Source organism: Sphingomonas sp. DMC6, assembly GCF_056314225.1.
Window position 1 is genome coordinate 109,145 of sequence record NZ_JBQUYT010000007.1, and the last position, 42,642, is coordinate 151,786.

40 protein-coding genes (1 of these 40 running past the window's edge) are annotated in these 42,642 nt (G+C 67.0%); 22 read left to right on the forward strand and 18 right to left on the reverse strand.

Going from position 1 to position 42,642, the window contains the following annotated elements; translation table 11 throughout:
* The 3 genes from ACT53M_RS16195 to ACT53M_RS16205 form a co-directional block, all read right to left on the reverse strand.
* Positions 1-47 carry the start of a diacylglycerol kinase family protein gene (locus tag ACT53M_RS16195; protein WP_476234659.1) on the reverse strand. The gene continues 361 nt to the left of window position 1, outside the view, so 47 of the gene's 408 nt are visible here — the first part of the coding sequence; it begins with the start codon at positions 45-47; the stop codon falls past the left edge of the window.
* Between the two features lie 88 nt (positions 48-135).
* A complete protein-coding gene (locus tag ACT53M_RS16200; protein WP_476234660.1) occupies positions 136-621 on the reverse strand; it encodes a low molecular weight protein-tyrosine-phosphatase in 486 nt (161 codons plus the stop codon).
* Between the two features lie 44 nt (positions 622-665).
* Positions 666-1,202, reverse strand: coding sequence for a superoxide dismutase family protein (locus tag ACT53M_RS16205; protein WP_476234662.1), 537 nt, complete (start codon positions 1,200-1,202; stop codon positions 666-668).
* 496 nt (positions 1,203-1,698) lie between these two features.
* Between ACT53M_RS16205 and ACT53M_RS16210 the strand changes: the two genes are divergently transcribed.
* Positions 1,699-2,322: a PEPxxWA-CTERM sorting domain-containing protein gene (locus ACT53M_RS16210; RefSeq protein WP_476229603.1), complete on the forward strand. Its 624-nt coding sequence runs from the start codon at positions 1,699-1,701 to the stop codon at positions 2,320-2,322.
* 76 nt (positions 2,323-2,398) lie between these two features.
* Here ACT53M_RS16210 and ACT53M_RS16215 read toward each other — a convergent pair whose 3' ends face one another.
* The gene (locus ACT53M_RS16215; protein WP_476234664.1) at positions 2,399-3,190 is read right to left on the reverse strand and encodes a hypothetical protein; all 792 of its coding nucleotides are present in this window, start codon (positions 3,188-3,190) and stop codon (positions 2,399-2,401) included.
* 317 nt (positions 3,191-3,507) lie between these two features.
* Here ACT53M_RS16215 and acnA point away from each other — a divergent pair, with 317 nt between their 5' ends.
* Complete coding sequence (gene acnA, locus ACT53M_RS16220; protein ID WP_476234665.1) at positions 3,508-6,183, forward strand: aconitate hydratase AcnA; 2,676 nt, start codon at positions 3,508-3,510, stop codon at positions 6,181-6,183.
* Between the two features lie 266 nt (positions 6,184-6,449).
* On the opposite strand, the gene ACT53M_RS16225 is transcribed toward acnA, so the two are convergent.
* Genes ACT53M_RS16225 through ACT53M_RS16235 form a run of 3 tightly spaced genes read right to left on the reverse strand, consistent with a single transcriptional unit; the run spans position 6,450 to position 9,237 of the window.
* Positions 6,450-6,932, reverse strand: coding sequence for an FKBP-type peptidyl-prolyl cis-trans isomerase (locus ACT53M_RS16225; RefSeq protein WP_476234667.1), 483 nt, complete (start codon positions 6,930-6,932; stop codon positions 6,450-6,452).
* A complete protein-coding gene (locus ACT53M_RS16230) occupies positions 6,932-7,798 on the reverse strand; it encodes an S-methyl-5'-thioadenosine phosphorylase (RefSeq protein ID WP_476234669.1) in 867 nt (288 codons plus the stop codon). The genes ACT53M_RS16225 and ACT53M_RS16230 overlap by 1 nt, the downstream gene beginning before the upstream one ends.
* Positions 7,795-9,237, reverse strand: a complete 1,443-nt coding sequence (locus ACT53M_RS16235) for an amino acid permease (protein ID WP_476234671.1) — start codon at positions 9,235-9,237, stop codon at positions 7,795-7,797. The genes ACT53M_RS16230 and ACT53M_RS16235 overlap by 4 nt, the downstream gene beginning before the upstream one ends.
* Positions 9,238-9,443: 206 nt before the next feature.
* Here ACT53M_RS16235 and ACT53M_RS16240 point away from each other — a divergent pair, with 206 nt between their 5' ends.
* The 3 genes from ACT53M_RS16240 (at position 9,444) to ACT53M_RS16250 (ending at position 11,884) form a co-directional block, all read left to right on the forward strand.
* The gene (locus tag ACT53M_RS16240; protein WP_476234673.1) at positions 9,444-10,307 is read left to right on the forward strand and encodes a hypothetical protein; all 864 of its coding nucleotides are present in this window, start codon (positions 9,444-9,446) and stop codon (positions 10,305-10,307) included.
* A 10-nt stretch (positions 10,308-10,317) separates the two neighbouring features.
* Positions 10,318-11,265, forward strand: coding sequence for a hypothetical protein (locus ACT53M_RS16245; protein WP_476234675.1), 948 nt, complete (start codon positions 10,318-10,320; stop codon positions 11,263-11,265).
* A 121-nt stretch (positions 11,266-11,386) separates the two neighbouring features.
* Positions 11,387-11,884 (forward strand): retropepsin-like aspartic protease family protein, encoded by a 498-nt coding sequence (locus ACT53M_RS16250; RefSeq protein WP_476234676.1) that lies wholly within the window; start codon positions 11,387-11,389, stop codon positions 11,882-11,884.
* 7 nt (positions 11,885-11,891) lie between these two features.
* Here ACT53M_RS16250 and ACT53M_RS16255 read toward each other — a convergent pair whose 3' ends face one another.
* Entirely contained in the window at positions 11,892-12,563 is a 672-nt protein-coding gene (locus ACT53M_RS16255) for a LysR family substrate-binding domain-containing protein (RefSeq protein ID WP_476234678.1), read from the reverse strand.
* Between the two features lie 153 nt (positions 12,564-12,716).
* Here ACT53M_RS16255 and ACT53M_RS16260 point away from each other — a divergent pair, with 153 nt between their 5' ends.
* Together ACT53M_RS16260 and ACT53M_RS16265 are read left to right on the forward strand one after the other, a co-directional pair.
* The gene (locus tag ACT53M_RS16260) at positions 12,717-16,670 is read left to right on the forward strand and encodes a GAF domain-containing protein (RefSeq protein ID WP_476234680.1); all 3,954 of its coding nucleotides are present in this window, start codon (positions 12,717-12,719) and stop codon (positions 16,668-16,670) included.
* Entirely contained in the window at positions 16,667-17,455 is a 789-nt protein-coding gene (locus ACT53M_RS16265) for a response regulator (RefSeq protein WP_476234682.1), read from the forward strand. Before ACT53M_RS16260 ends, ACT53M_RS16265 begins: the two co-directional genes overlap by 4 nt.
* Before the next feature lie 3 nt (positions 17,456-17,458).
* Here the strand turns inward: ACT53M_RS16265 and ACT53M_RS16270 are convergent, their stop codons facing one another.
* Together ACT53M_RS16270 and ACT53M_RS16275 are read right to left on the reverse strand one after the other, a co-directional pair.
* On the reverse strand, positions 17,459-18,283 hold the full coding sequence (locus ACT53M_RS16270) for a glutaminyl-peptide cyclotransferase (RefSeq protein WP_476234684.1): 825 nt from the start codon (positions 18,281-18,283) through the stop codon (positions 17,459-17,461).
* Between the two features lie 107 nt (positions 18,284-18,390).
* Complete coding sequence (locus ACT53M_RS16275) at positions 18,391-19,404, reverse strand: MlaA family lipoprotein (RefSeq protein ID WP_476234687.1); 1,014 nt, start codon at positions 19,402-19,404, stop codon at positions 18,391-18,393.
* 296 nt (positions 19,405-19,700) lie between these two features.
* Here ACT53M_RS16275 and hemW point away from each other — a divergent pair, with 296 nt between their 5' ends.
* Positions 19,701-20,840: a radical SAM family heme chaperone HemW gene (gene hemW, locus ACT53M_RS16280; protein ID WP_476234689.1), complete on the forward strand. Its 1,140-nt coding sequence runs from the start codon at positions 19,701-19,703 to the stop codon at positions 20,838-20,840.
* Between the two features lie 6 nt (positions 20,841-20,846).
* Here the strand turns inward: hemW and ACT53M_RS16285 are convergent, their stop codons facing one another.
* On the reverse strand, positions 20,847-22,049 hold the full coding sequence (locus ACT53M_RS16285) for a penicillin-binding protein activator (protein ID WP_476234691.1): 1,203 nt from the start codon (positions 22,047-22,049) through the stop codon (positions 20,847-20,849).
* Between the two features lie 11 nt (positions 22,050-22,060).
* Here ACT53M_RS16285 and rsmI point away from each other — a divergent pair, with 11 nt between their 5' ends.
* From rsmI to ACT53M_RS16305, 4 genes are read left to right on the forward strand one after another with little or no spacing between them, the layout of a single operon-like run.
* Positions 22,061-22,894 (forward strand): 16S rRNA (cytidine(1402)-2'-O)-methyltransferase, encoded by an 834-nt coding sequence (gene rsmI / locus ACT53M_RS16290; RefSeq protein WP_476234693.1) that lies wholly within the window; start codon positions 22,061-22,063, stop codon positions 22,892-22,894.
* A complete protein-coding gene (locus ACT53M_RS16295) occupies positions 22,891-23,244 on the forward strand; it encodes a YraN family protein (protein ID WP_476234695.1) in 354 nt (117 codons plus the stop codon). The genes rsmI and ACT53M_RS16295 overlap by 4 nt, the downstream gene beginning before the upstream one ends.
* A 30-nt stretch (positions 23,245-23,274) precedes the next feature.
* A complete protein-coding gene (gene gshB, locus ACT53M_RS16300; protein WP_476234697.1) occupies positions 23,275-24,231 on the forward strand; it encodes a glutathione synthase in 957 nt (318 codons plus the stop codon).
* Between the two features lie 15 nt (positions 24,232-24,246).
* Positions 24,247-24,834 (forward strand): DedA family protein, encoded by a 588-nt coding sequence (locus ACT53M_RS16305; protein WP_476234699.1) that lies wholly within the window; start codon positions 24,247-24,249, stop codon positions 24,832-24,834.
* 283 nt (positions 24,835-25,117) lie between these two features.
* On the opposite strand, the gene ACT53M_RS16310 is transcribed toward ACT53M_RS16305, so the two are convergent.
* The 4 genes from ACT53M_RS16310 to ACT53M_RS16325 all read right to left on the reverse strand — a co-directional run bounded on the left by ACT53M_RS16310 (position 25,118) and on the right by ACT53M_RS16325 (position 27,832).
* Positions 25,118-26,011 (reverse strand): tyrosine recombinase XerC, encoded by an 894-nt coding sequence (locus ACT53M_RS16310; RefSeq protein WP_476234700.1) that lies wholly within the window; start codon positions 26,009-26,011, stop codon positions 25,118-25,120.
* Positions 26,012-26,163: 152 nt separating this feature from the next.
* Positions 26,164-26,817: a fructose-6-phosphate aldolase gene (gene fsa / locus ACT53M_RS16315; RefSeq protein WP_476229638.1), complete on the reverse strand. Its 654-nt coding sequence runs from the start codon at positions 26,815-26,817 to the stop codon at positions 26,164-26,166.
* Between the two features lie 34 nt (positions 26,818-26,851).
* Positions 26,852-27,277, reverse strand: coding sequence for a hypothetical protein (locus ACT53M_RS16320; protein ID WP_476234701.1), 426 nt, complete (start codon positions 27,275-27,277; stop codon positions 26,852-26,854).
* A 102-nt stretch (positions 27,278-27,379) separates the two neighbouring features.
* The gene (locus tag ACT53M_RS16325; RefSeq protein ID WP_476234702.1) at positions 27,380-27,832 is read right to left on the reverse strand and encodes a hypothetical protein; all 453 of its coding nucleotides are present in this window, start codon (positions 27,830-27,832) and stop codon (positions 27,380-27,382) included.
* Positions 27,833-27,908: 76 nt separating this feature from the next.
* Between ACT53M_RS16325 and ACT53M_RS16330 the strand changes: the two genes are divergently transcribed.
* Positions 27,909-30,074 (forward strand): primosomal protein N', encoded by a 2,166-nt coding sequence (locus ACT53M_RS16330; protein ID WP_476234703.1) that lies wholly within the window; start codon positions 27,909-27,911, stop codon positions 30,072-30,074.
* 104 nt (positions 30,075-30,178) lie between these two features.
* Positions 30,179-31,696, forward strand: a complete 1,518-nt coding sequence (locus tag ACT53M_RS16335) for a S1C family serine protease (protein WP_476234706.1) — start codon at positions 30,179-30,181, stop codon at positions 31,694-31,696.
* Positions 31,697-31,703: 7 nt separating this feature from the next.
* On the opposite strand, the gene ada is transcribed toward ACT53M_RS16335, so the two are convergent.
* Complete coding sequence (gene ada, locus ACT53M_RS16340; protein ID WP_476234708.1) at positions 31,704-32,747, reverse strand: bifunctional DNA-binding transcriptional regulator/O6-methylguanine-DNA methyltransferase Ada; 1,044 nt, start codon at positions 32,745-32,747, stop codon at positions 31,704-31,706.
* A 71-nt stretch (positions 32,748-32,818) separates the two neighbouring features.
* Entirely contained in the window at positions 32,819-33,163 is a 345-nt protein-coding gene (locus ACT53M_RS16345; protein WP_476234709.1) for a PilZ domain-containing protein, read from the reverse strand.
* Between the two features lie 578 nt (positions 33,164-33,741).
* Between ACT53M_RS16345 and ACT53M_RS16350 the strand changes: the two genes are divergently transcribed.
* The 8 genes from ACT53M_RS16350 to ACT53M_RS16385 all read left to right on the forward strand — a co-directional run bounded on the left by ACT53M_RS16350 (position 33,742) and on the right by ACT53M_RS16385 (position 41,791).
* The gene (locus tag ACT53M_RS16350) at positions 33,742-35,205 is read left to right on the forward strand and encodes a DEAD/DEAH box helicase (RefSeq protein ID WP_476234711.1); all 1,464 of its coding nucleotides are present in this window, start codon (positions 33,742-33,744) and stop codon (positions 35,203-35,205) included.
* Positions 35,206-35,645: 440 nt separating this feature from the next.
* The gene (locus tag ACT53M_RS16355) at positions 35,646-36,200 is read left to right on the forward strand and encodes a F0F1 ATP synthase subunit delta (RefSeq protein ID WP_476234714.1); all 555 of its coding nucleotides are present in this window, start codon (positions 35,646-35,648) and stop codon (positions 36,198-36,200) included.
* Between the two features lie 11 nt (positions 36,201-36,211).
* Positions 36,212-37,741: a F0F1 ATP synthase subunit alpha gene (atpA, locus tag ACT53M_RS16360; protein ID WP_476234715.1), complete on the forward strand. Its 1,530-nt coding sequence runs from the start codon at positions 36,212-36,214 to the stop codon at positions 37,739-37,741.
* A gap of 14 nt (positions 37,742-37,755) precedes the next feature.
* Positions 37,756-38,631 (forward strand): F0F1 ATP synthase subunit gamma, encoded by an 876-nt coding sequence (locus tag ACT53M_RS16365; protein ID WP_476229648.1) that lies wholly within the window; start codon positions 37,756-37,758, stop codon positions 38,629-38,631.
* Between the two features lie 27 nt (positions 38,632-38,658).
* Positions 38,659-40,131 carry a F0F1 ATP synthase subunit beta gene (gene atpD / locus ACT53M_RS16370; protein WP_476229649.1) on the forward strand — a complete coding sequence of 491 codons (1,473 nt, stop codon included), beginning with the start codon at positions 38,659-38,661 and terminating at the stop codon, positions 40,129-40,131.
* Entirely contained in the window at positions 40,132-40,695 is a 564-nt protein-coding gene (locus ACT53M_RS16375; RefSeq protein ID WP_476234718.1) for a hypothetical protein, read from the forward strand.
* Position 40,696: 1 nt separating this feature from the next.
* The gene (locus ACT53M_RS16380) at positions 40,697-40,948 is read left to right on the forward strand and encodes an ATP synthase F1 subunit epsilon (RefSeq protein ID WP_476229650.1); all 252 of its coding nucleotides are present in this window, start codon (positions 40,697-40,699) and stop codon (positions 40,946-40,948) included.
* Between the two features lie 204 nt (positions 40,949-41,152).
* On the forward strand, positions 41,153-41,791 hold the full coding sequence (locus tag ACT53M_RS16385; protein ID WP_476234720.1) for an Npun_F0296 family exosortase-dependent surface protein: 639 nt from the start codon (positions 41,153-41,155) through the stop codon (positions 41,789-41,791).
* A gap of 60 nt (positions 41,792-41,851) precedes the next feature.
* On the opposite strand, the gene ACT53M_RS16390 is transcribed toward ACT53M_RS16385, so the two are convergent.
* A complete protein-coding gene (locus tag ACT53M_RS16390; RefSeq protein WP_476234722.1) occupies positions 41,852-42,514 on the reverse strand; it encodes a tetratricopeptide repeat protein in 663 nt (220 codons plus the stop codon).
* Positions 42,515-42,642 lie beyond the last annotated feature (128 nt).

Consider the following 42,642-nt stretch of genomic DNA (forward strand, 5'->3'; position numbering starts at 1 on the left):
CAGACGATGCGGCGTGCAGTCTTTTCGCTCCGATACGGCTTTTCCATGCCCGGCTTCCTAGCCTGCAACGGTGCAAGACCGGACCGACTGACATGTGCGTATCGTGCAGATATGGTCCAGCCTGCGTGCAGGCGTTCAATCGCGTAGCGCCGTCACCAGCTCGGCTGCCGCGCGGGATACTTCCGACCAGGTGCGCTCGAACCCCGCCGGGCCGCCATAAAAGGGATCGGCGACGCCCCGCCCTTGCCAGCCCGGCACGACATCGAGCAGCAACCGCAGCTGCGCCGTGCCATCGGCCGGGGCGATCTTGCGGAGGTCTGCCAGATTCTGCGCGTCGAGCGCGAGGATATGGTCGAAGCGGGTAAAGTCCTCGCGCCGCACCTGCCGCGCGCGCTGGCCGGAAATGTCGATCCCGTATTTCGCGGCGACCGCGACGGAGCGGCGATCGGGCGCATCGCCGGCATGCCAGCCGCCGGTGCCGGCCGAATCGACTTCCACCGCGATGCCGGCTGACTCGGCCGCTGCCCGCAAGGCGGCTTCGGCCAGCGGCGAACGGCAGATGTTGCCGAGACAGACGAACAGGAACGACGGCACAGACACGGCGAAGGCTTCTTCAGGCAAGGACAGATGTTCCTAGCCGCACGACGCCTTCGCCCTCAAGTACCTCAGACGCTCTGGAACACCCCACAGGCGATGCGGGTGCCACTGTTGCCCGACGGATCGGTCTTGTAGTCGTCCTCGCCGGCATGGATGACGATCGAGGCGCCATCGGCATCCATCAGCTCGGCGAAGGTGCCGCCGGTCAGCTTGAAGATCGTCCGGTCGCTGCCTTTGGGACCGATCTTCAGATTGGGCATGTCGCCGGCATGGGGGCCCATCGGGTTTTCCTTGCCATGCTTGTGTGCGGTCGGATTCCAGTGGCCGCCTGCGCTGGTGAAGTCGGGCGCATCGCACTTGCCGATGGTATGGATATGTGTGCCGTGCACACCTTCGGGCAGGCCGTGCGCCTCCACGATCACCCGGATCGTGCCGTCGATTTCCTCGGCGATCGCCGTACCCACCTGCTTGCCCGAGGCGTCGTGCAGTTCCGCCTCGGCGCGGTAATGCCCGGCCATGTACCGTGCATTCTTCGCCGGCGAAGCGCAGCCCCCGAGTACCAGTGCAGTGCCGGCAATTGCCGCACCCCACGCCCATGTCTTCATCGCCTCGACTCCCTCGATGTCTTTCGACGTCCTTATGCACACGTAATGGTCGTTCCTGCCGCCAGTTCCAAGAGCTTGGCCGCGCCGGCCGGCCTGCAGCTTCGTCAACCGGCCGCAATTGCGCGCGGCACCAAGCGGCAGAAAGCGCGGCTCTTCGGAACCAAAAGCATGGATAGGCAGACGCTGTAGCGCTTTCGGCGACCAGCGCGCCACCTGTAGACGAGCCACTTCCAAGGGACGATTAGGGCTGTCGTTTCAGATATTTAATGAGAGCAGCACATCCCGCCCGAGCAACGCCCAATCGCGAATCCTGATTTTGTTCCCAATAAAAACAAGAAATTGCGACCGTCCCAAGCTGGTACGGACCCCTAAAATCCTTCCATCAATCGTTTAGAATCATTGACTCCATTAACGTTCTGTTTACTTTCGCGGTCGCTGCGGAGAATATGCGAGGTCCGCCCTGCGGCATTGTTCAGGCGCATGGGGAGATTTGATTATGAAGAAGACGCTTTGCGCGGTGTTGCTCGCCAGTTCGGCAGTAGCGTCGCCCGCTTTCGCCCAGACCCTCACCACCGATCTTGCCACCTGGCAGGCGGTTGCGGGCAGCTATTTCAACGACACGAGCTATGGGGCAGACGGCAGCGCCGTTTCCTCGGTCGCGCTGCAGGGCGGGCCGACCATCAGCTTCAACGCGCCGACGACCGTCGCGACGGTCGGCTCCAGCTGGGGCACCTGGTCGGGCGGCTATACCGGCCAGGTTCTGATCGCCGGCGGTAACAACATCTCGGTCAACATTGCGCCGACCACCACCGATTTCGGTTTCTTTGCCGAACCGGACAGCTTCAGTTCGTTCCTGATCAAGCTCACCCTCACCGGCGGCGGCAGCGTGCAGCAGCTCGTGACCGGCAATGCGGGCGCGAAATTCTTCGGCTGGAACGGCGGCGGCGTCTCGAGCTTCACCATTTCGACCACGGACCAGAACTTCGCGTTCGGCAACTTCTATTACGCCGGCACCTCGGGCGTGCCCGAACCGGCGGCCTGGGGCATGCTGATCGGTGGCTTCGCGCTCGCCGGTGCGGCGCTGCGCCGTCGCTCGCTGAAGGTCGCCTACGCGGCCTGATCGCGCGGCATCCTTCGATGCACGCAAGGGGCGTCGCCTGTTTTGCAGGCGGCGCCCTTTTCGGTTGGTCCATGGCTCATTCGCCGCGACCGCCTCGCCGCGTATAGGTGATGCGGATGCGCACCCAGGTGCCGACCATCACCTTGCCATTCACTTGCGGCGGCTTGACGAGGAACTGGAAAGCGGCCTGGCGCACCGCCCCGGCATAGCCCGAGCCGACCGGATATTCGCCCAGTTCCTGGCAATCGGTGACCTGATAGCGCGAAATGGTGCGACAGGCGATTTCACCCCAACCCTCGCGGCCGAGAGCGCGTTCGGAGACGTAAGGGGAAAGCTGTGCGTCGGTGGGGTGGCGATACCAGTCGGCGGCATACAGGACTTGTCCATGCGGGCCGGTGCCGGCGCGCTCGCTATCCGCGCTGCCACCGCCTTCGGTCTCTGCCGTGTCGCCCGAATCGCCCTGCTTGGCGGGTGCGAGGGTGGAAATGTCCGCGGCGGCATAGTCGCGCCGGCTCATCAGGATGAAGCTGCGCGGCCCGTTGGTCTGCGGCGTGGTGACGGGCGGCGGCGGCGTTTCGGCCGCCTGCTGCTGTGGCTGGGGCTGCTGCTCCGCCTTTTGCCCGGCGCGCTTGTGCGCCTTCTCCGCCTTGGGCTCGGCCTTGGCGGCAGGCTCGTCCTCGCCCTTGTTCGACTCGAGACCGAATACGACCGGACGCGGCTTCTCCTTGGGCGTGACGTGCGGCGCCATCCAAAGCAACAACAGCGCGATGAGAATTTCGATCGCCAGCGCCAGCAGGAACGAAATGCTGCGGCCGCGCAACGAAACGCGCAGCCTGGCCTTCGGCGAAGCGGATGTTGTCGACAGCATCGAAAGGAGAAACCCGGACACCCCAGAACGGGCCGGGAAACCCCCGACCTGTCAGCCACTCCCCCGCACCGATTGTGCGCTAGGGGAAGAGTACGGCAAAACCATGTCAGCCCGCCTCGCCGCGCGGGAAATGGGCGTTAGCGCTATCATGGCTCCATCCCCTACGAAGGTCCCCTTTCCCTCCCCCGGAACTGGCGCTAAGGCGACCGCGAATCTTCGCATTCGCAGCACCCCGACGGTGCGCCCGCGCAGCCCTCTATGATGGCTGCGTCCCCCGAGCGCCCGGCGGACCAGACAGGGAAAGGACCCCGCGCCTCATGACCGCCATCGGTAACGATACGCTCGGCACGCGTGACACGCTCACCGTCTCCGGCAAGACCTACAGCTTCTACTCGCTCCCCAAGGCAGCGGCGAAGCTCGGCGACGTCAGCCGCCTGCCCTTCTCGATGAAGGTGCTGCTGGAGAACATGCTCCGCTTCGACGACGGCGTGACCGTCACGCCGGAGGATGCCCAGGCGATCGTCGACTGGCAGAAGAACCCCAAGGCCCCCAGCCGCGAGATCCAGTATCGCCCCGCGCGCGTGCTGATGCAGGACTTCACCGGCGTGCCCTGCGTGGTCGACCTGGCCGCCATGCGCGACGCGATCACCAAGCTCGGCGGCGATGCGGCCAAGATCAACCCGCTGGTGCCGGTGCACCTCGTGATCGACCACTCGGTGATGGTCGACGAGTTCGGCACGCCGCAGGCCTTCGAAGACAATGTGAAGCTCGAATATGAGCGCAATGCCGAACGCTACGAGTTCCTCAAGTGGGGCTCCAAGGCGCTCAACAACTTCTCGGTGGTGCCGCCGGGCACCGGCATCTGCCATCAGGTGAACCTGGAATATATCGCCCAGTCGATCTGGTCGTCGCAGGCTCCCGATGGCGCGACGATCGCCTATCCGGACACGCTGGTCGGCACCGACAGCCACACCACCATGGTCAACGGCCTGGGCGTGCTCGGCTGGGGCGTGGGCGGCATCGAGGCGGAAGCCGCGATGCTCGGCCAGCCGGTATCGATGCTGATCCCCGAAGTCGTCGGCTTCAAGCTGACCGGCAAGCTGCCGGAAGGCATCACCGCGACCGATCTGGTGCTGACCGTCACCCAGATGCTGCGCGCGAAGGGCGTCGTCGGCCGCTTCGTCGAATTCTATGGCCCTGGCCTGCACTCGATGACGCTGGCGGACCGCGCGACCATCGCCAATATGGCGCCGGAATATGGCGCGACCTGCGGCTTCTTCCCGATCGACGACAAGACGCTCGATTACATGCGCCTCACCGGCCGCAGCGAAGAGAATGTCGCGCTGGTGGAGGCCTATGCCAAGGCACAGGGCATGTGGCACGGCGAGGATGCGGTGGAGCCGATCTTCACCGACACGCTCGAACTCGACATGTCGACCGTCCGCCCGTCGCTCGCCGGCCCGAAGCGTCCGCAGGACCGCGTCAGCCTCGACAGCGTCGACGAAGTGTTCAACGGCGACCTGACCAAGGTATACAAGAAGGAGCAGCCGGCGCGCGTGAGCGTCGAAGGCCGCGACCATGACATCGGCGACGGCGACGTCGTGATCGCCGCGATCACCAGCTGCACCAACACCTCCAACCCGTCGGTGCTGATCGCCGCCGGCCTGGTCGCCCGCAAGGCGCGCGAAAAGGGCCTGACCCGCAAGCCGTGGGTGAAGACCTCGCTCGCCCCGGGCTCGCAGGTCGTGACCGACTATCTGAACAAGGCCGGCCTCACCGAGGATCTCGACGCGATCGGCTTCAACCTGGTCGGCTATGGCTGCACCACCTGCATCGGCAACTCGGGTCCGCTCGCCGAGCCGATCTCGGCCGCGATCAACGGCAACGACATCGTCGCCGCCTCGGTCCTGTCCGGCAACCGCAACTTCGAGGGCCGCGTCTCGCCGGACGTGCGCGCCAACTTCCTCGCTTCGCCGCCGCTGGTCGTCGCCTATGCGCTGAAGGGCACGGTGACCGAGGACATGTACGAGACGCCGATCGGCACCGGTTCGGACGGCAACCCGGTGTTCCTGAAGGACATCTGGCCCTCGAACGAGGAAATCCAGGGCCTGATCAACGCGAACATCGACGACGAGATGTTCCGCTCGCGCTATGGCAATGTCTATCTGGGCGACAGCCACTGGCAGGCGATCACCGTCACCGGTTCGGACACCTATAGCTGGCCGACCGCCTCGACCTACATCCACAACCCGCCCTATTTCGAGGGCATGACGATGACCCCGGCCCCGGTGCAGGACATTGTCGATGCCAAGCCGCTGGCGATCCTGGGCGACTCGATCACCACCGACCACATCTCGCCCGCGGGCAGCATCAAGGCGGATTCGCCCGCCGGCGTGTTCCTGCAGGAACGCCAGGTCGCAAAGAAGGACTTCAACAGCTACGGCGCGCGCCGCGGCAACGACGAAGTCATGGTGCGCGGCACCTTCGCCAACATCCGCATCAAGAACGAGATGGTGCCGGGCGTCGAAGGCGGCATGACCAAGTATAATGGCGAGGTCATGCCGATCTATGACGCGGCGATGCGCCACAAGGCAGACGGCACCGCGCTCGTCATCGTCGCGGGCAAGGAATATGGCACCGGCTCGTCGCGCGACTGGGCGGCGAAGGGCACCAACCTGCTCGGCGTCCGCGCCGTCATCACCGAAAGCTTCGAGCGTATCCACCGCTCGAACCTGGTCGGCATGGGCGTGCTGCCGCTGCAGTTCGCCGAGGGCGTGACGCGCGAGACGCTGAAGCTGGACGGCACCGAGACCTTCACCATCACCGGCGTCGCGGACCTGCGCCCGCGCCAGGATGTCGAAGTGAAGCTGACCCGCGCCGATGGCTCGTCGGAAACCTTCCTCACCCGTTGCCGGATCGATACCGTCAACGAGCTGGAATATTTCCTGAACGGTGGCATTCTCCACTACGTGCTGCGCAAGCTCGCCGCCTGAGGCGAGGCGATACCCCTCCCGGTGACGGGGGGGGGGGGTGGATATGGAAGCGGCCGGGGCACAGGGTGCTCCGGCCGTTTTTTGTCCCGATATTCTCCCCTCCCTGCAAGGGAGGGGATCAAGGGGTGGGTGCGCGCGTCTGCGCGCTCCGAAGACTATACTACCTGGTCGGCCGCGAGCCCGCCGCCTGACGGCGGCGGACCCACCCCCGGCCCCTCCCTGCAAGCAGGGAGGGGAGATCAGGTTGCTACCGCGAAGCCCCGGCTTCAGTTCCCGCCGATACCCAGCAGCTCGATCTTGAACAGCAGCGTCGCGCCGCCGGGGATCGGCCCCTTGCCGCGCAGGCCATAGCCCAGCTCGGCCGGCACCGCGATTTCGATCGTGTCGCCCACGCCCATCAGCGGCACGGCGATCTGCCAGGCGCGGATCAGCCGGTCGAGCGGGAAGCTGGCGGGCGGACCGCCATAGGAGCTGTCGAACTCGGTACCGTCGACGAAGCTGCCGGCATAATGCAGCGTCACCATGTCAGTGACCTTGGGATGCTGCCCGCTACCGTCGCCTTTCACCCGGCGCCAGCGCAGACCGCCTTCCAGCACGCGCCAGCCCTGCGCGCCGCTGCGGCTGGCGAGCGCCAGCGACTGGGCGTTGAGCCAGGCGGGGCTCTGCGCCGGATCGGACGCGGCCGCGTCCTGCGCGAAAGCAGGCGTGGCGAGCGCGAGCAGGCCCGCCGCCATCCACCGCGCCCGCATCAGCCGAGCACCCGGCCCGCGACAGCGTCGAGCTTCGCCAGCAGCTCGGGATCGCGCACCTGCGGCGCGGTGATCAGCGCATAATCGAGGCAGGTGTCGATCGGCGTCGATTCGCGCACTTCGGGCAGGTTACGCAGCAGGTGCATCACCATCTTGCGTGCCTTGTCGGCATTGTTCGAAAGCTGGGCAATGACCTGCGCGACATCGACTGCCTCCTCGCCTTCGCGCCAGCAGTCATAATCGGTGACCATGCCGACCAGCGCATAGGGCAGCTCCGCTTCGCGGGCGAGCTTCGCCTCGGGCATCGCGGTCATGCCGATGATGTCGCAGCCCCAGCTGCGATAGAGGTTGCTCTCGGCGCGGGTCGAGAATTGCGGGCCTTCCATCGCGAGATAGGTGCCGCCGACATGCGTCGTGGCGCCTGCTGCCTGCGCCGCCTCGGCTGCCAGCTCGGAGAGGCGCGGGCAGACCGGATCGGCCATCGAGACATGCGCGACCATGCCGGCACCGAAGAAGGACGACGGCCGGCCCTTGGTCCGGTCGATAAACTGGTCGGCAATGGTGAAGGTGCCCGGCGCGCGTTCCTCGGCAAGCGAGCCGACCGACGACACGGCCAGCACGTCGGTGACGCCCAGCCGCTTGAGCACATCGATATTGGCGCGGACATTCAGGTCCGACGGGCTGATGCGGTGCCCCCGGCCGTGGCGCGGCAGGAACACCACTTTCACATGGCCGACATGGCCGACGAAACATTCGTCCGAAGGCCGGCCCCAGGGGCTCGCCACTTCCACCCATTTGCCGCCCTCGATGCCCTCGACATCGTACAGGCCCGAACCGCCGATGATCCCGATCGTCCAACCGCTCATGCGTCACCCTTTACTGCGTTGCGGCGGGCATAGGCGAAATAGACGACCAGACCCAAGAGGTTCCAGATGCCGAACGCAATCTGCGTCTGGTGCGGCAGGCTGAGGAACAGATAGAAACAGCCGAAGATCGCGCCCAGCCCGACCACCCAGGCGGCCGGTGCGCGGAACGGCCGGGCCATGTTGGGCGCGCGGCGGCGCATCACCAGCAGGCACAGGCCTACTGCGGCAAAGGCCGTGAGCGTGCCGGCATTGGCCAGCGCGGCGATCTGGTCGATCGGGAAAAAGGCGGCGAAGAAGGTGACCACCACCGCCGTGAAGATGGTGATCCGCACCGGCGTTCCGCGCTTCGACACCCGCGCCAGGCTGGGCGGCAGCATCCGGTCGCGCGCCATCACGAAGAAGATGCGGCTCTGGCCGAACAGGAAGGCGAGGATCACCGTCGGCAGCGCGATCACGGCCGAGGCGGCAAGAAAGGTGGCGATCGCCGGCTGGTCGATCTGGCGCAGGATCAGCGCCAGCGGCTCGGGGCTGTCGGCAAAACGGGTGAAGGGCAGCGCGCCCACCGCCGCCACCGCCACGACCATGTAGATCAGCACGCAGACCAGCATCGACCCGACGATGCCGATCGCCAGATCGCGGCCGGGATTTTTCGCCTCTTCCGCTGCCGTTGAAATCGCATCGAAGCCGTAAAAAGCGAAGAACATGATCGCGGCAGCCGCCATCACGCCGCGTTCGACGCCATCCGGGCCGATCGTCTTGGCAAAGCCGAACGGCATGAAGGGATAGAGATTGGCCGATTTGAAATAGGGCAGCGCGATCAGCACGAAGATGGTCAGCGCCAGCATCTTGATCACCACCAGCATGGCGTTGATCGTGGCGCTCTCGCGCGTGCCGAACACCAGCATGCCCGCAACCACCGCGACGATGAACATCGCCGGCAGGTTGATGCCCCAGCTGACCACGTGCCAGCCATGGAACAGCGCGCCGCCGACCTTGGGGCCGTGGCTCAGCCAGTCGGGCAATGCCAGCCCCAGATCGTGCAGGAAGCCGACGGTATAGCCCGACCAGCCGACCGCCACCGTGGCCACCACCAGCGTATATTCCGCGAGCAGGCTCCACCCGACCACCCAGGCGACAATCTCGCCCAAGGTCGCATAGCTATAGGTGTAGGCGCTGCCCGAGGCGGGAATCATCGTCGCCAGTTCGGCATAGGCAAGTGCCGCACAGGCACAGATCGCCCCGGCAATCGCAAAGGACAGGATCACCGCCGGCCCCGCCCGATCGGCACCCACGCCGATCAGCGTCAGAATGCCGGTGCCGACGATCGCACCGACCCCCAGCGCCACCAGATGATGCCAGCCCAGCGTCCGTGCGAGCCGGTGCTCGTGCGGGCGGTCCTCGGCGGCGATGATCGATTTCAGACGGAACAGACTGGCCATACACTCTCCCTGCGCGCCATGGTGTAGCGCCGCGGAGCGGCGGGGCAAGCCGGCGCCCACTCTGTCCCGGGCGTCCCGAATCCGGGCAGAACGAGTGGAGACGCGACAAGTCGCCACGCCGGTTCGCATTGTAAGTTAAGAGATCGCTTGCTAAGCTTTGTAAGACGGTAGTGACTATCGCGCTGCTGCTCGGGGGTGGGCTTATCATGCGTATTGCGTCGCAGGAGGCGTTGCGAAATCGCCTCACCATATCCGGCCTGGCCGTTTGCATGGTGCTGGCCGCCACGTTGCAACTCAACGGCCGGTCGCTGTTTGCAGTCGACGAGGCCAAGGCGAACAACGCTTTTGCCACGCTCGACCAGCGGGCGCGCGCTGCTGCCGGCAAAGTGGCTGGCACCGGAGGCGTCGCAAGTCCGCGCGGCCCCGTCGCCCGCCTGCTGGAAAGGGCGCATAACGACTATGCCTCGCGTCCTGAAAGCGATGCGGTTGCACAAACCGCCGCGCCGGTGCGGCCCGCCGCCGATCTGTTCACGCCGGTTACGCCTGCAACGGTGGAGACTGCCGACGCCGCGCTGCCAGAGGTGCGCACCGGCATGGGCGGTTCGGGCACCCCGCCCTCGCCCGGCGACCTGTTGCTGCAAAGCCCGCCCGTCTCCGGCCCGGGCGGCATTGCGCCCGCGTCGAACGGCGGCGGAGCCCCCACGGGGGGCCCGACGCCCGCACCGACTCCCACCGCAGCGCCCACGCCGAGTGCGACGCCGACCAGCCCCGTCGTAACGCCGACGGCGCCCGCCACGCCGCCGGTGGTGATTCCTACAGCCACTCCGACTGCCGTCCCGACGCCCACGCCCACCGCCACGGTGCCCACAACGCAGCCGACCGGTCCCACCGTGCCGGTCTCCATACCGACACCGCAGGCGAGCCCCACGACGCCGGCCGTCCCGACAACACCTGTCTCGCCGGTACCGGAGCCGGAGGGCTGGGCATTGCTGATCGCCGGACTGGGTCTGGGCGGCGCGCTGCTGCGCTGGCGCCGCGACACGCTGCTGGCGGCACGCCGGCAAGCATGAAGGGCCAGGCATGAACGACGCCCCCGCGCCGGACGCGGCGGGGCAGAATGCTGCAACCCGCCGACGCTGGCTCGCCCGCGCAAAGGCAGCCGCCTGGCTGTGGCTGGCACTCGCCTTCGGCTATTTCTGCTGGGAAGGCTTCTGGTATCGCGGGCTCTACGCAATTCTCGCCGAGTGGGAGCAGTCGCAGTTCGACTGGTATGTGCCAGTCACAAACACGGTCCTGCTGAGCCTGGTGTTCGGCGGGCCGCACTTGCTGATCGTCAAGCTGGTGGAATGGCGGCAGCGGCGCCGCGCGACCGCAACCGAGCCCGTGGTCATCGACGAACGCGCCGCTGCGCTGGCAATGGCGGAGCAGCTCTCGCGGCGGCTGTTGCTGTTCGTGCTGGTGCTGGCAACGGCGACGCTGATCGCCTTTGGCGTCGCGGTCGTCCGCGTGCCCGGCGACGGCGGCAAGATCCAGTTGCTCGCCGCCGCAGCCAATGGCGCCGACGTGCACGAAGGCCCGACCCGGCTGGACCTGCACGATGCGCCCCGGCGCGGCATCCTCTTTCGCATGCGATGGCCGGGCGAACTCGTCCATTCGAGCTTCGCGCAGACCGAAGCGCGGCTGGCCAACGGGCAGAGGCTGACGGTCTTTGCGGAAATCGACGATGCCGATCTCGCCGATCTGTCCGGTTTCGACCTGACGCGCCCCCGGCTGGGCGTTCTGGTGCGCAACGGCCTGCCGGGCACGACCATCGCCTTCATGAACCGCAACGGCGCCGGCGTTATCGATCCCTATTATTGTTTGTACCGCAGCGCGCTGTCCGCGCGCCTCCGGTATCTGGCCGTGAGCATGCAGTTGCTTGCCTGCACGGTCATCGCGCTGCTGTTCTGGATCGCCCAGCGGCTGCGCGTGCGCAGGATGCGCCGTCGTTCGGGCACCGCTGCCCCTAGACTGGCAAGCTCGGCATAAAGCTTAAATTTACTTTGAATTCCGCTTGTATTGTCGTTTCGCAACGGGATTTTAACGCCGCGATAAGCCTCTCGGGGCTATTCTCGCCGCCGTGTTCACCAGTGCGCCCGTACTGTCTTCGATGAACCTGATGCTTTCGGGACTTGTGGCGTTGCAGGCATTCACGCTGGTGTGCGGGCAGGTCGACCATTGGCTGCACAATGCCGCCGACCGCCTGGAAACGCGGCTCGAGTCCGAGCAGCCGGCACCCGCAATCGCCAGCCAGAGCATCGGCCGTGCTGCCGACGGCATGTTCTATATGGTGGCACATGCGGATGCCGCGCCGGTCCGGCTGCTGGTCGATACGGGCGCGTCGGGCACCATCCTCACCCGCAGCGATGCCGCGCGGCTGGGCGCCGAACCGCTGAGCGACGCGACGCGCCGACATGTCCGCACGCTCGCCGGCTCTATGTCCATCGGTCAGGGCCTGGTTTCGCGGCTGGAGATTGGCGGCCATGTCTTCCACGACGTCCGCGTCGGCATTGCCGACGACCGGCTGGGGACGTCACTGGTCGGACAGGACCTGCTGCGCCGGTTCGACGGCGTCGCAATTGCAAAGGACCGGCTGATCCTCCGCTAGGCAGCGGTCAGGCGCTCTGCCCGGTTTCGCGCAACAGGCCGATCAGGGTGGCGAGCGGCCAGTCGGGCTTGCTGCGCTTCCAGTAGCCATGCACGAAAAAGCTGGCGCCCGGCGCGTCGATCGGCCGCAGCGCCACTTCGCTCCCGATCATATCGCTCTGGCTCGCGCAAACCAGCGCCACGCCCTGCCCGCGAGCGACGCCTTCCATCAGCACGGCCGGTGCAACATCGAGCAGCAGCCCGCCCAGCGCAGGGCCTTCCGGTACAACGCAGCGCGACAGGAAGCGGTGCACTTCGCCGCCATGTTCCTGGCGTGAGATATGAAGCAGTTCGCCGCGCAGTTCCTCCGGCGTAATACTGTCGCGACCAGCCAGCGGGTGGTCGACCGACATCGCCACCATCACCCGGTCGCGCCACAACCGCAGCGACGGGAAATCGGCGCGTACGTCGCCCGGGACCAGCGCCAGCGCCAGCTCGTCCTTCGCCATCGCCGGCAACAGCTGCGTGCGCGTCATCTCATGCACGCCCAGCCCGATCTCCGGAAAGCGCGTGGCGAATTCCAGCATCGCCTCGCCCAGGCGCCGCCGCCCGATCGACGCGAAGCAGCCGACAGCAAGGTCTCGCCCGACCGAATGGCCCGCGGCCGTTGCGTCCATCAAGACCTCAGTATGGATCGTCATCGCCACAATGTGGCTGAACCTATGGCGCGGGGCGACACTAGCCGCGACCAATGCGACGAAGGTGCGACGAACGCGACCGTCGGCGAGACGACGATGCGGCCCACCCCATGCAAACCCCTGCGCAACGGCCGCAAAAATTGCTACCCTGCCGAAATGAACGGGGAAACGGCGGATGCGCTGGCAAATTCCGGGGGCATCATCGTCCCCGATTTCGACTCGATCGAATCGATTCGGCTGTGGCTGTCGGAGCAGTTTCTGGGCGAAACCGATCCTGCGCGAATCGTGCGGGTGGCAACCGCCGCCGTCGGCCGGTTCCTCGACGCGCGGGCAGCCGCCTATGGCGAAATCGATGCGACGGTCGAATCGGTTCAGTTCGCCAGCGCGTGGAGCCCCAGCGGGCGCAGCGTGCCGCTGCCGCGCATTCCCCTGTCCCCCGAATCCCCGCTGACCGCCGCCTATCGCGCCGGGCGCACCGCGGTGATCGACGATATCGGGGCAGCCGGGCTGCTGCCCGCCGAAATCGAAGTGCTGCGCGGCGCGCGAGTCGCCGCCATTGTTGCCGCGCCGGTGCTGCACGAGGGGCGCCCGGTAGCGCTGTTCGCGGCGGTGAATGCGCAGCCGCGGCGTTGGTCGCGCGACGAGGTGCTGCTGGTGGAAGACACCGCGGTGCGAATCTGGGGGGCGATTGAGCATCTGCGCCTAACCGAGCAGCTGCGCGAGAGCGAGGAGCAGTTCCGCCTGCTCGCCGAGCATTTGCCCGGCCTGTGCTGGGTATGGGACGGCGAAGCGGTGCGCTGGGCCAACAGCCGCTGGCACGCCCTGTTCGACGGCACCGCAGGCGAACGCGGCGACCCCTCGGAAATCGTCCATCCCGATGACATGCCCCTCGCCGCAGCGGCCTGGAAGGCAATGCGCGCGGGCCAGGAATATGCCGAAATCCACCTGCGCATGCGCGACAAGGATGGCATCTATCGCCCCTATCTTAGCAAGGCGGTGGCTATCCGCGATGCGACTGGCAGCGTGGTGCGCTGGTGCGGCGTGCAGATCGACCTGACTGAGCGGCATCTGCAGGACCAGCGCCAGGCACTGCTGCGCGCCTTTCACGACCGCACGCGCGGCCTGCCCGATCCCGAAGCGGTGCTCACCGAAGTCGCCGACATGCTGACTGCGCATTTCGGCGCTAGCCAGATCCTTTGGTGCGAAGCCCGTGAAGGACGTGCCGATACGCTGGAGATCTTCCATGTGGCAGGCGGTGTATCGACCGACCCCGAAGCGGTGGCCGATGTGCTGGTGCCCGCATTCCTCCACTTGTCCGAGCCCGACGATTGCACCGGCCACCGCGCGACCGACGGGATTCATGCCGCCGATCTGCTGCCGGACCATCCGCTGGCGGCAGCCGCACACCGGCTGGGCGTCGCCTCGAGCATCGCCGCGCCGATCACCAAGGAAGGGCGGCTGGTCGCCGCACTCGCCATCCTGCAGGATACGCCGCGACAATGGACCCCGGATCAGGTCGCGCTCTGCGAGGAACTGGCGGAACGGCTCTGGGCCACCGTATCGCGCACCCGCGCCGAGGCGGAGCTGCGCGAGCGTGAACGCAACCAGGCGCTGCTGATTGCGTGGAGCGACCGGACCCGCAGCGAGACCGATCCCGAAGCGATCATCGAAGACACGCTGCGCTGCCTTGGCCAGGAAATGGGCGTCAGCCGCGTCACCTATTCCGAAAGCGATGCGGAAGGGCGGATCTTCACCGTCCGCGCCGAATGGCGCATCGATAGCGTCGTCAGCAATCTCGGCAATGTCGTGACGCTGGGCACCTATGGCGAGTCGGTCGACCGCGAATGGATCAGCGGGGCACTCGTCGTCTATGACGATGTCCGCCGCGACCCGCAGGTTACGCCCGCAGCGCTGGAACGCTATCGCACGACCCAGATCGCCGCGTTCATGAGCGTGCCGCTGCTGCGCGAAGGCGTCGCCCGGTCGATCATTTCGGTACAGAATTGCAACACCCGCCGGTGGCGCGACGGCGAGAAGCAGCTGATGCGCGACATTGCCGAGCGTGCCTGGGTAACCATCGAGCGTGCCCGCGCGCAGGCCGCGTTGCAGGAACGCGAACGCAACCAGCAATTCCTGATCGCGTGGAGCGACCGGCTGCGCGTCGAATCCTCGCCGGACCGCATCATCGCGCTGACGCTCGATTCACTCGCGGCGCAACTGGGCGTCACCCGCGTCACCTTTGCGGAAGCGGACGGTAGCCGTTTCCGCATCGAAGGCGAGTCGCGCGCCGATCGCGTCGCTTCGCTGCTGGGCCGCGACTTCGCGGTCGAGGCGATCGGCCGCGAAGTGACGCAGGAATGGATGCACGGCGCGCTGGTCCGCTACGATGATGTGGCGTCCGACGCGCGGCTGCGGCCTGCGACGCGCGAACGCTACCGCGAATCGGACATTGCGGCCTTCGTTACCATTCCGCTGGTGCGTGATGGTCGGACCAGGTCTGCGCTTTCGATCCAGCATGATCAGCCACGCCGCTGGCGGGACAGCGAAATCCAGCTGCTGCGCGACGTGGCGGAACGGACCTGGGCGACGCTGGAACGGGCGCGCTCCGAGGAACGGCTGGCGGAAAGCGAAGCACAGCTGGCCGCCTTCCTGGAAAATGCGCCGCTGGTGATGCACATCCAGGATGCGCAGGGCCGCTATGTCCGGGTGAACCCCGAATTCGCGCGCGCCATCGGCCGGCCGATGAGCGAAATCACCGGCGCCCATCCGCGCGACCTGTTCCCGGCCCCGATTGCCGAGGCGCTGATGGCGATCGAGGCGCAGGCACGCACCGGTGCGGTGGCCAGCACCGAACTCGACCTCGACCTGGGTGAGCAATATGCCTCTGCGCTCGCGATCCTGTTCCCGATCCAGGGCGCATCGAGCAGCAGCCGCACTGCCGGCTTCACCATCGACCTGACCGAGCGCAAGCGCGCCGAGGCCGCGCTCGCTCGCTCGCGCGAGGCGCTGTACCAGTCGGAAAAGCTGAGCGCGCTCGGCTCGCTGCTTGCCGGGGTCAGCCATGAACTGAACAACCCGCTGTCGATCGTCGTCGCCCAGGCGGTGATGATGGAGCGTCAGGCGCGCGGCACCGAACTGGCCGAACGCGCGCAGAAAATCTGCAAGGCGGCCGATCGCTGCGCGCGCATCGTCCAGACCTTCCTGGCGATGGCGCGGCAGAAACGCCCCGAGCGTGCGGCCGTCGATCTGAACGAAGTCGCCAGGGCCGCGCACGAGCTGACCGATTACAGCCTGCGCACCGACAATATCGCCACCCGCTGGGAGCTCACCGAGGCGCTGCCGCCGATCGCGGCGGATTCCGATCAGCTGCATCAGGTGCTCGTCAACCTGATCGTCAACGCCCAGCACGCCATGGCCGAAGTGCCGCCGGGCGACCGCACGCTGACGATCCGCACGGCGCGCGGCCCCAGCCGCGACACGGTGATCCTCGAAGTCGCCGATTCCGGCCCGGGCATTCCCGAAGAGGCGCGGCGCCGCATCTTCGAGCCCTTCTTCACCACCAAGCCGCAGGGCCATGGCACCGGCATGGGCCTGTCCTTCTCGCAAGGGCTGGTCGAGGCGCATGGCGGCCGTCTGGAACTGGCCCCCAGCGAACGGGGCGCCTGTTTCCGCCTGACTCTGCCGATCGACGAACATGTCGTTGTGCCCGCGAGTGCGCCCGAACCGATCGCCGCCGAGCCGCGCCAGCGCCGGGCGCTGGTGGTCGACGACGAACAGGAAATCGCCGAATCGCTTGCCGACTTCCTCTCACTCGAAGGGTTTGGCTGCGACATTGCGGTAGGCGGTGCGGCCGCCAAGCAGCGGCTGGTCGATGGCAGCTATGACCTCGTCATCAGCGACCTGCGCATGCCTGAAATCGACGGGCCGCAGCTCCACGCCTGGATCGCCGCCGAGCGGCCCGAACTGCTCGATCGTGTCGGCTTCTCGACCGGCGATACGCTGGGCGCCTCAGCGGCGCGGTTCCTGAGCGAGGTGCGCCGCCCCGTGCTCGAAAAGCCGTTTGTTCCCGATGCCGTGCATCGCTTCCTGCAGGAAATGGATCTCGCATGACGACACCCGCTGCGCATATCGTGGTGGTCGACGACGAAGAGGATCTGCGCGAGCCCGTCGCCGCCTATCTGCGCGATCAAGGCCTGGACGTCGAAGAGGCGAATGGCGGGGCCGCGCTGGATGCGCTTCTCGCCAGGCGCGTGCCGGCGCTGGTGGTGCTCGACGTGACGATGCCGGTGGAAGACGGCTTCTCCATCGCCCGCCGCCTGCGCGCTGCCTATGGCGCGATCGGCATCGTCATGCTGACGGCGCGGCGCGACGTGATCGACCGCGTCGTCGGGCTCGAACTCGGCGCCGACGATTACATCATGAAGCCGTTCGAGCCGCGCGAACTGCTGGCCCGGATCCGCTCGGTGCTCCGCCGGATCGGCGCCGATGCCGCCCGGGCGCCCGCCGTCGAAGCACCGCCCGTCCAGCCTTCGCCGGCAGCCCCCGCCCCCGTATCTGCCAGCAGCGCCTATCAGCGCGAATTCTGGATTCCCACGTCGCGCGGGCAGATTCGCGTGCCGGTCGAGACGATCGAATGGATCGAGGCGGCCAAGGACTATGCCCTGCTCCACACGCCGGAGCGCAGCCACATGATCCGCATCACCATGGCCGCGCTGGAAGAGGGGCTGGACCCGGCGCAGATGATACGCGTCCACCGCTCGGCGTTCGTCCGGCCGGAAGCCGTCCACCAGATCAATGCGATCGGGCGCCACATGGCGCTGGTGCTGAAGTCGGGTGCCGTGGTCCGCGTCGGCCCGCGCCACTGGAGCAGCGTGCGCGAGCGGCTGCAGCGATAGCGTTTACTGCTTGTTGCAGCTCGTCAGCCGGTCGGCCTCAGCCGACTGGGCAACCCGGTCGCCCTGACGCACCTGATAGAGCTGCGGCCAGCGCTTGCCGGTCAGGAACAGCCTTTTGCCCTTGGCGTCATAGGCGATGCCGTTGGCGACATCGTCCTGGTTGCGGCCCTGCGGCCCCAGCGCGCTGACATCGAGGAAGCTGCGGACGGCGCCTGTCTTCGGATCGATCCGGGCGATCAGGTTGGTCTGCCAGATATTGGCATAAATCTCGCCATCGACCCATTCGAGCTCGTTGAGATTGGCGACCGGGCAGCCATTGGCGGTGACGCGGAGCGTCGAGCGGGTCTGCATCGTTTCGGGATCGAGGAAGCGCAGCACCGGCGTGCCGTCGCTCATGATGAGCGACTTGTCGTCATGGGTAAGGCCCCATCCCTCACCGGTATAGGCAAAGCTGCCCTGCGGCGCAAAATCGGGCAAGTTGTACACAAAGCCCGTCTGGTTCTGCCAGGTGAGCTGGAACAGCTTGTCGTGCCAGGCGACGATGCCCTCGCCGAAATAGGGCGCGGGAAGATCCTGTTGCTGCAGCACCTGGCCGGTTTCGGGCTTCACCTTGCGGATGGTCGATTCGCCGACTTCGCCGGTGCTCTCGTACAGCGCGCCGTTCTGGAAGAAGAGCCCTTCGGTAAAGGCGCTGCTATCGTGCGGCAGCGTCGCCACCGGCGCAGCGCGATAGACCGGAATGCCGCCCGGCTGGAGCCGCGAATAAACGAGATAGCCCCCGCCGATCAGGACGATTGCCGCGAGAACTGCCAACAGAATGCGCTTCATCTCATGCCCTTGGAACCGGGGGTTCAGGCCCGCCACCAAGCCCAGCCGGCAGCGCATGTAAACCCCCAAAGCGCGGGCGACGGGCAACGGTGCCTCGCCGAACCGGCTTATCCGTGTGCCGGCTGTGCTGCCGGTTCGGATGCGGTCGGCGGCGGTGGCGCGGCCGGTTCCGGCGCAGTCAGCGGCGGCGGCGCTGCCGGTACCGGCGCGGTTGGAGGCGAGGCAGGTGCGGGTTCGGGCGCCGGCGTGCGACGGCAGCGTTGCGGCTGTGCCTGTTCCGGTTCCAGGCCGTGCAGCGCGTCGATCCGCTCCTGCTGGCGATGGAGATAGATGTTGCGGCGCGTCGCATAGGGGTCTTCGCTGTCGCGCACGCTGCGCAGCATGTCTTCCTTCTGGTCGCGCCGGTCGACCACCCGGATCGCCGCCGAGCTGATGACATAGGGCTTGGAGCGGAACACCCCGCCCAGCATGAAGGGCGAGGCGATGAAGTCGACCAGCCCGCCGGCCACATCACGCACCGTGGTGGGCCCGGCCAGCGGGACATAGAGGAACGGCCCCGGCTTCACCCCGTAAAAGCCCAGCGTGTCGGAAAAGCGGTTCTGACGGAGCGGCAGGTTGAACGGGCAGCGCTTCGCCACATCGATCACGCCGCCCAGCCCCAGCGTGGTATTGATGGCAAAGCGGCCGACCGTTTCGATCGCCTTGCCGGGCTTGAGCTGGAGCATGAAGTTCAGGAACACCACCGGCTCGCGCAGATTGCGGAAGAAGTTGCGCAGCCCCGAACGCACCGGTTTCGGCACGACATGGGTATAGGCGCTGGTGGCAGGCGCAGTGATGGCGTCATCGAAATGCTGGGTGAGCGAGAAGGAGAGCTTGTTCACGCCCTCCAGCGGATCCTCGTGCGGATGGTGCCGCCGGGCCGTGACTTCGACCGTCTGTACCTCTTCGCCCTCGGCCGGGAGCGCGGCATTAGCAGCGGGAACGGCGGCAGCGGTGGCAAGCGGGATCGCCTCTGCAAGCGGCGCCGGCGCCTGCTGCGACTGCGCCGCAAGCGAAACGGCCGCCTGCGCGGGACCGGCCGGCGAAACGAACAGCAATGCCCCGACTGCAGACCCGATCACTGCGATTCCCCGCAACGCAGGCCATAGGCGAGAGTATCGCTCGCGTGGCGAAACGGGAAATCAAACGGAAACAATACGGGCCCCATGCATTAACGCTTCAGCAATAAAGACGGTGCCAGCGCGGCTGATCCTCACAGGTCAGGCGCAGGAAATTTGCTGCTGTGCGAAAGGGCCGCGAAAATGAGGCGTGCGCAGCGCTCCCGGGCGCAGAAAGTCGCAACCAGCCATTGCCGCCTCTTCGCCCGCATGGCATCGGCAGGAGACAGAAAGGCGCCCCTTTGTCTCCCCCCGCTCCCATGACCGCAGCCGCGCCCCTGGCGCTCTATGTGCATTGGCCGTTCTGCGTGTCGAAATGCCCCTATTGCGACTTCAACAGCCATGTCCGCGAAAGCGTGGATCAGGCGCAGTGGCGCGCGGCGCTGCTTGCGGATCTTGCCCATGAAGCGGCCTTGCTGCCCGGCCGCACGCTCGGCTCCATCTTCTTCGGCGGGGGCACGCCGTCGCTGATGCCACCCGAAACCGTCGCGGCGATCATCGCGGCGGCGGAAAGCGCCTGGCCGTTCGCACCAAACATCGAAATAACGCTGGAGGCCAATCCCTCGTCGGTCGAGGCGGCGCGCTTCGCCGATATTGCGGCAGCGGGCGTCAACCGCGTGTCGCTGGGGCTGCAGGCACTCGACGATGCCGCGCTGCGATTTCTGGGCCGTGCGCACGACGTGACCGAAGGGCTGGCGGCGCTGGAAACGGCGCAGCGCAGCTTCGCCCGTGTCAGTTTCGACCTGATCTATGCCCGGCCCGGCCAATCGCTCGCCGATTGGGAAACCGAACTCGACCGCGCGATCGGCTTCGGCACTGAGCATCTCTCGCTCTACCAGCTCACCATCGAGCCCGGCACGCGGTTCGCGACGCTGGCCGCGAAGGGCGAGCTGACCATCCCCGATGGCGACACCGGCGCCGATCTGTTCGAGGCGACCCGCGCCCGTACGGCTGCGGCAGGGCTGCCGGCCTATGAAATCTCCAACCATGCCCGGCCCGGCGCCGAAAGCCGGCATAACCTGACCTATTGGCGTTACGGCGATTATGCCGGGGTCGGCCCGGGCGCCCATGGCCGACGCGGCGGCCTCGCCACGCTTCGCCACAAAAAGCCGGAAAACTGGCTGGCAGCCATCGCACGCAACGGCCATGGACTGGCCAGCGAAGACCCGCTCACACCCGTCGACCGCGGCACCGAGGCGCTGCTGATGGGGTTGCGGCTGAACGAGGGCGTGGATCTGGCGCGTGTCGCCAGCCTGTCGGGCGGCACGGCCCCCATTTCATTTCCGGCCCTCACCCGGTTGCAGGCGCAGGGACTGGCCGAACAGACCGGCGACCGGCTCCGCGTTACCGAAGCCGGGATGCCGGTGCTGGAGGCGATCCTGCGCGAGCTGGTGGCGTAAGCCCCCTTACTCCGCCTTGTTCGGCGCCGGCGATACCGTGACGATCGCACCGCCGCGCACCTCCTGCACCTCCAGCGCGCGCCGGGCGATGCCGTCGCGACTGAAGCGGAATGCGCCGTCGACGCCGCCAAAGTCATGGTCGACCAGTTCGGCGGCCGGGAAGTCGGTGCCCGGGCGCCAGTCGCGGGCAATCCGCACCGTCAGCAGCACCGAATCATATCCCAGCGCCGACAGCCGATAGGGCGCCGCGCCAAAGCGCGCCCGATATTTCACGGCATATTGGCGATAGACGCCGTTGGGCACGCTGGCGAACCAGGCGCCGTTCAGCACGGGGCGGCTGGCCGCGGCCGAATCGGTGTTCCACAGCTCGGTACCCAGCACCCGGGCCGCCTTGCCGCTGGCCGACCGGCGAATCACCGGCACCGCCACCGTCGCACCGCCGGCGCTGCCCGCGATCAGCACCGCCTGATAGGGCGCCGCGCCCAGCTTGCCGATCGCCGCAGCCATCGAGCCCGGGCGACCGTCATAGGTTTCCATCGCCAGCACCTTGCCGCCGGCATCTTCCACTGCGCGTAGAAACGCAGTCGAGGCGCGCTGGCCATAGACGCCGGCCGGGATCAGCCCGGCAAAACTGGTGATGCCGTTCGCCTTGGCATAATCGACCACCCGCTCGATCGACTGCGACGGGGAATAGCCCAGCAGATAGACACCGCCGCCGGCCGCGCTGGCATCATTGGAGAAGCTGAGCACCGGCACATGCGCGCGGCGCGCGACCGGCGCCACGGCGCGGGCATCCTCCGCCAGCAGCGGGCCCAGGATCAGCTTGGCGCCATCGGCAATCGCACGCTCCGCCGCCCCGACCGCACCGCCGGCGCCGGTGGTGTCATAGCTGGTGATGCGAATCGCATCGGTGCCGGTGTCGAGAATCGCGAGCTGGGTCGCATTTTGCAGCGACTTGCCGACGCCGGCATTGGGCCCGGTCAGCGGCACGAGCAGCGCGATACGGTGCCGCTCGACATCCTGCGGCAGGCCCGGCTGGATCACCGGTCGCGGCCGTTCGACCGGTTTTTCCACCGGTGCGGGCTTTTCCGCCTCGGGAATGATTCGCGGGCCGCCCGAACAGGCCGCCGCAAATAAGGTGGCGCCGAGCACTGCCCAGCGAAGCCGGGCGAACAGCCCCGGTTGCGATTTCCCTTTGGCCTCTGCCATGACTCTCCCCGATGGAACCTGTTCTCGCGCCTGGCCTCTATATCGTGGCCACTCCGATCGGCAATCTCGGTGACCTGTCGCCGCGCGCCAGCATGATACTCTCACGCGCCGATGTGGTTGCAGTCGAAGACAGCCGTGTGACGGCGGGGCTGCTCCGCCATATCGGCGTGAAGCGGCCGATGCTGCCCTATCACGACCATAATGCCGACGCCGTTCGGCCGGCGCTGATCGCGCGGATGGCCAGTGAGGCAGTGGCGCTGGTCTCTGACGCGGGCACGCCGCTGATCTCCGATCCCGGTTACAAGCTGGTGCGCGACGCGCGCGCCGCCGGCCATGCAGTGGTGACGATTCCCGGCCCCTGCGCCGCCATCGCCGCGTTGACGCTGGCGGGATTGCCCACGGACCGGTTCTTTTTCCTGGGCTTCCTGCCGAGCAAGGCGCACGCCCGGGCCGAGGCGATCGCCGAAGTGGCGGGGATCAAGGCGACGCTGGTGCTGTACGAATCGGGGCCTCGCCTTGCCGCCTGCCTGTCGGCACTTGCCGAAGGGCTTGGCGATCGCGAGGCGGGCGTCGCCCGCGAAATCACCAAGAAGTTCGAGGAATGCGTGACCGGCACGCTCTCCACTCTCACCGCACGCTATGCCGAGGCGCCGCCCAAGGGCGAGATCGTGATCATCGTCGGCCCGCCCGGCGAGGCCGCAACCGCCACGGCCGAGGACGCCGACGCCGCACTGGCCGAAGCGCTGACTCGCCTGCCCGCCTCCAAGGCAGCCGGCGAAGTGGCGAAGCGGCTGGGGCTGGACCGCAAGGCGCTCTACGCCCGGGCGATGGAGATGAAGGGGTGAGGGACCGCCGCGCCGCCGAAGCACGCGGCCGCGACGGCGAGCGGCGCGCCGCCTGGTGGCTGTGGCTGCGCGGCTGGCGCATTCTCGATACGCGCGTGCGCACGCCCGCCGGCGAAGTCGATATCGTGGCAAAGCGCGGCGCGCTCGTCGCCTTTGTCGAAGTGAAGACGCGGAAGTCCGCCGCCGAACTCGACTTCGCCATCGACGAGCGCCGCCTCGCCCGCGTCGCCGCCGCGGCCGAACTGCTGATGCCGCGCTATGCCGCGCCGGGCGACGATATCCGCGTCGACGTGATCCTCATTGCCCCGCGCACCTTGCCTCGCCATATCGAGAATGCCTGGATCGGGTGAGTTGGCCCGACAAGACACCTGGGAGGCAGAATGTCGCTTACCGTCGCCGTGCAGATGGACCCGCTCGATTCGATCAACATCGCAGGCGATTCGAGCTTCGCGCTGATGCTGTCGGCGCAGGCGCGCGGGCACCGGCTGTTCCATTATGCCCCCGAAGACCTGAACTACAGCGCCGGCCGCGTCTGGACCCGAGCGCATCCGGTGACGGTGCAGCGCGTAGCCGGCGACCATTTCCGCTTCGGCGATCCGGTGAAGCTGGATCTGGGCGAAGAGGCCGATGTCGTGCTGATGCGCCAGGATCCGCCCTTCGACCTCGGCTATATCACCGCCACCCATCTGCTCGAGCGGATCGCCGATCGCACGCTGGTGGTGAACGACCCGGCCAGCGTCCGCAACGCGCCCGAAAAGGTGTGGGTGCTCGATTTCCCGCAATTCATGCCGCCGACGCTCGTCACCCGCTCGGTCGACGAGGCGAAGGCGTTCCTGGCCGAACATGGCGAGATCGTCGTCAAGCCGCTGCACGGCAATGGCGGCAAGGCGATCTTCAAGATCGGCCGCGACGGCGCCAACCTCTCTTCGCTGATCGAGGTTTTCAACACCGCCTATCGCGAGCCGCACATGGTGCAGGCCTTCCTTCCCGACATCGTCAAGGGCGACAAGCGCATCGTGCTGGTCGATGGCGAAGTGGCAGGCGCGATCAACCGGTTGCCGGGCGAAGGCGAAATCCGCTCGAACCTGGCGGTCGGCGGGTCGGCGGCCAAGACCGAGCTGACGGCGCGCGAGCAGGAAATCTGCGCGGTGCTCGGGCCGGAACTGAAGAAGCGCGGGCTCCTTTTCGTCGGTATCGACGTTATCGGCGGGCAATGGCTCACCGAAATCAACGTCACCTCGCCGACGGGCATCGTCGCGATCGACCGGTTCAACGGCACCGATACGGCGGGCATGATCTGGGATGCGATCGAGGCCCGTGTCGCCGCGCGCGGATGACGGGGCGCTGAGGCGATGGCGATCCTGATTTCCTGGGGTTATTGGGGCATCTTCCTGCTGATGGTGCTCGAAAATGTCGTGCCGCCCATCCCGTCCGAGGCGATCATGGGCGTGGCGGGCATCGGCGCGGCCAGGGGGCATTTCGATCCGACCCTGCTGGTGGTTATCGGCACGCTCGGTACCGTGGTCGGCAACCTCTTCTGGTGGGAAATCGGCCGACGGCTGGGGTATGAGCGGCTGAAGCCGTTCGTTGCGCGCTGGGGTCGGTGGCTGACGGTGGAATGGTACGATGTCGAGCGGTTCAAGCACGCCTTCGACCGCTGGGGCGGCCCAACGATCTTTGTGTTCCGCTTCATGCCGTTCGGCCGCACGATCATCTCGCTGCCGGCCGGGCTGATGCACATGCGCTTCTGGCGCTTCTGTCTCTACACCGCAGCCGGCAGCGCGATCTGGAACGCAGCCCTGGTCGGCGCCGGCTATGGCCTGGGCGCGATGGTCGCCGAGATCGACCGCTGGGTGACGCCCGCGATCCTGATCGGCGCGGCGGCAATGGCGGTCTTTTATGTCTGGCGCGTGCTGACATGGAAGCCGCGCGAGGCGTAAGGACAACGCCGTGCATTGCGCTCCCACGCATGGCGCCGGCCCTCCCCCATTGGGACAGGCAGGGAGAGCTATCGCATCTGGCAAAATCCCATTGTCATCCCCGCGGAGGCGGGGATCCATTGGCGCTGATATTGCAGTTCTTTCGTGCAGCGTTGAGGACAATGGATTACCGCCTGCGCGGGAATGACGGCGGTTGTTGAGGCGCCGTTTGCCCTCCCGCTCATTTGCGATCGGCTTAGAATGGGGATGTGAGGCGCGGGATAAGGGTGACGACACCCACCCCTCAGGCGCGCGGATGGGCGTTCCGGTACACGTCGAGCAGATGCGCGGCATCGACGGCGGTATAGACCTGTGTCGAACTGAGGCTGGCATGGCCCAGCAACTCCTGCAGCGCGCGCAGATCGGCGCCGCGCCCCAGCAGGTGCGTGGCAAAGCTGTGCCGCAGCGCATGCGGCGTCGTCCGCTCGGACAGGCCGAGCGCAACCCGCGCCGCGCGCACCGCCTTGCGAATCGCGCCCGGCGGCAGCGGGCCGCCCTTTGCGCCGCGAAACAGCGGCAAGTCGCGACCAGTCGCCCAAGGACAGGCCGCGACATAGGCTTCGATCGCGGCGCGCACCTGCGGCAACAACGGGACGGTGCGCGTCTTGGCGCGCTTGCCCGTCACCCGCAGCGTATCACCAAGCGGCAGCACCGCACCGGTCAGCGCGACCGCCTCGCCGATCCGCAGCCCGCCGCCATAGAGCAGCAGCAGCACTGCCCAGTCGCGCGCGGCGATCCAGGGTTCGGCGGCCTCGTCCGATGCCCATTCGGCCAGCGCCACGGCCTCGTGCGGGGCGATCGGGCGCGGCAGCCCCTTCTTCACCTTCGGCCCGCGCAGCCGCGGCAATTCGCCCTCGTCGCCGCCGGCAAATTTCAGGAAGGCGCGCACGGCGGAAAGTTCGCGTGCGGCGGAGGTGTTGGAGAGGCCGTCATCCCGGCGATATGCGAGATATGCCCGAAGATCGGCGGCGCTCACCTTGGCCAGCGCGTCCTGCGCAACGGGTCCGCCCCAATGACGCTGGAGAAAGGCGAGCAGCCGGATCGCAGTCGCCTCATAGGCGCGGATCGTGTGCGCGGACCGCCGCCGGTCGCGGCCGAGATGCTCGGCGAAACGGCGGGGCAAGGGAAGGTCGGTCATGGCTTTGCCAGGCGGACGCCGCCCGCGCTCCCCTCCCGCTTGCGGGAGGGGTTGGGGGAGGGGCCGAACGTAACCGGACGTGCTAGAACTTCCACGTCAGTCCCCTCCCCTAGCCCCTCCCGCAAGCGGGAGGGGGATACATGCGGCAATCCTCAGCCGATCGACTGCCCCGTCTTCGCCCAGTCGGCCATGAACGATTCGATGCCCTTGTCGGTCAGCGGGTGCTTGACGAGCTGCTTGATCACCGACGGCGGCGCGGTCATCACGTCGGCGCCGATGCGGGCGGCTTCATAGACATGGATCGGATGGCGCACGCTGGCGACCAGGATTTCGGTCTCGAAGCCGTAATTGTCGTAAATCAGGCGGATGTCGGCGATCAGCTGCATGCCGTCGAAGCCGATATCGTCATGCCGGCCGACGAACGGCGAGATGAAGGTCGCACCTGCCTTGGCGGCCAGCAGCGCCTGGTTGGCCGAGAAGCACAGCGTCACATTGGTCATCGTGCCGTCGCTGGTCAGCGCCTTGCAGGCCTTGAGCCCGTCGATCGTCAGCGGCAGCTTGACCGCGACATTGTCGGCGATCTTCCGGACGATTTCCGCCTCGCGCATCATGCCTTCATAATCGAGCGCGACGACTTCGGCCGAAACCGGCCCGTCGACGATCGCGCAGATTTCCGCCACCACTTCCAGGAAGTTGCGGCCCGACTTGTGGATCAGCGACGGGTTGGTGGTGACGCCGTCGAGCAGACCGGCATCCGCCAGATCGCGAATGTCGTCGATGATGGCGGTATCGGCAAAGAACTTCATACGGAGGATCCTTCTGGAGGCGGTTTGCGCCCGCCTAGCCCAGCCGCGTGCTGCGGGCAAACCCCCGCGCCTGCCCCGGGCGATGCACCAGCATCAGCTTTACCTGCTTCGCATTCAATCGCTTGACCGTGACCCGATAGGTTCCGGGCGCCAGCCGATAATAGACAATCTTGTCGATTTTTGCGCAGGCGATGCCGGAGTCGCGGGAAACCAGCCGCATCGCCCGGCCTCCGGGCCCGGTCAGATCGACCCATCCGGGCTGGTCGATCGCAATGCCGAAGGTGCCCGCCTTGCGAATCGTGACCTGCGTTTCCGCCGCCCCCTGCCGGGCATCGAGCACGACCGCGTGGCGGGTATCGAGCCCCTCGCCGCTGCGCGTCCATCCGGTCAGCGCAGGCGGCAGCGCGATCGACGTGCAGGGCACCCCGCCGGCGGCGACAAGCAACAAGAATGCGAACATGCCGAATCCCTCATTTGTTTCATCTATGTTCTATTCTTGTTCAAATCCTCCAACAAGCGCGCCCAAGTGCGAAAACAACGGATACGGTTCCAGTCCGGCGGCTCAGCCGGTAACGAGCATCACCTTGGCCTTTGCCGACGCCAGGCCCGTCACGAACAGGCGATAGCTGCCCGGCGCCAGCGTGAACCGCACGATCTTGCGGATCGACGAGCATTCGGGGCCATGGCCGAAAGCCGCCGGCTTGAGCGGCTCGCCGCCGGTCGCGCCGGGCAGAACGTCGATCCAGCCACGCTGGTCGAGCGCCACGCCATAGGTGCCGGCCTGCGCGATGCGAAATTCCAGTATCGCCGCCCGGCCTGGCCTGGTGCCCGCCGGCAGTCCCTTCAGGCTCGCACCGTCGACGGTATCGAGCGCCACCGCCTTGCCGGGTTCCAGCGTGTCGCCGGGCGCACGCCAGCCCGCAAGCGCGGCCGGCAGGCTGGCATCGGTCGTTTTGCAGGCGGTACCGGCATCGGCCGGCACGGTCTGGGCGAGCAGCAAGGCAAACAACAGCATCGTCGATCTCCCGAGGGGACCAACTGGCGATACGGGATTCCCGTTCCGCACGAAATGCCCATATGAGGGGCCAGTCATGTCCCGCGCCCGCATTCTCGTCCTCCATCCGGCTCTGGGGCCGCTCGATTATCGCGTGCCGTCGGGCATGGCGGTGGAACCGGGCAGCATCGTCGTCGTGCCGATCGGGCCGCGCCAGTTCGCCGGCGTGGTGTGGGAGGCCGAACGGCTGCCCACCGAGGAGATCGGCGACAACCGGCTGCGCGCGATCCTGGCCGTCGCCGACGCGCCGCCGATCCCCGCGCCCGTGCGGCGGCTGATCGAATGGACGGCGGACTATTATCTCGCCCCGCTTTCCGCGGTACTGGCGATGAGCCTGCGCACATCGGCAGCGTTCGAGGCAGCCCCGACGATTACCGAATATCGCGCCACGGGCCTGCTCCCCGACCGGCTTACCCCGCAACGCGCCCAGGCGCTGGAGCGGATCGGTGAACGCCAGGGGCTGGTGCGCGAACTCGCTGCCATCGCCGAAGTGTCCGACGCAGTGATTCGCGGGCTGGTAAAGGCCGGCGCGATCGAGCCGGTGACGGTCGATACCCAGGCACCCTATCCCTTGCCCGATCCCGGCTATGCGCCGCCGCACCTCAGCCCGGCGCAGTCCGCCGTGGCGGCGGCCCTGCGCAAGGCCGTGGAGGAAGCCGCCTTCCAGCCCTTCCTGCTCGACGGCGTCACCGGATCGGGCAAGACCGAGGTCTATTTCGAAGCAGTCGCAGCCGCGCTCGCGGCGGGCAGGCAGACGCTCGTGCTGCTCCCCGAAATTGCGCTGACCGAACCTTTCCTCACTCGCTTCGCCGGGCGCTTCGGCTGTGAGCCGGTCGCCTGGCATTCGGGCCTGCGCAGCTCGGAGCGCCGCCGCGCCTGGCGGGCGATCGCCGGCGGCGAGGCGATGGTGACGGTGGGCGCGCGTTCGGCACTGTTCCTCCCCTATTCGAAGCTGGGCCTGATCGTCGTCGACGAGGCGCACGAAACCAGCTTCAAGCAGGAAGAGGGTGTCCACTATCACGCGCGCGACGTGGCGGTGATGCGCGGCATGTTCGAGCGCTGCCCGGTCGTCCTCGCCTCCGCCACGCCGGCCATCGAGACGCGGCATCAGGTCGAGGTCGGCCGTTATGCCGAACTCAAGCTGCCCGGCCGCTATGGTGTGGCCGAACTGCCGAAGATCGAGCCGATCGACCTGATCCGCGAGCCCCCCGAGCGCGGCCGCTGGCTGGCGCCCCGGCTGGTCGCGGCGATCGAGGAAACGCTGAAGCGCGGCGAACAGTCGCTCTTGTTCCTCAACCGCCGCGGCTATGCGCCGCTCACGCTGTGCCGGCATTGCGGTCACCGCTTCCAGTGCCCCAATTGCACCGCCTGGATGGTCGAGCACCGGCTGCTCCACCGCCTGTCGTGCCACCATTGCGGCCACAACATGCCCACGCCGAGCATGTGCCCGGAGTGCAAGTCCGACGACACGCTGGTCGCCTGCGGCCCCGGCGTCGAGCGGATCGCGGACGAGGTCGCGGCGCTATGGCCCGAGGCGCGCACCGCGATCGTCACGTCGGACACGCTCTGGTCGCCGGCCAAGGCGGCCGAGTTCGTGCAGCGCATGGAGCATGGCGCGATCGACATCGTCGTCGGCACCCAGCTCGTCACCAAGGGCTATCACTTCCCCAACCTCACGCTCGTCGGCGTGGTCGATGCCGATCTGGGGCTCGATGGCGGCGACCTGCGCGCGGCGGAGCGCACCTTCCAGCAGATCATGCAGGTCGCCGGGCGTGCCGGGCGCGGCGAGAAACCGGGCACCGTGTTCATCCAGACCCACGCGCCCGAAGCCGGCGTGATGCAAGCGCTGATCTCCGGCGATGCCGAAGCATTCTACGCGGCGGAGACCGAGGCGCGCCGCCACGCCGATGCACCGCCCTATGGCCGCTATGCCGCGATCGTCGTCTCGTCGGAGGACAAGGTCGCGGCGGAGGAAGCTGCACGCATGATCGGCCGCGCGGCACCGGAACTCGCCGAGATGCACGTCTATGGCCCCGCCCCCGCCCCGCTCGCGATGCTGCGCGGCCGCCACCGCTTCCGCCTGCTCGTGCATGCGAAACGCGGTTTCGCGGTGCAGGACGCGATCCGCACCTGGCTTGGCGCCCTGAGCTGGAGCCCGCGCGTGCGCGTGGCGGTGGATGTGGATCCGTACAGCTTCGTGTGAGAACTTGTATCCGACGGGTTTTACTATCCCGGTAACTGCTGCGCTTGAACCCCCGCCGCTTTTGGTCGAAAGCGCCCTTTAACGATCATTACGGGGTCTTGGTGATGCGGTTGGCGATGCTGGTGGCGCTGGTGCTGGCCTGGGCGATGCCGGCGCGGGCGGACGATATTTCGGCGGCCGGGCGCGGCGTCGTGCGCATCGTCACCATTGCCGTGGCAGACGACGAAGTGGTCGGCTTCGGCCATGGCAGCGGCTTTGCCGTCGCGCCGAATCGCGTCGTCACCAATGCCCATGTCGTCGAGCTTGCCTCGCGCTATCCCGACAATGTCGTGATCGGGGTGGTTCCGTCCGAAGGCGCCAAATCCTATCAGGGGCGGCTGATCGCCATCGATACGCAGCGCGACCTGGCGCTGATCGAATTCACCGGCATTCGCCTGCCGCCTCTCACGCTGTTCAGCGGCAGCCCGACCGACGGCGAATCGCTGATCGCGCTGGGCTATCCCGGCAATGTCGATCTCGCCACGGCGCGCTCGGCGGCGGACTTCATCACGCCGCTGTCCCCGGTCCGCTCGCAGGGCGGCTTTGCCGGGCTGCGGACAATGGAAGGCGTGTCGGTGCTGCTCCACACCGCCAATATCGCCCGCGGCAATTCGGGCGGCCCGCTGCTCGATCCGTGCGGCCGCGTGCTCGGCGTCAATTCGGCGATCACCCGCTCCGAAGAAGGCGATGCCACCTTCGCCTTCGCCATTGCCGACAGCGAGCTGATGGCGTTCCTGCGCCAGGCCAACCAGCCGTTCCAATTGGTGGACGGCCCCTGCATGAGCGTCGAGGAGCGGATGGCGCTCGACAAAAGCGCCGACGAAAAGGACAAGCTGCTGGCCGACGAAAAGGCCCGCGCCGCATCCGCCCAGGCCGAAGCCGCGCGCCAGAGCGCCATCGCGAAGGCCCGCGCCACCAATGAATCGATGCGCGAAACCTATATGGCGATTGCGGCCGTGATGCTGGTGTTCGGCGCGCTGGCGCTGGGCGGCGCCGGGCTGATGATCGGCCGGGGCAGCAAGCGCGAGGGGATCTGGGTGGCGGCCGGCGGCGGGGTGCTGCTGATCGCTGCCGTGGTGGTGTTCGTCAGCCGCCCGAATTTCGACGAATCGCAGGTGGTGCCGGTGCCGGACGGCAACAGCAGCGCCGAAGCCGCCGCACCGCAGAGCGCCGCGCTGGGCAAGCTGGTCTGCACGCTGGCGCCCGACCGCAGCCGCCTGACCGTCTCGTCGACGCCCACCGTGCAGCTCGACATCGGCGAGGATGGCTGCATCAACGGCCGCACCCAATATGCCGAATCGGGCAAGCACTGGCAGCGCGTGCTGGTGCCCGATCAGGAACAGACCGTGTCGGTGCTCGATTTCGATCCGGCAACGCGCACCTATACTAACACCCGCTACCTGCTTTCCGCCGACGAAATGAAGCGCGCGCGCGAAGTGCGGGCGACCGTGCCGGTCAAGACCTGCACCAGCGACCAGGCGGCGCGTGCCAGCCTGGCTGCGCAACAGCAGTCGATCCGCGCCACGCTGCCGCAGGTCTATAACGAAAAGCTCGTCTATAATTGCGCGAGCAGCGGCCAGTAAGCGCGGGCTATTTCCGCTCGATAACGCCCTCGCGGGCGCGCAGCACCCGCTTGCGATCGATGCCATAGGCATAGCCGCCCATGCTGCCGTCGCCGCGCTGGGCGCGGTGGCACGGAATGGCGATCACGACCGGATTGGCGCCGCAGGCCGTACCCGCCGCCCGCACCGCCGCAGGCGCCCCCGCCTCGGCAGCGAGCTGGGCATAGCTGCGCGTCTCGCCCGCCGGGATCGCACGAAGCGCCTGCCACACTGCCTCCTGAAACGCGGTGCCCTGCACGTCGAGCGGCAGGTCCGTCACGCGCCCGGGCCGCTCCACTTCAGCCACCACGCGCGCCGCCAGATCGGCCAGCGCTGCGCCGCCGGGCAGGATCTCGGCCGCGGGAAAGCGCCGCGCCAGCGCGAACTGGTCCTCATCGAACGCGACGCGGCACAGCCCCTTGTCGGTGGCGGCAATCAGCAGCGGCCCCAGGCTGGTCGGCGCGATCGTCCAGCGGACCGTCACGCCCGCCCCGCCGGCACGCCAGGCGCTGGGCGTCATCCCCAGCCGGGCGTCCGCCTGCTCGTAAAACCGGCTGGGTGCCGCATAGCCTGCCTCGTAGATGGCGCGGGTGACGCTTTCCTCATGCCCTAGCGCCTCGGTCATCCGCCGGGCGCGCAGGCCGCGCGCATAGGCAGCAGGGGTAACGCCGGTAGCGCGCTTGAACAGCCGGTTGAAATGGTGCGGGGCATAGCCGACCGCCGCCGCCAGCGCCTCCAGCCCGATCGGTTCCTCGGCCGCCTCGATCAGCGCCGCCGCGCGCGCCACCGCAACGGCATCGCGTGCCGCGTCGTCGGGGCGGCAGCGCAGGCAGGGCCGGAACCCCGCCGCCCGCGCCGCGTCGCCATCCGCCAGAAAGCGGACATGCGCGCGCAGCGGACGCCGCGCCGGGCAGCTCGGCTTGCAATAAATGCCGGTGGTGGTGACAGCGACAACGAAGCGACCATCGTGCGACCGGTCGCGTGCCGTGAATGCAGCCCAGCAGGCATCTTCGGAGAGGGAGAGCGTGTCCATGGCCGCGATCCTAGGCCAAGCGGCACCGGCATACATCCCGCCGCTTGCGCCCAAAGACGCGCGGCGTGATCCTATTGATCCCGGCGCGGCAGCCTGGCGCGGCGGAGCAGTTCCTCCAGATCGGCGATGATGTCGTCCTGGCTGCGAAAGGCGTGTTGCAGGTCGCGCTGGGCGAGCGGCATCAGGAACTCGCAGCCATGCCGCGCACCGTCGCGCCACACCACTTTGGCCTCCCGCGCGCCGGCGCCCGACAGGCCGATCCAGATCAATGTACCGACTGGCAGCGCGACATCCGCGACGAACAGGAAGCCGGTGCGCGAGAAATTCTCCACCTGCGCGTCGAACGGCTTGCCGTCCATGCCACGCACGGTGGTGCCGCGATCCACGAGAAAGCGCACCGCGCCGCGCGGGTCCATGCTTCCCCATACTTCCAGTCTTGCAATCAACACGATCCGATAGGCCCCTGACTTGCGCACCGGACTAATCGCGACGGGTTAATGCTTCCTGCAATTCGGCGACTTTTCGTCGCACCAGTCGCAGCCGTCGCAGCCCCGTCGCGGTCAAATTGTCCCCGGCAGCGGATCGGGGCACTCTTCCTGTGTCGTCGACGGAGGGTTTACCTGCCCCGGTCTCTCCCTCCACCCAGCGACCGGGCCGGCCAGTATCACCGGCCCGCGCATGCCAGCTCGCGTAATCCGGGGGGATTGTGCTGGTGTGCAACGGACGGGGGCGAGACGCTGCAGCCCCAACCCGGCGTCTTGCCCCCGTTCCGTCCATTGCTTGACCTTTGGCAGTATTGCTGCCATATGCTGCACCACGGCGTGGCATTTTATGCAGCGTGATCGGCGGCGCAGGCCCTTAGGGGAAAAAAGCGCCGCGCGGCTCTGCCCCGCTTTTACCGGCTTCCCAAATCACGCGGGGCGTCACGTTGTTGACCCCGCCTTCGCGCGCGCCCATCTGGCGTGTGCGCCGGCCCATTTTTTAAGGGTTTCACATGCAATTCAAAGACCTCGGCCTTTCCGAGACCGTTCTCGCTGCGCTTGCCGCCAAGGGCTATAGCGAAGCGACGCCGATCCAGGCCCAGTCGATCCCGGCGCTGCTCGAAGGGCGCGACCTGCTCGGCATCGCCCAGACCGGCACCGGCAAGACCGCCGCATTCATGCTCCCGTCGATCGACCGGCTCGTCGCCAGCGGCAAGCGCGCCCAGCCGCGCGGCTGCCGCATGCTGGTGCTCGCCCCCACCCGCGAGCTCGCCGCACAGATCGCCGACAATGCCAGGCATTATGCCCAGGGCACCGGCCTGCGCATCGCCACCGTGTTCGGCGGCACCTCGGTCCACAAGAACAAGACCGACCTCGCCCGCGGCGTCGACATCCTCGTCGCTACGCCGGGCCGCCTCGTCGACCTGCTCGACCAGTGCTACGCGATCCTGCTCGGCATCGAGATTCTGGTGCTCGACGAGGCCGACCAGATGCTCGACCTCGGCTTCATCCATGCGCTGCGCCGTATCGTGAAGGAGCTGCCGGCCAAGCGCCAGTCGCTGTTCTTCTCGGCGACCATGCCCAAGTCGATCCGCGAGCTGGCCAGCCAGTTCATCCACAACCCGGTCGAAGTGAAGGTGACCCCGGTCGCCACCACCGCCGAGCGCGTCGAGCAGTTCGTCACCTTCGTCAACCAGACGGAGAAGCAGGCGCTGCTGACGATGCAGCTGCGCGCGCTGGAGATCGACCGCGCGCTGATCTTCACCCGCACCAAGCATGGCGCCGACCGTGTCGTGCGGTTGCTCGCCGGCAACGGCATCGCCTCGAACGCGATCCACGGCAACAAGAGCCAGCCGCAGCGCGAGCGCGCGCTGGGCGAGTTCCGCTCGGGCAAGGTGAAGCTGCTGGTCGCGACCGACATCGCGGCGCGCGGCATCGACGTGTCGGGCGTGAGCCATGTGTTCAACTTCGAGCTGCCGAACGTGCCGGAGCAGTATGTCCACCGCATCGGCCGCACCGCGCGTGCCGGCAATGACGGCGTGGCGATCAGCTTCTGCGCCGACGACGAGCGGCCGTACCTGAAGGACATCGAGAAGCTCACCCGCCAGAAGCTGACGGTGCAGCCGCTGCCCGAAAACTTCCTGGCCGAAGCCGACAAGATCAAGTCGAGCCGCGCGCCGGTGCCGGTGAGCCGCGACGAACAGAACGGCCGCAACGGTCGCGCGATGCAGCATGCGCAGGGCCGCCGTGGCGACGGTCAGGCGCGCCGGCCCGAGGGGCAGCGCAGCGAACAGCCGCGCCGCCACGAAGGTCCGCGCGGCGAACAGCCGCGTCGGGCGGACGGTCCGCGTGGCGAGGCCGGTCGCAGCGACGGCGCCCGCGCCGAACAGCCGCGCAACTATGCCAATGCCAAGCGCAAATGGCATGCCCGCCCGGCAGGCGGCGGCAAGCCCCGTCAAGGCGCCCGCCCGCGGTAAGGGGCACGCGCCCGACTTTTCTCTCCCCTCCCTGCTGGCAGGGAGGGGCTGGGGGGTGGGTCCGCCGCCGTCAGGCGGCGGGACTCGGTTGTCAGCGTGCGGTGGCTTTTTTGTAGCGCGCAGGCGCGCGCACCCACCCCCGTCCCCTCCCTTGCAGGGAGGGGAGCGAGAGCGACAGATGCCAATGCCCAGCGGCAGGCAAGGCGCGCAAAATATCCCGCCGTACCGCTAACATTCGCCGCGCATCCGCCAGTCCCGCGAAAGTCGCTGCGCACCGTGCGCGAAGACCCTGCAAGACCTGATTGGTGACAGTTCCGGGACTCGGGTTGCATCACCGCACCGGCGATGCTAGCAGCCCGCCAACCCATCAGGGGGCGCCTTTGCGCCGCCCCCGTTGTTGCATGGGGCCAACTCCGACCCTCCGAGAGGAATCGAATCGCGTGGAGAATTCCGGCGGTATCCAGGCCAGCCTAAGCGGACGCTACGCAACCGCCCTGTTCGAGCTGGCGCGTGACGCAAAGGCCATCGACGCTGTCGAGGCGAGCCTTGCCAAGGTGCGTGCTGCGCTCGACGAATCGGCCGAGTTCAAGGCGCTCACCACCAGCCCGCTGATCGGCCGCGCCGTCGCGGGCAAGGCGGTTGCTGCGGCTGCCGGCGTGATGGCGCTCGACGCGACCACCATCAAGTTTCTGGGCGTGCTGGCCGAGAATCGCCGCCTGGCCCAGTTGCCGGCGATCATCCGCGCCTTCCGCACCCTGGCCTCGCGCCACCGCGGCGAGACGACGGCCGAAGTGATTTCGGCCCATCCGCTCGACGCGGCGCAGGTCGATGCGCTGAAGGCGCAGCTCCGTACCCGTATCGGCCGCGAAGTGACCATCGACCTGTCGGTCGATCCCTCGCTGCTCGGCGGCCTGGTCGTGAAGATCGGCAGCCAGATGATCGATTCGTCGATCAAGACCCGACTGAACTCCCTCGCGCACGCGATGAAAGGCTGAAGGCTAAGAAGATGGATATCCGCGCCGCAGAAATCTCCAAGGTCATCAAGGACCAGATCGCCAATTTCGGCACCGAGGCCCAGGTTTCGGAAATCGGCCAGGTGCTGTCGGTCGGCGACGGCATCGCGCGCATCCACGGGCTGGACAATGTCCAGGCCGGTGAGATGGTCGAATTCGCCAATGGCGTGCAGGGCATGGCCCTCAACCTCGAAGCCGACAATGTCGGCGTCGTGATCTTCGGCTCGGACGCCGAGATCAAGGAAGGCGACACCGTCAAGCGCACCGGCACCATCGTCGACGTGCCGGTCGGCAAGGGTCTGCTCGGCCGCGTCGTCGACGGCCTGGGCAACCCGATCGATGGCAAGGGCCCGATCGAATATACCGAGCGTCGCCGCGTCGAAGTGAAGGCGCCGGGCATCATCCCGCGCAAGTCGGTGCACGAACCGGTGCAGACCGGCCTCAAGGCGATCGACGCCCTCGTGCCGATCGGCCGTGGCCAGCGCGAGCTGATCATCGGCGACCGCCAAACCGGCAAGACCGCCGTCGCGATCGACACCTTCATCAACCAGAAGGGCCCGAACAGCGGCACCGACGAGTCGAAGAAGCTTTATTGCATCTACGTCGCCGTCGGCCAGAAGCGCTCGACCGTCGCGCAGATCGTCCGCCAGCTCGAAGAGAATGGCGCGATGGAATATTCGATCGTCGTCGCCGCCACCGCGTCGGAGCCGGCGCCGCTGCAGTTCCTCGCACCGTACACCGGCTGCGCGATGGGCGAATTCTTCCGCGACAACGGCATGCACGCCGTGATCGTGTATGATGACCTTTCCAAGCAGGCCGTCGCCTATCGTCAGATGTCGCTGCTGCTGCGCCGTCCGCCGGGCCGCGAAGCCTATCCGGGCGACGTTTTCTATCTCCACAGCCGCCTGCTCGAGCGCGCCGCGAAGATGAACGACGCCAATGGCGCCGGCTCGCTGACCGCGCTGCCGATCATCGAAACCCAGGCGGGCGACGTGTCGGCCTACATTCCGACCAACGTGATCTCGATCACCGACGGCCAGATCTTCCTCGAGACGAACCTGTTCTACCAGGGCATTCGTCCGGCGATTAACGTCGGTCTGTCGGTGTCGCGCGTGGGTTCGTCGGCGCAGACCAAGGCGATGAAGAAGGTGTCGGGCTCGATCAAGCTCGAGCTGGCCCAGTATCGCGAAATGGCTGCCTTCGCGCAGTTCGGTTCGGACCTCGACGCCTCGACCCAGAAGCTGCTCAACCGCGGTGCGCGCCTGACCGAGCTGCTGAAGCAGCCGCAGTTCAGCCCGCTGCCGTTCGAAGAGCAGACCGTGTCGATCTTCGCCGGCACCAGCGGCTATCTCGATGCCGTCGCCGTGAAGGACGTGGTTCGCTACGAAGCCGCGATGCTGGTCCACTTCCGTTCGCACCATGCGGATATTCTGGAAGAGATCCGCACCACCAAGGCGTTCGAGAACGACACGCGGGACAAGGTGAAGGCCGCGCTCGACGCCTTCGCCAAGACCTTCGCCTAAGGGACCGCTGCCGGATGGCCAGCCTCAAGGAACTCAAGGGCCGGATCGCCTCGGTCAAATCGACCCAGAAGATCACCAAGGCCAAGCAGATGGTCGCGGCGGCGAAACTGCGGAAGGCGCAGGCCGCCGCAGAAGCCGCGCGCCCCTATGCCCAGCGCCTCGAGGGCGTGGTCGCCAGCCTCGCGAGCAAGGTGGGGGGCAGCGACAGCGCACCCCGTCTGCTCGCCGGCACCGGCAAGGCGGAGACGCACCTGCTGCTCGTCGCCAATGGCGACAAGGGCCTGTCGGGTGCGTTCAACGCCAATATCGTCAAGGCGGCGGTGCTGAAGGCACGCGCGCTGATTGCCGAGGGCAAGACGGTGAAGTTCTACCTCGTCGGTCGCAAGGGCCGCGCGGTGATCGCCCGTACCTTTCCCGGCATGATCGTCGGCCAGTTCGACACCACTGCGGTGCGGACGCCGGGCTATGACGAGGCGCGCGCGATCGCCAAGGACGTGACCGACCGCTTCTTTGCGGGCGAGTTCGACGTGGCGACCCTGTTCTACTCGCACTTCCGCTCGGCGCTGGCCCAGCTTCCGACCGAACAGCAGCTCATCCCGGTCTCGGTGCCGGCGACGGGCGAAGCCGGTTCGGGCGCTGCCGTCGACTATGAGCCCGACGAGGAGACGATCCTCGCCGATCTGCTGCCGCGCAACCTGACGGTGCAGATCTTCAAGGCGCTGCTGGAGAACCAGGCCAGCGAACAGGGCGCGTCGATGACCGCGATGGACAACGCCACCCGCAATGCCGGCGATCTGATCAACCGGCTGACGATCGAATATAACCGTTCCCGCCAGGCCGCGATCACGACCGAACTGGTGGAAATCATTTCGGGCGCGGAAGCGCTCTAAAAGCTGCACGAAGCAAGGAAAGCAACGATGGCAACCGCCGCTGTAGACACCCGCCCCGCCACGGGCACCAACAATGTCGGCCGCATCAGCCAGGTGATCGGCGCGGTCGTCGACGTGACGTTCGACAATGCCCTGCCGGCGATCCTTTCGGCGCTGGAGACGGACAATAACGGCCAGCGTCTGGTCCTCGAAGTCGCGCAGCATCTGGGCGAGAACACCGTCCGCACGATCGCGATGGACTCGACCGAGGGCCTGACCCGCGGCCAGACCGTGACCGACACCGGCGCGCAGATCTCCGTGCCGGTCGGCCCGAAGACGCTCGGCCGCATCCTGAACGTCGTCGGCGAACCGATCGACGAGCGTGGCCCGGTCGACACCGACCTCAAGGCGCCGATCCATGCCAAGGCGCCGGAATTCATCGAGCAGTCGACCGAAGCCAGCATCCTCGTCACCGGCATCAAGGTGATCGACCTGCTCGCGCCGTACGCAAAGGGCGGCAAGATCGGCCTGTTCGGCGGCGCCGGCGTGGGCAAGACCGTGCTCATCCAGGAACTGATCAACAACATCGCGAAGGGCCATGGCGGCACCTCGGTGTTCGCGGGCGTGGGCGAGCGTACCCGTGAGGGCAACGACCTCTATCACGAATTCCTCGACGCCGGCGTTATCGCCAAGGACGCCGACGGCAACGCCATCACCGAAGGATCGAAGGTGGCGCTGGTTTATGGCCAGATGAACGAGCCGCCGGGCGCCCGTGCCCGCGTCGCGCTGTCGGGCCTGACGATCGCCGAATATTTCCGCGACGTCGAAGGCCAGGACGTGCTGTTCTTCGTCGACAACATCTTCCGCTTCACCCAGGCGGGCGCCGAAGTGTCGGCACTGCTCGGCCGTATTCCCTCGGCCGTGGGCTATCAGCCGACCCTGTCGACCGACATGGGCGCGCTGCAGGAGCGCATCACCTCGACCAACAAGGGTTCGATCACTTCGGTGCAGGCCGTGTACGTGCCCGCCGACGACTTGACCGACCCAGCGCCGGCGACCTCGTTCGCCCACCTCGACGCGACGACCGTGCTCAACCGCGCGATCTCGGAACTGGGCATCTACCCGGCCGTGGACCCGCTGGACTCGACGAGCCGCGTGCTCGAGCCCCGCATCGTCGGCCAGGAGCATTACGAAACGGCGCGTGCGGTGCAGGCGATCCTGCAGAAGTACAAGTCGCTGCAGGACATCATCGCGATCCTGGGCATGGACGAGCTTTCCGAAGAGGATAAGTTGACCGTCGCCCGCGCCCGCAAGATCCAGCGCTTCCTCAGCCAGCCGTTCCACGTCGCTGAAGTGTTCACCGGTATTCCGGGCGCCTTCGTGCAGCTGGAAGACACGGTGCGCTCGTTCAAGGCGGTGGTCGACGGTGAGTATGACCATCTGCCGGAAGCGGCCTTCTACATGGTCGGCGGCATCGACGACGCGATCGCCAAGGCCAAGAAGCTCGCCGACGAGGCGTAATTGACTGCTACAGCGATCCTTCTGGCGGCTTGGGGTCTAAGCGCCGCGGGCGTGGAAACACCACCTTCGCCGGAAGGATTGTTGTCTGCATCTTTCGATGCCTGTGACAACTGGATCAGCAAGCCTACCACCTGGGCAGATCATGTCAGCCAGTTCCCGAAAAGAAGCGGGCTGTATGAACGGGGTCTGAGAGGCCGGGACAGCGTCCCGGCCGCTGCCATGCCGCCACCGCAATGGCGCGTCGCCTTGCATCACTGGTCGGTTGCCAGTCCGGCGGGACAGGTCTGGATTACAACATCTGATGTGTTGCCGGTGTGTCACGCCGTGACGGACACTGCCGGAAGCGCTGCAGCGGTCGAGACTGTTTTGGCTTCCTCGAGCTTTCTCCAGAAATGGGAGAAACGGAACGAGGTAATTCAGGGCAGCGTGGTGAGTACCGAATATCGGGGGCGCCAGCAAACAGCATCTCAAGCGGTGTTGGTCGTTTCCCGTCGAACAAAAGATCATTATGGCGATGCTGGCCCTCAGGTCTTGATCAGCGAACAGCTGGAGCTTGGAAATTAAAATGCTGCACTTCGAACTCGTCACCCCGGAACGCCTAGTCCGCTCGGAAGAAGTCCACATGGTCGTCGTCCCCGGCAGCGAGGGGGATTTCGGCGTGCTGGAGGGCCATGCCCCGGTGATGTCGACGATCCGCGACGGCAATATTGAAGTCTATAAGGCCGGTGCGACCACGCCCGAGCTGATCCGCGTCGAAGGCGGCTTCGCCGAAGTCAACGAACGCGGGCTGACAGTGCTGGCCGAACGCGCCGAATAAGCGGTGATTGGGCGGGCCAGCCCCGCCCTTCCCGACCGCCGGCCGGCTATTATTGGTTAACAGTATACGATATGCCCCATGCTGGGGCATCTGTTCTACTGTGGAACAGTCCGGCCATGCGGCCGCCGATTCCTGCACATGTCCTGAACCATCCCCTGTGATACGCATCATTCCGATAACAACGGTTGCGTAACGAGGATCACAATGTTCAAGCGGATGTGTCTGGCTGGAGTGGCGTTTATCGGTCTGACGACGGCGGCTTCCGCCCAGACCTCGTTCACCTCGAACAGCAACGCCTATAATGGCAGCCAGGGCGGCGTGTCGTTCAGCTTCAATGCGCCGCTGCCGAACGGCTTTTCGCTCAACGGCGGCACCATCTATCCCAGCTCGCAAAACGGCACGACGCTCCCCGTGGGCGCGACCGGCAATTATCTGGCTGCCGATGTCGGCACGCCGGCCACCATCTCCAGCAGCACGGGCTATGACAATGTCCAGTTCCTGTGGGGATCGATCGACTCGTACAACACCGTCAAATATTTCGATCAGGCCGGCAAGCTGCTCGGCCAGCTGACGGGTTCGCAGGTCGGCGCGGTCAGCAACAGCGACTTTCTCTCGCCCGACCGCAACCGCTACGTCACCTTCTCGGTCGACCCGAGCACCGGCGACAAGATCAGCTCGGTCCAGCTGCTCTCGTCCGCTACCGCGCTCGAGGCAGCGAACTTCTCCTTCTACAACAACGGCCAGCCGACGCCGGTGCCCGAACCCGGCACCATGGCGCTGTTCGGGTTCGGCGCGCTCGGACTGCTCGCGCTGTCGCGGCGCCGGCTGAGCCTGTTCGCCTGAGAGTCTGTTTGGAAATGCGCAGCAGCGCATTTCCAAACGGGTTCTGAGCCCCGAAGGGGCTCAGTTCTTGCTACCTGCGGGCGGCAAGGGCGCCTGGCGATAGCGCGGCTGGACCGCGCTCGCCTCGCGCATTGCCTGCCCGATCAGCTGCTGGTTCCGTCGCACCGAAGCAGTGATCGCAGCACGAATCGATTCGTCGGCATCGGAACCCATCGGCGCCTCGCGCAACTGGGCCAGCCATTCGCCGATCGCCGCATCGTGCTGGCCCAGAAAATCCTTTTCCATCGTGCGGTAAAAGCGACTGCGCGGGTCCTTGGGGTTGAGCGCGAGCGCGTGGTTGAACGCCTCGGCCGCGCCGGCGGGCAGATGCCCGTTCTGCGAGGGCTCGATCTGCATCCGCGCCTCGCCCAGCGCCGACCAGGTTTCCGCACGCTTCGGGTCGATCGAAACGGCGTGGACATAAGATGCCTCGGCCTGCGGGAAGGCTCGGCCACGCAACTGCACGTCGCCCAGCAGCGCCCAGGCGGCGGCGTCGCCGGGATGGGCCTTCACCCGCGCCTGCGCTGCCGCTTCGTCCACGCCAGGAACCTTGGGCGGATCGACGAACACCACCGTGTGCGCCGCTGCGGCCTGGGCGTGCTTGTGGGCCATCCGCACCGCCATGGTGCCCGCGCCCAGCAGCGCAAACACCGCAACACCACCCACCAGCCAACGCTTCTTCATATCTGCGACTCCTTTTAGCCGCGGCAATAGCGGTGAGGCGTTAACAGCCGGCTAGGTTCAGGACTCACTGATCAGAGCCAGAAGATGACGGTGGCAGCGAGTGCAATCGCCGAGAAGAAGACGGTCGG

Coding starts and splice junctions, on each gene's coding strand:
- ACT53M_RS16205 (WP_476234662.1), bottom strand. CDS start 1,202: ATGAAGACATGGGCGTGGGGTGCGGCAATTGCCGGCACTGCACTGGTA.
- ACT53M_RS16210 (WP_476229603.1), top strand. CDS start 1,699: ATGAAGAAGACGCTTTGCGCGGTGTTGCTCGCCAGTTCGGCAGTAGCG.
- ACT53M_RS16215 (WP_476234664.1), bottom strand. CDS start 3,190: ATGCTGTCGACAACATCCGCTTCGCCGAAGGCCAGGCTGCGCGTTTCG.
- acnA (WP_476234665.1), top strand. CDS start 3,508: ATGACCGCCATCGGTAACGATACGCTCGGCACGCGTGACACGCTCACC.
- ACT53M_RS16225 (WP_476234667.1), bottom strand. CDS start 6,932: ATGCGGGCGCGGTGGATGGCGGCGGGCCTGCTCGCGCTCGCCACGCCT.
- ACT53M_RS16230 (WP_476234669.1), bottom strand. CDS start 7,798: ATGAGCGGTTGGACGATCGGGATCATCGGCGGTTCGGGCCTGTACGAT.
- ACT53M_RS16235 (WP_476234671.1), bottom strand. CDS start 9,237: ATGGCCAGTCTGTTCCGTCTGAAATCGATCATCGCCGCCGAGGACCGC.
- ACT53M_RS16240 (WP_476234673.1), top strand. CDS start 9,444: ATGCGTATTGCGTCGCAGGAGGCGTTGCGAAATCGCCTCACCATATCC.
- ACT53M_RS16245 (WP_476234675.1), top strand. CDS start 10,318: ATGAACGACGCCCCCGCGCCGGACGCGGCGGGGCAGAATGCTGCAACC.
- ACT53M_RS16250 (WP_476234676.1), top strand. CDS start 11,387: ATGAACCTGATGCTTTCGGGACTTGTGGCGTTGCAGGCATTCACGCTG.
- ACT53M_RS16255 (WP_476234678.1), bottom strand. CDS start 12,563: ATGACGATCCATACTGAGGTCTTGATGGACGCAACGGCCGCGGGCCAT.
- ACT53M_RS16260 (WP_476234680.1), top strand. CDS start 12,717: ATGAACGGGGAAACGGCGGATGCGCTGGCAAATTCCGGGGGCATCATC.
- ACT53M_RS16265 (WP_476234682.1), top strand. CDS start 16,667: ATGACGACACCCGCTGCGCATATCGTGGTGGTCGACGACGAAGAGGAT.
- ACT53M_RS16270 (WP_476234684.1), bottom strand. CDS start 18,283: ATGAAGCGCATTCTGTTGGCAGTTCTCGCGGCAATCGTCCTGATCGGC.
- hemW (WP_476234689.1), top strand. CDS start 19,701: ATGACCGCAGCCGCGCCCCTGGCGCTCTATGTGCATTGGCCGTTCTGC.
- ACT53M_RS16285 (WP_476234691.1), bottom strand. CDS start 22,049: ATGGCAGAGGCCAAAGGGAAATCGCAACCGGGGCTGTTCGCCCGGCTT.
- rsmI (WP_476234693.1), top strand. CDS start 22,061: ATGGAACCTGTTCTCGCGCCTGGCCTCTATATCGTGGCCACTCCGATC.
- gshB (WP_476234697.1), top strand. CDS start 23,275: ATGTCGCTTACCGTCGCCGTGCAGATGGACCCGCTCGATTCGATCAAC.
- ACT53M_RS16305 (WP_476234699.1), top strand. CDS start 24,247: ATGGCGATCCTGATTTCCTGGGGTTATTGGGGCATCTTCCTGCTGATG.
- ACT53M_RS16310 (WP_476234700.1), bottom strand. CDS start 26,011: ATGACCGACCTTCCCTTGCCCCGCCGTTTCGCCGAGCATCTCGGCCGC.
- fsa (WP_476229638.1), bottom strand. CDS start 26,817: ATGAAGTTCTTTGCCGATACCGCCATCATCGACGACATTCGCGATCTG.
- ACT53M_RS16320 (WP_476234701.1), bottom strand. CDS start 27,277: ATGTTCGCATTCTTGTTGCTTGTCGCCGCCGGCGGGGTGCCCTGCACG.
- ACT53M_RS16325 (WP_476234702.1), bottom strand. CDS start 27,832: ATGCTGTTGTTTGCCTTGCTGCTCGCCCAGACCGTGCCGGCCGATGCC.
- ACT53M_RS16330 (WP_476234703.1), top strand. CDS start 27,909: ATGTCCCGCGCCCGCATTCTCGTCCTCCATCCGGCTCTGGGGCCGCTC.
- ACT53M_RS16335 (WP_476234706.1), top strand. CDS start 30,179: ATGCGGTTGGCGATGCTGGTGGCGCTGGTGCTGGCCTGGGCGATGCCG.
- ada (WP_476234708.1), bottom strand. CDS start 32,747: ATGGACACGCTCTCCCTCTCCGAAGATGCCTGCTGGGCTGCATTCACG.
- ACT53M_RS16345 (WP_476234709.1), bottom strand. CDS start 33,163: ATGGACCCGCGCGGCGCGGTGCGCTTTCTCGTGGATCGCGGCACCACC.
- ACT53M_RS16350 (WP_476234711.1), top strand. CDS start 33,742: ATGCAATTCAAAGACCTCGGCCTTTCCGAGACCGTTCTCGCTGCGCTT.
- atpA (WP_476234715.1), top strand. CDS start 36,212: ATGGATATCCGCGCCGCAGAAATCTCCAAGGTCATCAAGGACCAGATC.
- ACT53M_RS16365 (WP_476229648.1), top strand. CDS start 37,756: ATGGCCAGCCTCAAGGAACTCAAGGGCCGGATCGCCTCGGTCAAATCG.
- atpD (WP_476229649.1), top strand. CDS start 38,659: ATGGCAACCGCCGCTGTAGACACCCGCCCCGCCACGGGCACCAACAAT.
- ACT53M_RS16380 (WP_476229650.1), top strand. CDS start 40,697: ATGCTGCACTTCGAACTCGTCACCCCGGAACGCCTAGTCCGCTCGGAA.
- ACT53M_RS16385 (WP_476234720.1), top strand. CDS start 41,153: ATGTTCAAGCGGATGTGTCTGGCTGGAGTGGCGTTTATCGGTCTGACG.
- ACT53M_RS16390 (WP_476234722.1), bottom strand. CDS start 42,514: ATGAAGAAGCGTTGGCTGGTGGGTGGTGTTGCGGTGTTTGCGCTGCTG.